Genomic DNA, 56183 nt, shown 5'->3' on the forward strand with positions numbered 1-56183 from the left:
TGGAGACGGAAGCAAAGGCCATGAGCGCCGCAATGGCGACAGTAGAGGACTTGATAGCCATAGTTCTGGTGACCCCTCAGAATTAAACTTAATACTTTTCTGACGAAGATCGCCCTATTCGCATCAAAAATGGCGAAAAAGTGCCTCAACCGACTGCACCCTGAGAGGGGTGCCCGGAAGATCCATTTGCAGTGCTAGCGATGTATTTGATGCAATGCAGCCATGCGTTCTCAAAAACACTTGAGAATCAGATGCTGCACTGCGTTCATCGCGCGGCAGAGAAATCCCGTGCGACTTCTGAACAACGCGCGGAAAAAATTTTCAAAAGCGCGCGATTCTCCACCTCAAACCTGTGGTGAAAAAGAGGCAGATCGTCTCCAGGTTGTGGAGAAAGCGCAGGACGGGCCATACCCTAACGAATGGAGACGGATATGGTTCCGGATTTATTCGACGCCTCAGCCGCGCCAGTTGCTGCTGTTCCAAAGCTGCGCCAGCGATCCCCTATAGTCCGGGAACAGGAACTGGTAGCCAAGCGAGCGGAGTTTCGAATTGGAAACGCGCTTGTTCTCACCATAAAAGGAACGGGCCATCGGGGAGAGTTCGGCGGTTTCGAAAGGCACCTCCGGCGGCATTTCAGCGCCCATGATGCGGGCCGCTTCAGCAACGACATCCTGGGGCGGGCCGGGCTCGTGATCGGTGATGTTGAACACGCCGCCAAGCTTTCGCTCGGCAAGGAATGCAGCCGAAGCAGCAATGTCTTCGACGCGGATGCGGTTGAACACCTGGTCCTTCTTGATGAGACGTCGCGCCGTGCCGTCTGCAATGTTGCAGAGGGCGTTGCGGCCAGGCCCGTAGATGCCGGAAAGGCGCATCACGGCAACGGGTACGTTCTCCTTGCTGCCGAAGGAAAGCCAGTTGCTCTCGGCTTCCACGCGCTCGATCGATCGGGTGGATTTGGGGTGCAGGGGCGTGTCTTCGTCGACCCATGCGCCCTGGTGATCGCCGTAGACCCCGACGGTCGAAAGATAGGCGACCCATTCGAGCCTGGGCATGAGCGTCGTGATCGGCGGGCTTGCGGGGCGAAACAGCGGGTCGCCGTCACGTCCCGGCGCAATCGACTGAACCAGGTGCGTGGTGCCCGCCATGAAGGCCGCCAGTTTGGGAGAGATTGTCTCTCCGTCGTAGATGATGCCTTGGATGCCGCTTGCCGAAAGCGCCTCGGCCTTTGCGGCGGAACGTGTCGTCCCCGCGACCGCGGCGCCCTTGGCGCGAAACGTCGAGGCGATGGCCTTTCCCGAAAATCCGGCTCCGAGTATCAGCACCTGCATCATGCATCCTCCATAAGGCAAAGTTCGTATTCCGCGCGGACCTCCGCGTCCGGCTCCCTCCTTACCCTCTCGGCAAACGCACGGAAATCGCCAGGAAGCATCAAGCGGGCACAAGCCCATGCCGCCATCCCGCGCACCACGGGGGAGGGATCGTCCGCAAGTCCTCGGCACAGTGGCAGCAGCGCGCTGTCGCCGGAATTGCCTGCGGCGATCAGCACGTTGCGAACGAAGCGGTCGCGCCCGATGCGCTTGATCGGCGAACCCGAGAAGAATGTGCGGAAGGACGCATCATCCAGCCCGAGAAGGAAGGCGAGGGAGGGCGCCCTCAGGTCGTCGCGCGCGCGCAGCTTCATCTCGGAAGCCGTGGCGGCAAACTTGTTCCAGGGGCAGGCCGCAAGACAGTCGTCGCAGCCGTAAATCCTGTTGCCGATAAGTGGCCTGAGCTCCGCCGCAATCGGGCCCTTGTGCTCGATGGTGAGGTAGGAAATGCAACGCCGGGCGTCGATCCGGTATGGAGCGGGAAAGGCATTGGTCGGGCAGGCGTCGAGGCAGGCTCGGCATGAACCGCAATGGTCCCGTTCCGGGTCGTCGACGATGAGCTCCGCCGTCGTGAACAGGCTGCCGAGAAACAGCCAGGAGCCGAATTCACGGCTTACTAGGTTCGTATGCTTGCCTTGCCAGCCTAGGCCCGCCTGCATCGCAAGCGGCTTTTCCATCACTGGCGCCGTGTCCACGAAGACCTTCACGTCCTCGCCGGAGCGGGCGGCGAAACGGGTGGCGATCTCCTTGAGCTTGCCCTTGATGATGTCGTGATAATCACGGTTACGGGCATAGACAGAGATCGCAGCCCTGTCAGTCTCCGCAAGTATGGCCGTCGGGTCCTCGTCGGGGCCGTAATTGAGGCCGAACATCACGACGGACCGCACCTCACTCCAGAGCGTGCGAGGATCGGCGCGGCGCTCCTCCGTCTCTTCCATCCACTCCATCGTTCCGTGGAAACCCGCCCGCAGGAACTCGGCGAGACGACCGGGCGCCTCTGGAATGGAGTCCGGTCGGGTAACGCGACAGATATCGAAGCCTTTGGCTGCCGCCTCGCTCCTGATGAATTCCGTGAGGCGGATACGCTTCCGGTCATCTCCAGGCAGTGATTTGGGATCGCCCGGCATGGCCCGGCTCCTAGAAATCGAGGTCCGCGTAATGCGAAACCGGCGTCACGCCACGAACCCGCTCCGCAAGCAGCGGACGGAAGGAGGGACGGGACTTCAGGCGCTGGTACCATTCCTTGGCCTGGGGAGCCTCCGCCCAGTTGATCTCGCCGAGATAGTCCAGCACCGAGATCGAGGCCGCGGCCGCGAGATCGGCATAGCTCAGCCGGTCTCCGGCGAGGTATGTCCGGGATCCGGCGAGCCAGGAGAGGTATTTCATGTGCTGGCGGATGTTGGCGCGAGCATTTCGAAGAACCTTGCTGTCCGGCGGTCCGCCACCCTGGTCCGGCGTCATCTGCAGCTTAAAGATCCGCTCGCGTACCAGTGGCCGGGTGACGTCCTGCTCCATCTTCTGCAGGAACCATTCGACCAGACGGCGGATCTCCGCTCGCTGGAATGGGTCTTCCGCGAGGAGCCGGCGGTCGCGCTTCAAAACACCGTGCGTCTCGTCCACATATTCCGAGATGACCGTTGCCCCGCAGAGCGCGCGCATGCTGTCGTCGACGTAGACGGGAAGTGTCCCTGCCGGGTTCAACGCCAGGAAGTCGCGGCGATTCTCCCACGGCTGCTCCTCCGCGAAATCGGTCTGATAGCCGTACTCCGACAGGATCAACCGGACGAACCGGGAAGGAGAGGACATGACATGATGATAGAGTGTCGGCATCTAAGATGAGCTTTGTTCGTGGTCACGGGGAGGATTCTGCAAAGATCAGCCGCGATTCGCTAGTTTGATCTTCGGTTCGTCAAGAAGCTATAGGAAGTTGACGACGCAAACTCAAGCGAATCAGCGAAAGCCGTCAACTTCGCCTCTATCCTCCCGTAACAAGGACAATTCATGGCCGACCAGTCGATCGTCAGTGCCCTCATTCTCGGTCTCATTGAGGGGCTCACCGAATTCATTCCCGTCTCCTCGACAGCCCATGTGCTGTTGGCAGGACACTTCCTGGGGTTCAAGTCGCCCGGGAACACGTTTGCCGTGCTGATCCAGCTCGGCGCGATTCTTGCGATCCTCGCGGTCTATGCAAGCAAGTTGATCCAGATCGCCGTGGCTCTGCCCACCAGCGCCCAGGCCAGGCGCTTCGTTCTCAGCGTCCTGATCGCGTTCCTGCCGGCCGCGGTGATCGGAGCGATCGCTCATGATTTCATCAAGACCGTGCTGTTCGAAACGCCGATGCTCATTTGCATCGTGCTGATCGTCGGCGGCATCTTGCTCTATGCCATCGATCACATGCCGTTGAAGCCGCGCTACACCGACATCATGCAGTACCCGCCGTCGCTCGCGCTCAAGATCGGTCTGTTCCAGTGCCTGGCCATGATTCCCGGCACGTCGCGCTCCGGCGCAACGATCGCCGGGGCGCTCCTGATGGGAACGGACAAGCGGTCCGCTGCCGAATTCTCGTTCTTCCTGGCCATGCCGACCATGGTCGGCGCCTTCACGCTCGACCTCTACAAGAATCGTGACGCCCTTTCGTTCGATGATTTTACGATGGTCGCGGTCGGCTTTGTCGCAGCCTTCATCTCCGGCCTTTTCGTGGTCCGATCCTTGCTCGACTTCGTGTCCCGCCGCGGCTTCACGCCCTTTGCGTTCTGGCGGATCCTCGTCGGCACCGCCGGGCTGATCGGCCTCTGGCTTTTCGGATGACAGTGAGGCGCTCCGGCGCCGCCTATCGATCCACAACGAAAACGGGCCCGGAACTAGAGAGTTCCGGGCCCGTTTTTTTTAAAAGCTTGCCGGCGGATTGTCCGCCACAGGCTGTATCACCTTGAATCGCCAATCATGCGCGCCTCTAAGCGCGGGAGGTGGCGTGGATCAGCTGTTCCTTGGAAACTACCGGACGACCGAGGCGGTCGTGCAGGGATCGACGCCATAGGCGGGCGAGCAACCCTGCCGGCCGGCCGAAACCGTCGTCGGGGCAGCAAAGGAACCGGCCAGGATGATCAGCGCGGAACAGCCAAAAAAGATTGCAATTGCCTTGCCCATTACAGGAAGCCTCTATCAGAAAATCGTTGGCGCGAGAGTCGCTGCGTGACTCATAAACGTGGCGCGAGCGGTGGATATTCGCTGCGCCGGACAACATCAATATCCGCTTATGCTGAATTCGCGGTAAACATCGCCGAGCCATATCCACTGAGGCAGAATTGCAACGTTTTGTCTCGCAACCGGGCGAGCCGCATCGTCTTTGGTCGGTAACGTGTTCCCGCTTGCTGCCTTCCTGGCAATCTTCTTTGTAAAATCAGTGCTGGACGCACGCAGGTCGAGGGCGACATCCCGTGCAACGAAAAAGTCGCCGTGCGGTTTTACGCACGGCGACTCCATCATTCCGGAGAAAGCTGTTTCCTCGCCGTTCAGGCGGCCCGGCCGCTGCCGGTGAACTGGCCTTGCGGACGATAGCGAACCAGGTAGGTCGGCAGGATGACCTCGACGAGCGAGGGCGTGATGCCAAAGGCCTGGAGCGTACGGCCTTCCTTCTTGGCTGCGTCGGAAACGACGTTATCGGTCTTGAGCAGCGTGACCTGGTCGGAGGTGAGCGGTGGCGCCACGAAGGGAATGAGCGAGGACACGGAACCGATGAGCGAGGCAATGCCGAACGGCAGTGAAACCAGGCGACGTTTGCGATCCACGACGCGCAGGATCATTTCGAGACACTGACGGAAGGAAAGCATCTCCGGCCCGCCCAGCTCGTAGATGCGGCCGGTCTCGACCTTGCCTTCGATCGCGCGGGCAACTGCTTCTGCGACGTCAGCCACGTATACGGGCTGGAACTTCGTGTGTCCGCCGCCGATCAGCGGCAGTGCCGGTGCGAAGCGGGACATTTCCGCAAACTTGTTGAAGAACCCGTCTTCGGGCCCGAACACGATCGATGGGCGCAGGACGATCGCGTCGGGGAGCGTTGCGAACACCGCTTTCTCGGCGCGGCCCTTGGTGCGTGCGTACACCGAAGGGGAGTTTTCATCGGCGCCGATCGCCGAGACATGGACCAGTTTGGCGCCAGCGGCACGGGAGGCTTCCGCCACGGCGCGCGCGCCGAAGTCCTGGACCGCATCGAACGTGTTGCGTCCGCTCTCGAAGAGGATGCCGACGCAGTTGATAACGTATTGGGCGCCTTCGACCGCGCGGTCGACGGAATTGCGGTAGCGCAGGTTTGCCTGGACGAAGGAGATCTGGCCGACCCCTCCCATCGGCTGCAGGTAGCCGGCGAGATCAGGACGGCGAACTGCGACCCGGATGCGGTACCCGCGCCGAGCGAGTGCCCGCACGACATGACGGCCGACGAAACCCGAACCGCCGAAGACAGTGACGAGCGGTGGAAGGTTGGACAAAGTCATGCGACGGCTCCTGAAAGTCTGATGGTTGCGTGGGTGCTTCATAGCCCAAACCGCACCACAGGTGAAGGCTTCTCGCACGCCCGCCGAACAACGTCTACGCGTTCACGAGAACGCTGGTTCAGACGCCTTCCACGACGACCATCTCGGCATCCGCAACCTCCTGACGGATGGCCGCTGCGATCTGGTATTCGGGTGAATTGTAACAGTCTACCGCCGCCTGGAATGTCGGGAACTCGATGACCACGTTGCGCGCCCGAACAGGGCCCTCCAGGCGCTCGAACGTCCCTCCACGGGCCAGAAACTTTGCTCCGAACTTTTCGAACGCGGGCGTGGCTGCCGTGACGTAATCCTTGTAGCGCTCCGTGTCGCGCACGTCGACGCGTGCTATCCAGTATCCTTTGGCCATGGTGATTCCTCCCTGACGTCAGATTTTGCTGGTGATCGTCTCGTCCATCTCTGCGAGAATTGCGCGCGCGGCACGAAGGGGGTCGGCGGACTCGACGATCGGGCGCGCCACGACGAGGTGCGTCGAGCCGGCGCGAAGCGCTTCGGAAGGCGTCATGACGCGCTTCTGGTCGCCTTTTTCCGCACCCGCAGGGCGAATGCCGGGTGTCACGATCGCAAGGTGGGGACCGACGATCTCGCGGACGGCACTCGCTTCCTCGGCGGAACAGACGATGCCGCCCATCCCGGCGGCGCGCGCCTGTTCGGCCCGGCGCAGCACCAGCGTATGCGGATCGTATTCGTAGCCGGCATCGATGACGTCCTGCTCGTCCATCGACGTCAGCACCGTCACGCCGAGCAGGCAAAGCCCCGAGCCCTGCGCCGCCTTGACTGCGGCGACCATTGCCTTCGGATAGGCGTGCAGCGTCAGCATGGACATGCCCATCTTGGCGATGTTCTCCACGCCCTTCGCAATCGTGTTGTCGATGTCGAGGAGCTTCATGTCGAGAAACACCTTCTTGCCGTCCTGGGCAAGATCGCGGGCGAACTCGAGGCCGCCCGCGAATGCGAGCTGGTAGCCGATCTTGTAGAAGAGAATGTCATCACCCAGGGCGGTCACCCTGGCTTCAGCCTCCGCGACCGTCGGCACGTCGAGGCCGACGATCAGGCGATCCCGTGCGGTCATGCCAGTATCCTCTGCAGAATTCAATTGCCGTCCAGTCGCACGTGACACCGCGCTTCGCAAGCCGGGAAGTCAATATTCCCGGCTGATTGCCGTTCTGCGGCAGTAACCCAGGCTTGCTCAGTGCGGCCTGCGGTAGAGCCACAGCTGCGCCGGCGGAATGTTGCGCACGACGAAATCGAGGTGGCTGATCTGGTAGCGATCCGGCATGGCGACCACGGGAGACAGTGGCCCGTAGGAGATCTGCACGATGGGGCGCCCGGCGGGAATGCGGTCGAGAAGATCTTCGATCAGGCTGACCCGCTTGTGCTGGGGAAGTTCAGCAGCGGAACTGCGGAAATCACGCAATCGAACTGTTGGCCGGCTTTCGCTCCGAGGGTCTTCGAAAGATCGAAGGCATCGCCGTTAATGAAATTGACGCCGGGGAAACGGGTGAGAAGGTGCTGATAGAATTCGGTGGAATATTCGACGGAGAAGAGCTTTTCGGGAGAAAGGCCCGTCTCCAGGATCGCCTTGGTTATCACGCCGGTCCCCGGGCCGAGCTCCAGGACGGGCAAGTTCGAGCGCGGCTCGATGATGCTCGCCATCCTGCGGGCCGTGATGGAGGAGGTGGGCAACAGCGCGCCGACTGCCTTGGTATTGCTCATCCACCCTTTGAAGAAACGGATCTCCTCGTCGAATTTCTTCCCGATCCGTTCCTTGACCTTAACTCGAAAATTCATGTCATTCCCCAATCCGACTCGAAGCGCTCGATTTATTAATTGTTCCCGTCTGCGGCAAAAACAAGTCATTCTGCGCCACGGATGCGATTCACGAACAGCTGAAATGCGGCATCGGGCGATCCTCGCCGGTAAATGCGCGCGGTCGTTGTGCGCGTCGTCGCTGCACGTCCGCGCACACGGGTTCCCGTGGTGGGCGTGCGCAAACACCCCCACCTCCACGGCCGGGTCATCTTACCTGATTTCGAAAATTGCGAGCGGGTCGAAAACGACGTTCGTCAGACGCGCATCGGCATCAGCACGTAGAGCGCGTCGTCTCCCGCCAGATCTCGTACGAGCGTCGGCGAGCCGGGATCGGCCAGCATGAAGACCGCCTCGGAGCCGGAAAGCTGGGCAGTGATGTCGAGAAGGTACTTCGCATTGAAGCCGATTTCGAGCGGATCACTCTCGTAGCCTACGGGCAGTTCCTCAGTCGCGCTGCCGGAGTCGGGATTGTTGACGGTGAGCGTCATCTGGCCTTCCGCAAGGGCTAGTTTCACGGCGCGGCCGCGCTCGGATGAGATCGTGGAGACGCGGTCGACCGCCTGGGCGAAGGACTGGCAATCGATCTTCAGTTCCTTGTCGTTGTTCGCCGGGATGACGCGCTGGTAGTCCGGGAAGGTACCGTCGATCAGCTTCGACGTCATGACGATCGAACCGATGGTGAACCGGATCTTCGCGTCGGAAACTTCGACGGTCACCATCACGTCCGGGTTGTCGACAAGCTTCTGCAATTCGCCAACGGTCTTGCGCGGTATGATGATGCCGGGCATGCCTTCCGAGCCGGATGGCGCCTCGACGTCAGCACGCGCGAGACGGTGCCCGTCAGTCGCGACGGCGCGCAGCTTGAGCTGCCCGTCGCTTTCGATCGTGTGGATGAAGATGCCATTCAGATAGTACCGGGTCTCTTCGGTGGAGATGGCGAACTGCGTCCTGTCGATCAGCATCTTCAGGTCGGTCGCCTTGAGGCGGAAGGTGTGGGTGAAGCTTCCGGCGGTCAGATCCGGGAAGTCGGATTGCGGCAGGCACTGCAGTGAGAACTTGGACCGGCCGGAGGCGACAGTCATCGTCGAGCCGTCCGGGTTGGTCGCCAGCAGCACCTCGGCCCCGTCCGGGAGCTTGCGCACGATGTCGTAGAGAAGGTGGGCCGGCACTGTCGTCGCACCCGACTGTTCCACCTGGGCAGGCGTCGCTTCGGTTATTTCGAGATCGAGGTCGGTCGCCTTCATTTCCAGGCTTGCGCCGTCCGAACGCAGCAGGACGTTCGACAGGATCGGGATCGTGTTGCGCCGTTCCACCACGCGGTGAACATGGTTCAGCGACTTCAGAAGGTTGGACCGCTCGAGAGTAATGCGCATGGAATATACCGCTTTCGACCGCTGCCTGCCGGAAATCTTCGGACACGGCATATGCTCTGGGTTTCCGGCCGCAGCCGGAAAGATGTGGATGGGCAAAATGGCAGAAATTACTGTTGCATTGCAAGAGCCATGAACCTTTGCCGCTCATGAAAGTCCAGAATGGTGAAATGGCCGGGGCTTGCAGCGGTGCGACGCCTCCACCATAACGAAAAGCGTATCGCCCGAGCCAGGGCGAACGGAAGGAATTTCGATTGTCTGACCTCGAAACGAACGGTGACGGCGCTCTCGCAAGAGAGCGTACATTTCGCATCCATGATACGCCGGTGCGGGCGCGTCCACTCGAACCCGCGCTCTATCTGGTGGCGACGCCCATCGGCAACCTCGGCGACATCACGCTGCGGGCGCTCGAGACCCTTGCCGCTGCCGATGTGCTGGCTTGCGAGGATACCCGCGTTACTCGCGTTCTGCTCGACCGCTATGGGATCGTGAACCGGCCGTATTCCTACCACGAGCACAATGCCAACGAAGCAGGGCCCCGCCTGCTGGCGGCGCTTTCCGCCGGCAAGTCGGTCGCGCTCGTGTCCGACGCCGGTACGCCGCTCGTGTCCGATCCGGGATATCGGCTGGGCCAGTTGGCGCTCGAGAGCGGATATAAGGTCGTCCCGGTGCCGGGGGCATCCGCGCCTCTCGCTGCCCTGGTCGGATCGGGCCTGCCGAACGATGCCTTCCTGTTTGCCGGTTTCCTTCCGACGAAGGACAAGGCGCGCCGCGACCGACTGGCGGAGCTAACAGACATTCCGGCCACCCTCATCTTCTTCGAATCGCCGCATCGCATTGGCGCAACGCTCGCCGCAGCAGCCGACGTCCTCGGAGCCGGGCGCCCTGCCTGCGTGTGCCGCGAGCTCACCAAGACCTTCGAGGAGTTCCGCCGCGGGACGCTTGCCGAGCTCGCAGATCGCTATGGTGACGGGCATCCCGTGAAAGGGAGATCGTTCTCGTCGTCGCGCCGCCGGTACCCGGTGGACCGCCGGCCGAAGCGGAGGTCGATGCGCTGCTTGCCTCCCTTGTGCGGGACATGCCGGCCGGCCGGGCCGCGACGGAGGCCGCCCGCCAGACGGGTCTGTCGCGCAAGGTACTTTATCAGCGGCTGCTGGACATGAAGGGATAGGATGGGGACCGACGGACCGAGCCGCGCACGGCTGAGGGCATATCGCAGGGGCCACCTCGCGGAATATGCGGCCGCCCTCTTTCTGCTCGCAAAGGGCTATCGGATCGTCGGGCTGCGCTATCGAACGAAGATCGGTGAGATCGACATCATCGCGCGCAAGCGCGACCTGGTGGCCTGCATCGAGGTAAAGGCGCGCCAGAGCGAGGAAAGCGCCGTGTTTGCGGTATCCGGCACCGCGCAGCGTCGTATTCGCGCGGCGAGCGATCTCTGGCTGTCGCGTCAGCCGGATGCGCATCGCCTGTCATTGCGCTACGACATCGTTGCGGTCCTGCCCTGGCGCGTTCCCGTGCATTTGAAGGATGCTTTCTGACCTCAGGCCAGTCCTGTCGACACAGGATATGACGCCTCATACCCTCTTTGCCATTTTCCATTGGCAAAACCTGGAATTGCATAAAATTCTAGCTTTTGACTGAACCGGAACCTTACGCGTAACCGCTAGGCTTCTGCCCAAGGGTTACAAGGGGAAGATGCAATGGTTTGGAAACTGATGCTTGCGAGTGCTGTCGGTATGGCAGTCAAGACGATGCCGATCGCGACAGCCGCGCCGCGCCCGTTGATTGCCGCCTCGTCCGACGCGATGGAGATGGAACCGGCGCCGATCGAGCCGAGCTGGATCCTGGCCGGCGATCCCAAGGCGCGCCTCGCGCTTCATTCGCGCGCCCATGACGATGCGGCGACGACGGCCATCTGGGACTGCACCGCGGGAACATTCCGGTGGTACTTCGGATGGGACGAGACGGTGATGATCCTTGAGGGCGAGGTCCACGTGACGGCTGAGGACGGCACGGAGCGGACGCTGAAGGCGGGCGACATCGGATACTTCGCGGGCAACACCTGGGCGACGTGGCATATCGAGACCTATGTCCGCAAGATCGCCTTCTGCCGGAAGAAGTTCCCGGTGCCGGTGACCATTGCCTACCGCCTCCGGGACATGCTGCGCAGTTCGCCGCGCGGCGGGCTCGCGGCCTGAGGTTCACGAACGGGGCCTTGAACTGTCCAGGCGGACTTGTATGGTTTGCCGGCAGTTCCAGGAGGAAGCGCATGCCAATGAGACGCACCGCATTCGGTCGATTCTTTTTCCGGACGCTTCTTGCAGGCATAATGGCGGCCGCGAGCCCCGCCGCTGAGGCGTGCACGCGGTTCGTCTATGTCGGGCCGGACAACCATGTCGTGACCGCACGGTCCATGGATTGGAAGCTCGACGTCGCTACCAATCTCTGGATTTTTCCACGCGGGATGAAACGAAACGGGGCCGCGGGGCCGAACTCGATTGAGTGGACCTCCAGGTATGGGAGCGTGATTGCCACCGGCTATGACGTTTCCACCACGGATGGCATGAACGAAAAGGGCCTCGTCGCCAATGTGCTGTGGCTGGTTGAATCGGAATATCCGAAATTCGACGGGAAGAAGCCGGGTCTGACCATTGCGGCCTGGGCCCAGTATGTCCTCGACAACTTCACCAGCGTGGAGGAGGCCGTCGAGGCGCTTCGCCAGGAGCCGTTCACGATCGTGACCGACAGCGTTCCCGGCGAGGACCGTCTGACCACGCTGCATCTCTCCATATCCGACAAAACGGGCGACAGCGCGATCGTCGAGTATATTGATGGAAAGCAGGTCATTCACCACGACCGCAAGTATCAGGTGATGACCAATTCGCCGATCTTTGACAAGCAGCTCGCCCTGAACGAGTACTGGAAGCAGATTGGTGGCACCGTCATGCTTCCCGGTACCAACCGCGCCGCCGACCGCTTCGCGCGAGCTTCCTTCTACGTGAATGCCATTCCGAAGGAAGAGGACCTGAACAGGGCGCTTGCGAGTGTCTTCAGCGTGATCCGCAACGTCTCGGTTCCCTTCGGTATCACCACGCCGAATGAGCCAAACATCTCTTCCACCCGCTGGCGCACGGTCGCCGATCAGAAGCGCGGACTTTATTTCTTCGAGTCTGCGCTCACGCCGAACACATTTTGGGTCGATCTCAACAAGATCGATTTTTCGGCGGAGACGGGCAAGGTCGCCAAGCTCGACCTCGGCAAGGACCAGGATCATACCTATTCCGGCGATGCAACCGCGGAGTTCCGCCAGAGCGAGCCCTTCCACTTCCTCGGGTTGGAGTAACGGTCTCCATCCCCTATGGCAGTTTGTTGAGATGGCCGTTTCGTCTCCCGTTGCGTTTGCCCGGGCGGCGTCCTAAATGGTTCTCGATCATCCAGGGAACGGCTCATGGCAAACATCAAGAACGTCGCGGTCCAGATGGACCATGTCTCCTCGATCAGCATCGGAGGCGACTCGACCTTTGCAATGAGCCTCGAAGCACAGGCGCGGGGCTACAACCTCTTCCATTACACGCCGGACCGGCTCAGCCTCCGCGACGGCAAGGTCTATGCCACCGTCGAGCCGATGTCGCTCCGCGACGTCAAAGGTGATCACTTCACGCTCGGCGAACCCGAGCGCGTCGACCTTTCCACGATGGACGTGGTGCTCCTGCGCCAGGATCCGCCCTTCGACATGTCGTACATCACCTCGACGCATATGCTCGAACGCATTCATCCGAAGACCCTCGTCGTCAACGATCCGGCCTGGGTGCGCAATTCTCCGGAGAAGATTTTCGTCACCGAGTTTGCCGATCTGATGCCGGCCACCCTCATCACGCGCGATCCCGGCGAGATCCGGCGCTTCCGAGAGGAAATGGGCGACATCATCCTGAAGCCGCTCTACGGAAACGGCGGCGCCGGCGTGTTCCACTCGACCCGCGACGACCGGAACCTGTCGTCTCTGCTGGAGATGTTCGGGCAGATGTTTCGCGAGCCCTTCATCGCGCAGCAGTATTTGCCCGACGTACGAAAGGGCGACAAGCGCATCATCCTGGTCGACGGCGAGCCGGTCGGCGCCATCAACCGCGTTCCGGCGGAACACGATTCGCGCTCGAACATGCATGTGGGCGGGCGCGCCGAACCGACCGAACTGACAGCGCGCGAGCGGGAAATCTGTGATCGTATCGGACCGGCCCTGCGCGAGCGCGGCTTCCTCCTCGTCGGGATCGACGTCATCGGCGACTACATGACCGAGATCAACGTGACGTCTCCGACCGGCATTCGCGAGGTGCGCAAGTTCGGCGGAGCCGATATTGCCGCCCTTCTTTGGGATGCGATCGAAAGCAAGCGCTAAATAAAGCCCCTGTGGCGGTTCTCGGGATCTCGCACTCTGCTCGGGCCTTCAAGTCTTTGACGGGTGGAAAGGCCGGATGCCTGGCGTTCAGGGCTCCTTTCGTCGCCCTTCCGTTCCAACAATACAACTCGATGCAACTTCGGCGGTAGAATTTCAATATTTCGTTCGATGATTGTTCTTGTTTTATTCCGTTATCCGTGCAACATTCGGCCCTGCAACTCATGATGAGTTGTGGTGCCGCGGCATGATGGGCGGCCTGAGGGGGCACTCATGGTGGCACGAGTCAGCACGGTGGCATTTCAGGGCATAGAGGGCGTTCCTGTCGATGTGCAGGTGATGGTGGCGCCTGGCAAGGTGAACATGCATATCGTTGGCCTGCCGGACAAGGCGGTCGCCGAAAGTCGCGAACGGGTACAGGCAGCGCTTCACGCGTCCGGCCTGGCGCTTCCGGCCAAGAAAGTCACGATCAACCTCGCTCCCGCGGATCTGCCGAAGGAAGGCAGCCATTTCGACCTTCCGATCGCACTGGGTCTCATGGCCGTGCTCGGCGCGATACCCGCCGATGCGCTGGAAGGTTATGTGGTGATCGGCGAACTCAATCTCGACGGCACGATCGCGGCCATTGCGGGTGCACTTCCGGCGGCAATCGGCGCCAACGCGCTCGGCAAGGGCTTGATCTGCCCGGCCGAAAGCGGCGCCGAAGCGGCCTGGGCAGGCGCCGGGCTCGATATTCTCGCCCCGCGAAGCCTGATTGCGCTTGCCAATCATTTCCGTGGCACGCAGGTCCTTTCGCGGCCCGAGCCCGCGATGCGATCCGCGCCCGCCGGACTTCCGGATCTTGCCGACATCAAGGGCCAGGAAAGTGCCAAGCGGGCGCTTGAGGTCGCAGCAGCCGGCGGACACAATCTCCTCATGGTCGGGCCGCCCGGCTCTGGCAAATCCATGCTGGCCGCCCGCCTCCCGTCGATCCTGCCGCCTCTCTCTCCTCCTGAATTGCTCGAAGTGTCGATGATCCATTCGATCGCGGGCCAGCTCGCAGGAGGGAAGCTTTCGGACCGGCGCCCCTATCGCACGCCGCATCATTCGGCAACGATGGCGGCCCTCGTCGGCGGCGGTATGCGCGCAAAACCCGGCGAGGCCTCGCTCGCTCACCACGGTATCCTCTTTCTCGACGAGTTTCCGGAGTTCTCGCCGCAGGTGCTGGATGCGCTGCGGCAGCCGCTGGAGACCGCAGAGTGCATCATCGCCCGGGCCAACCATAGGGTCACCTATCCGGCCGCATTCCAGCTCGTCGCGGCAATGAACCCCTGCCGGTGCGGCATGGCGACGGAGCCGGGGTACAGCTGCGCGCGCGGGCCGCGCTGCATGAGCGACTATCAGGCCCGGATCTCAGGGCCCCTGATGGACCGTATCGACATTCGCGTCGACGTACCGGCTGTTTCCGCCGTCGATCTCATACGCCCGATCGCAGCGGAACCAAGTGCGGTCGTTGCCGCGCGCGTAGAGCGGGCACGGGCGCTGCAGGCAGATCGGTTCGCGACGCTCGGCACTTCAGGCGTTTCGGTCAACGCGCGGGCGTCCACGGCTCTCATCGAGCGCATTGCCGCACCTGATCCCGGCGGGCTCCAGCTCCTTCGCGATGCGGCGGAGCGGATGAAGTTTTCCGCCCGCGGCTATCACCGGGTGTTGAAAGTGGCGCGAACGCTTGCCGATCTCGAGGGCTGCGAAACGGTCGGACGTATTCATCTGGCGGAGGCAATTTCATATCGCATCGCCGGCGAGCGGCTTGCAGCCGCTGCCTGAGAGCAAAGCGGCGTTCGGTCCTGCCTGCAAAAGTGGTCAGTCGATGCGGCTCCTCCGTCCTGGATTGTCGTGCTGCGTCTGTCGCGCGGCCCCGGATCCGAACGTGGCGCGGCAGGGCGGCCATGAGCGGCGCGGCGCCAGCGGGTCCCTGCATCGGCAAACAGGCCCGCGCGTACCGCCGGTCACATGATGTCTGGGCGCGTTCCGCCGGCGCCCCATGGCTCACGCGGTGCGGCGCTCGGAAGTTGTCGATGGGCCGTCGGAAGACGGAGGGGGCGATCAGCCCCCGAGCCCCTCGAAGAGAGCTGTGGAGAGATAGCGCTCAGCGAAGGAGGGTATGATGACGACGATCGTCTTTCCCTCGTTCTCGGGGCGACTGCCCACCTTGATCGCGGCCGCGAGTGCTGCGCCAGAGGAAATGCCGACGGGCACGCCCTCGAGCTTTGCGACCAGGCGCGCGTTCTCGAAGGCTTCCTCGTTGGCGACGGTGACGACCTCGTCATAGACCTTCGTGTCGAGAATGGCCGGAGCGAAGCCGGCGCCGATACCCTGGATCTTGTGTGGACCAGGGTTGCCGCCTGAAAGCACCGGGCTGTCGGCGGGCTCGACCGCCACGACGCGGATCTCCGGCTTCTTCTCCTTGAGCGCCTGTCCTGCACCGGTGATCGTGCCGCCGGTTCCGATACCCGCGACGAGGATGTCGATGCCGCCATCGGTGTCGTTCCAGATTTCCTCGGCCGTCGTCTTGCGATGGATCTCGGGGTTTGCCGGATTTTCGAACTGTTGCGGAATGACGGCATCCGGGAGTGTCGCGGCCAGCTCCTCGGCCTTGGCGATCGCACCCTTCATGCCTTTCGGTCCTTCGGTCAACACCAGTTCCGCCCCGAGGAGGGCAAGCATCTTGCGCCGCTCGATCGACATGGTCTCCGGCATGGTGAGAATGAGCTTGTAGCCCTTCGCCGCCGCCGCGAAGGCAAGTGCGATGCCGGTGTTGCCCGAGGTCGGTTCGACCAGGGTCGTCCTTCCGGGCGCGATCCGGCCCTGCGCCTCCATGGATTCGATCATGGCTACGCCGATCCGGTCCTTCACGGACGAGATCGGGTTGAAGAATTCGAGCTTCGCCAGAAGATTGGCCTTCACACCCTTTTCCTTGGCCAGCTTGTCGAGCCGAACGATCGGCGTGTCGCCGATGGTTTCTGTGATCGACGAATAGATGCGTCCTCTGCCGGGTTTGCGGATCTCTGGCATTTCTGGCTCCCTCTGTTTGTCTCCTGAGAAGAACATAGGTTCAATCGCGTGCGGAAGCCAGAGCACGAGGAACCGCGTCTCGGTCGAGGTTCAGTCCACCGCCGCCAAGGGGAACCTCGATGGATCGCGCTCTCCTGAAGTGTGTGTCACCGACCTGGGCCGGACGCCGCTGGCGTTTGCTCCGGACGCGAGTTCTCGCTGCGCCAGGGGCCCGATAGCACCGGCAGCGGTCATCTACCTTGCGTTTTCAGCAAGAGTGTCTCGACATGCGTACCCAGTCGGGGTGACCATTCTGCGCCGGAGTGAGCGCAGATATCTTCTCCGCATGGAGAGGCCTCGCGGAGGCTGATCTCGCTATGGAACACGCCTGCAGGTGACCGCCGTGGGTCACTTGGAGAAGCTGGTTGCATTCACTGCGTAATGCCAAGAAATCGGGGGTCAGGCGGCCCGGGTCGCTATGTAGGCTGCGGTGCTTGCGAGCACGCCCGCTGCCATCCGGTTCAATGTCTGCAGCGCCCGCGGCTTCTTCAAAAGCAACCGCGCGCGCGATGCCAGCGCCATATAGGGGATCAGTACGACGAGCAGAACGAGGAAGGTCGCAGCCAGCAGCGTGGCATATTCCTCCGGACCGATCGACCGAAGATCGATCAAGGTCGGAACCAGCGCGACGTAGAAGAGCATGGTCTTCGGGTTTCCAAGCGTCACCAGCAGTCCGGACAGAAACGACATCGTGTAGCTCGAAGACTTTTTGGCCTCGATGTTCTGCGGCAGCAGCCCCGCCGTCCATAGTTTCCAGGCGATAAAGGCAAGATAGATCGCTCCGGCAATCTTGATCACCATGAAGGCGGCGGTAAACGTCTGGGCGATGAAGGCGAGCCCCAGAATGACCGCGGTCAGGTAGATCATGTCGCCGAGAATAAGGCCGAGCCCCATGAAGAAGGTTTCGCGGAAGCCGGTTCCAAGTGCGCGCGCCACGATTGCGGTGATCCCTGGCCCTGGAATGGCCGCAGCGATGAAGAGCGCCGCACTGTAGGCGAGTAGCGTGGTGAGCGTCATGGCGATGTCCCCGATAGAGGCGCACCTTCTACTCTTTGACGCGGGCAACTTCAAGACACGGTGTGTGGACGGGCGGGAACGTCCGCGAGCCGCTCGCGCATTTTTCATTTGCTTCGAACGGGACACCTTACGTTGTGGTGCAAACCGGCCGACAGGTGTCGGTACGTTCCGCCAGGCCCGTTCTACGGAGCAAGTGATCCCGCCCGTTTCGCGCCAGCCCCGCAGCCGGGATTTATTCGAAAACCGGCCGTAGGAAACTGCGCTCGTAGTGAAGGATGCAGCGGGTTTCCTCGGCATAGGCGAAGGCGGCCTTGCACTCGGCGTCGGCGGCCATTTCCTGCCGGTAGGTTTCATAGGCCGCGAGACTGGGGAACGTGAAGAGCGCAAGCGCGATGTTGTTCGCTCCCTCATGCGGCAGGAAGTAGCCGTGATGCGTGCCGCCAAGTCTGTTGACCAGGGGAATCCAGAGCTTCGCGTAGTGCTCGAACTCGGCGAGCTTGTAAGGGTCGATCGTGTAGCGGAGATAGCAGGTGATCATCGAGTGCTTTCCTTGGCGAAAATTCTGCTCTTATTGCCCCATGGCCGGATCGTCCAGCCGAGATTCATGCCCGCAGCGGCCACGAGGATGACCACCGATCCGAGGATCTGGATGACGTGTAGTTCGTGCCCGAAGGCGATGCGGTCGACGACGATTGCGGCAACCGGATAGATGAACGAGAGGGCGCCTGTCAGATGCGTGTGGAGCTTCTGGATAGCGCCGTAGAGAAGCACGTACATGATACCGGTGTGAACGACGCCCATTGTCGAAAGACTGGACCAGGCAACGGCCCCATGCGGCAGCGGGCCCGATACGGCGAATGGAGCAAGCATCAGTACTCCTGTCGAGACCTGGATCAGCGCGATCAGATGCGGCGGTGTGCCTTTCAGTCCCTTCGCGGCGATCGCCGCGAGCGCATAGAAGAACGCGGCCGCCAGCGCCAGCGCGATCCCGAGCCCATAGCCCGTTCCGCCGCTGCCCGGGGGCTTGCCCTCGACGATGGCGATCGTCCCCGCAAAGGCGAGGGCAAGCCAGAAAAGCTTGGTTGCTGTTATCCGCTCGCCGAAGAAAACCGCGCCGAGTGCGAGCAGCATGAAGGGCTGGGTATTGTAGACGGTTGTTGCAATGGAAATGGACGCCAGCGGATAGGCGGCGAAGAGCAGCAGCCAGTTGAGCACGATCGCCACACCTCCCGCAGCGGCGAGTGCAAATCGGCGGAGCGTCAATGCATCGAGGCGCAGGAGCCCGAGGGCAAGGCATATGACGAGCAGTGTGGGCACTGCGAACAGGCATCGCCAGAACACCACCTGCGCGACCGGTTGCCCGGACATGACGACGAACCAGCCGATCGTGCCGGAGATCAGCATCGCTCCGCTCATCTCCAGCGTGCCTGCACGAAGTGTCCTGTCCATCGTATCCGCGCCTCCTCTGGCAACAGGCGGAAGAATACGAAAGCCTAAGTGGGAAATATATGTTATGATTTAGGGGAGGTTGGATTTTTTCCTAATATTCTGAGGAATATTCGAGAATTTACCTAAGGGATAGCTATGCTGGACGAGATCGATATCCGCATGCTGACACTGTTGTCGAACAATGCCCGTGTCTCGCTGAAAGAACTTGCCGGGGCGGTGGGCCTCTCTTCTCCCAGTGCTGCCGAGAGGCTGAGGAAGTTGGAGGAGCGGGGCGTTGTCGAGGGGTACGCCGTTGCCATCAATCACGCGGCCGTCGGCTATACGTTGCAGGCAATCGTGCGCGTCCGACCGTTGCCGGGCCAGCTTCACATCGTCGAGCGATTGATCCAGGAGCTTCCGCAATGCGTGGAATGCGACAAGGTGACCGGCGACGACTGCTTCATCGCCCGGCTGTATCTCCGGTCCATGGAGGAACTCGATACCGTGCTGGACGGCATTGCAGAGCGGGCGCAGACCAACACCTCCCTCGTGAAGTCTACCCCGGTCAAGCGCCGCCTGCCGCCGCTCTGAAGCGCAACTCGTCTGCGTTTCGCTCTAGAATTCTGCCATCGGCGAAAGGCAGAACGGAGCGTCAGGTACGATTCCTTGCGGGTCGCGTACCATGAACACGAGATCACCCGCCTCCTGCTCGGGGACGCCGTCCCATTCCAGGCGGTCTGGCGGAAAATGGACGGTGACCTTTGATGCTGTTGCCGAAAGCGCGCCCCTTATTTCCGCAAGCGGCGGGATGCGGCTTCCCACGATGTCAAGCAATTCGAAGCGGTCCTCACCCGGATCCCGCCAGGCAATCACTGCCCTCCCGTCGGCAAGCACATGCAGTCGCACCGAGTCGAGGAGATGCGCATTCAACAGGAACATTTCGGCCTGTCCCAAAACGGAAAAGCGGTCCGACACCGGCGTGCGTACCGCAAGCAGTTGTCTGAGAAGGGCAATGTCTGTCGGATCACTGATCTCCAGCGGGCGCGCGGCAGAAACGCTCAGGCTCGCTTGCGGTGCGAAGCCGGCGAAGTGATGCTGCGGGAGCGTCCGGAACCCGTGCCTCCGGTAGAGGTCAGGCTTGTCGGTATAGAGCACGACGATGTCGAAACCCGCTTCGTCGCACCGTTGGAGGGTTCGTGATGTCAGTGCACGGAAGAGCCCGCGACCGCGATACTCCGGCCGCACGGCGCCCGATTGCAGCCCGGCTGCCTCAACGCGCTTGCCGTCAATCAGGAGAGGCATTGCGAATGCGCTGAGATTTGCGACACAGCGTCCAGCCGCGTCGAAATAGGCAGAGGGCATGCTCACCCGCGGCGGACCGCCGAACCTGGCGAGCGGGCTGATGTCTATCCCGAAAATGTCGGCGAGCAGGTCCCTGATGGCCGACCAGCCTGCCGGGTTGTTGAAATAGTCTTCCCGGTAGACGAGGTCGGCGCTGCAGCTCATGCAGTGCCTGTGGAGCCGAACCCGCCGGCGCCACGCCCGGTCTCGCTTGCCTCGCCAACTTCCGCGATGACCGCCTGAACGACAGGTGCGACAACCATCTGCGCGATCCGCATTCCGCGCTCGATGGCGAAATCCTCGTCTCCGAGGTTGATGAGAAGGACCTTGACCTCTCCACGATAGTCGCTGTCAATCGTGCCGGGCGTATTGAGGCAGGTGATCCCGTGCTTGAAAGCCAGGCCGGAACGCGGACGCACCTGTCCCTCGTAGCCAAGCGGAATCTCGAAGATGAGGCCTGTCGGCACCAGCGCCCGCGCACCCGGCTTCAGCACCATCCGCTCGCCCTCGGCAAGCGCTGCGCGAAGGTCCATGCCGGCAGCGCCCGGTGTCTCGTAGGCGGGCAGGTCCAGCCCGGCGCCGTGGGGCTGCCGGACGACGGTGACGTTGGGAAGGGTGGGGATCGGCTTTGTCATGCAGGGCATAAGCGGCGCGGCGCTTCCCCTCGTCAATTGCATCTTGCCTTCGGAGACTGTAAAGACGCCGGCAACTCACAGGAATCTCGTCGCATGACTGAAAGTCTGGCCGAGGCGGTCTCCCGCCGCCGCACATTTGCTATTATCGCGCACCCGGACGCGGGCAAGACCACACTCACCGAGAAGCTGCTGCTTTTCGGGGGAGCGATCCAGCTCGCCGGCGAGGTCAAGGCGAAGAAGGATCGCATCCAGACCCGCTCGGACTGGATGAAGATCGAGCGCGAGCGCGGCATTTCGGTCGTCACCTCGGTGATGACGTTCGAGTACGAAGGCAACGTTTTCAACATCCTCGATACGCCCGGTCACGAGGATTTCGCTGACGACACCTATCGCACGCTGACCGCCGTGGATGCGGCCGTGATGGTCATCGACGCTGCCAAGGGTATCGAACCGCGTACCTTGAAGCTGTTCGAGGTCTGCCGCATGCGCGATATCCCGATCATCACCTTCATCAACAAGATGGACCGCGAGAGCCGCGACCCCTTCGAGATCCTGGACGAGGTCGAGGAGAAGCTGGCGCTCGATTGTGCGCCCATCACCTGGCCGATTGGCCGCTCGAAGACATTCTGCGGGTCTTACCACCTCTCGACCAACGAAGTCCGCGGCTCCGACACGCAAGAGCGGCTCACCAAGGTCAACGACCCGGAGATGGCATCCCATCGCCTGCCGGAAAACGAGCGCGAGACCTTTGTCGACGAGCTTACGCTGGCGATCGAGGCCTGCAAGCCGTTCGACAGGAAGGCCTTCCTGGAGGGACACCTGACGCCCGTCTTCTTCGGCTCGGCGCTTCGCAACTTCGGCGTCCGCGATCTCATCAACGCGCTCGGATCCTTTGCGCCGCCCCCGCGCGACCAGGTCGCCGACACCCGCACCGTCCATGCGGCGGAAGACAGGATGACCGCCTTCGTCTTCAAGATCCAGGCGAACATGGACCCGAACCATCGTGACCGCATCGCCTTTGCCCGGGTCTGCTCGGGCAAGCTGGAGCGCGGCATGAAGGCAAGGCTTTCGCGCACCGGCAAGCAGCTCGGCCTGACGGCCCCGCAGTTCTTCTTCGCCTCGCAGCGCCAGCTTGCCGATACGGCCTACGCCGGAGACGTCGTCGGCATCCCCAATCACGGGACGCTGCGCATCGGTGATACTCTGACCGAAGGCGAGGCGCTCGTTTTCGAGGGCGTGCCGAACTTTTCGCCGGAAATCCTCCGCCGCGTGCGTCTCGAGGATGCGATGAAAGCGAAGAAGCTGAAGGAAGCCCTTCAGCAGATGGCGGAAGAGGGCGTCGTTCAGCTCTTTTCGCCAGAAGACGGTTCACCGGCAATCGTCGGCGTCGTTGGTGCGCTGCAGCTCGACGTGCTCAAGGAGCGCCTGCAGGCGGAGTATGGTCTGCCGGTTTCCTTCGAGATGTCGCGCTTTTCCGTATGCCGTTGGGTATCGGCCGAACAGTCGGCCGATCTTGAGAAATTCCTCACCGCGCGGCGCGGCGACATTGCCCGCGATCTGGACGGCGATCCGGTCTTCATGGCCCAGGATGCCTTCTCGCTTCGCTACGAGGCTGAACGTTACCCGGCTATCAAGATGGTTGCGATCAAGGAGTATCACGTCGCCAAGGCGGCGTGATACCGCGCCGGCAGCAACCGTCAGTCCGCCACGAAAACAAAAGCGCCGTCCTTGCGCTCGGCATGGCCGATTCCCGGATAGGCCCAGTGATATCCGAGCAGCTTCGTGCGGCTGGTCGCCGCTTCCTCGATCAGGGCCTTGCGGGTCTTGAGCGCGATCTCGGGCTCAGTGTCGAATCCGAAGTGCCAGTCGGGATGTTCGAAGAAGACGATGTTGCTGGTCGCTGCATCGCCGGTGATGAGCAGTCCGTCGTCCCCGTCCAGCCGCAGTGAAATGTGGCCCGGCGTATGGCCCCGGGTGTCGAGGACATGCATGCCCGGTACAATCTCGTCCCCTGGCTTCACCAGAGTGAGCCGGTCCTGCACGGCGGACAGATCCCTTTTTGCGCCCTTTGCAAAGCCATGCAGGGCTTCCGGCCGCTTTCTCTCGAAGTCCGGATCGGCCCAGAACTCCCATTCTGCGGCGCTGACGAAATAATCGGCATTTGGATAAAGCAGCTTTCCCTCCGGCGTCACCGTCGCGCCCGAGTGATCGGGATGCACATGGGTGAAGACGACCTTGGTGATGGAGGCGGGATCGACGCCTGCCGCCCTGAGGTTGCCGGCGAGCTTTCCGGCACTCTCCTGGAAGTTCCCTCCTGAACCGATGTCGACCAGGATTAGTTCGTTGCCGGTCCGTATGAGGGGAATGTTGACCTGCACGGGAGCGCTTGCGGCATCGCCTCCAAGGCGCCTGAGGATTGCCGGCCGCTCTTCGGGTGCGGCATCGGGAAGGATTACTTCCGCCGGCAGGGTGAGAAAACCGTCGCTCAGCACCGTGAGGTCGAATTTGCCGTGGCTGAGGTGACGTGTTTCTGCGGCGAAGGCACCGGCAGGAATGAGGCTCGTGGCGGCGAGGGAGGCACTGCCGGCAAGAAATGTCCGGCGGTCGAGAGAGAGATCGGCAAACTTATTGAAACGGGTCATGGTCGTCTTCCTTGTTCGCAAGAAGAGAAAATTGGCGCCGCCCTGAAGGAAGAGGGCGGCGCCGGCCCGAGGGAGGATCAGGACTTGGCGAATTCGAGCAGATCGGCGTTCAGTTGCTCCTTGTGCGTGTCGGTAATGCCGTGCGGGGCACCCGGATAGACCTTCAGGATGGCATGGGGCACGAGCTTCTTCGAGGCCCGGCCGGCGGCGTCGATCGGCACGATCTGGTCGTCGTCACCGTGGATGATGATCGTCGGAATGTCGAACTTCTTCAGGTCCTCGGTGAAGTCGGTCTCGGAGAATGCCTTGATGCTGTCGTAGGTATTCTTGTGGCCGCCCGTCATGCCTTGCAGCCAGAAGCTGTCGATCATCCCCTGGGAAGCCTTCGCACCCGGGCGGTTGAAGCTGAAGAATGGGCCCGAGGCGATGTCCTTGTAAAGCTGCGAGCGGTCAGCGATGGAGGCGGCGCGAATGCCGTCGAAGACCTCGATGGGCAGGCCGCCGGGGTTGGCCGCAGTCTTGACCATCAGCGGTGGCACGGCGGAGATCAAGCCCGCCTTTGCAACGCGGCTCGTCCCGTGCCGGCCGATATAGCGAGTGATCTCGCCGCCGCCGGTGGAGAAGCCGGCCAGGAAGATGCCGTTGAGGTCCAGTTGCTCGATCAGGTCAGCAAGGTCGTCGGCATAGTGGTCCATGTCGTTGCCGTCCCAGGGTTGGCTGGAGCGTCCATGGCCGCGACGGTCGTGGGTGATGACGCGGAAGCCGTTGTTGGCGAGGTGGAAGGCCTGCGCCTCCCAGCTGTCGGACGAAAGCGGCCAGCCGTGGCTGAGGATGACCACCGGGCCGTCCTTCGGGCCCCAGTCCTTGTAGTAGATTTCGACGCCATCGCGGGTGATGATCTTGCTGCCCATAGTCCTTGCTCCTTCTGCGCTCGCCTGAGTGGCTGCTGTTGCTGCCTTTGCGGGGGAATTGACTGCGGTGACTGCGGCTGCCGTTGCGGCGGCGCCAAACGCGCCGGCCAGCATGTTGCGGCGGGAAATCGTTGCCGTTGCGATAGCGGTGGTTGCCTTTGCCTGTGCCATGACCGTGATCCTTCGTGTGTTGAAACCTGCGCTCCGTTCCGAAGCTGTGATTGAATTGATATTCCCGCCCGCCTAACCTCTCGACTGGCAAAGCTGACAACGATGGGGGCAGAATTGACAAAGGCGATGACCAACGAGCCGGCCGAGATCGGCATCGTGGTTCACGAGGAAGCGCTCATGTCGGCCGTCTACGGCCTGACGGACATGTTCAACGTCGCCAACCTCCAGAGCAGCGAGCATCACGGGACGAATGCGCCCCAGCTCAGGGTGAGCCATTGGAAACTCGGTCAGGACGGCTCGGTGACGCGCGGCTTCGACAGCCATCCCGGACTGCCGGCGGGGACGTTGTCGGCGCTCATCCTGCCGCCGACGCTTTCGGTGGAGTTGCAGATGAAGCGTGATCTGCGGGAGGTATCCGCGTGGCTTCAGCAGCGTCATGCGGAGGGAACGGTCGTCAGTTCTGTCTGCGGCGGCGCCTATCTCCTGGCGGAGTCAGGGCTGGTCCAGGGGCGGGCGCTGACGACCCACTGGTCGCATGCCGAGCAGATTGCCCGCCGCTTCCCGCAGGTGCATGTGGATACCGACAAGTTGATGATCGACGAGGGTGACATCATCACCACCGGGGGGATGATGGCCTGGATCAATCTCGGGCTCAAGATGGTCGACCGCTTCATGGGATCGACCGTGATGCTGGCCACCGCGCGCTTCATGGTCGTTGATCCCGGGCACGCGAGCAAAGTTACTACAGTGTCTTCGCCCCGCGCATGGATCATGGCGATGCGGTAATCCTCAAGATCCAGCACTGGCTGCATGGAGTGAATACGAAGGGTATCACGGTCGAGGCGATGGCTGATAGGGCCGGCCTTGGCGAGCGCACGTTCCTGCGCCGTTTCCAGAAGGCGACGGGCATCAATCCGACGGAATACTGCCAACGGCTCAGGATCGCGAAATCGCGGGAGCTTCTTGAGCGCTCCTATCTGTCGATCGAACAGGTGGCCTGGCAGAGCGGCTATGACGACAGCAACGCCTACCGGAAGATCTTTCGCAAAATTCTCGGCATCTCGCCGAGCGAGTACCGCATGCGGTTCTCGATTGCTGACGGTCCTCGGCATCCGCAACTCGATGGCCCCGCGCTCGCCGTCTGACACCGGCCATGCGTTGGGCGGTAATCCTATGACACCAGCCGGGAGGCGGCCGCCATCACGTCCTGCGGCTTCGGCACCCCGAACATCAGGCTTCCGCCGCCTTCGGCTTCAGTAAAGGCCCACCGGACGATGCCGTCGCGGTCGAGCAGGAATTCGCCGATCAGCTGGCCGCCTGCCAGCGTGTTCGTCTTGTCGTCGTCCTCGGTCCAGTCGTAACCGTCCAGCTTATTGAGGTAGGGAGCTGCCGTCTCAAGATTCATCGGTTCCGGCAGTTCGCCGGGCATGTCGATGCGCATCGATGAGACAGTGGGCATGGAGACCTTCCGGGGCCACTCGTCCTCATTCTCGGTGAACTCGAGATTGGGCAGACCAAAGGCCCGATGCGAAATCCGGTCCGGGTCGGAGGCGGCAAGAAAGCTCGGCAGGGGATGATAGCGGAAATAGAGCCGCGCGCGGTCCGCGGGCGTGTTCACCACCGTGAGGCTGTCGATGCCTTTTTCCCGCAGCGGACCCGCGAGGTTCGCCATCGCCGCAATCTGTCGGCGGCAGAACGGACATTGCAATCCACGGAACAGTCCCACGAGAACAGGGGTTTGCCCGCGAAAATCGTCGATTGCGACCGTGCCACCCCGGGTAATGGCTTCGAGTACGACGTTTGGTGCCCGTTCTCCCAGCTGCAACGGCATCGGTCTTTCCAGCTTCTCTTCGTTCATGGGTGGAACCCTCGCTAGTCGAGAAACGGCAGGATCATCAGCGCTTCGGGGTTGAGTCCGTGCTGCGCGCAGATCTCCTGCGCCAGATCGAAGTAGCGCTCGGCCTCCTTTACGTCGTCGCAATCCAGGCTGAGCGTTGCGAGCCCATCATAGCACGGAAACAGCAGCTGTGCCTCACCGCTGTCGCGGGCGAGCTCGAGCGCCTGCAGATAGTGTTTGCGTGCCAGATCAGCCTGCCCGTGGCATTGATAGATCTGCCCGAGCACGAGCATGGGGACGGGGAGGTGATCGCGCTGGTCGAGGTCCTGATCGAGCGCCAGCGCCTCCTTTGCCGCCGGCAACCCTTCCGTCATGCAGCGGTCCGTGAACGTGCAGTAGGCCACTGCGAGGTTTGTCAGCAGCCGCGCCTGATGTCCTAGATCGCCGATCCTCTTCGCCATCGCGTATCCCCTGGTGCAAACGTCGATCGCAAGCGCCGGATCCGTATCGGTGTAGAGGACACTCAGATTGGTGTAGCCCGGCAGGCTGGGCCGGGCAGGTCCGCATCGAGCGCCGTGTTCACGCCGTTCTCGACTTCCGCGATCGCCTCGCGGTTCCGCCCCATCCGGGCAAGCGCGATCCCCTTGAGATTAAGGGCATTCGCAGTGGCAAGCGCCAGTTCCTCCCGGTATGCGGCAGAAGCATCGATCGGGCAGGCCGAAACGCACCGCAGTGCCTTGTCCGCCCACTCGACCGCAAGCGCGTACTCCCCGGTGCGGAAGGCCAGATGACCGCGCTCATGCCAGAGCTCCGCCTCTTCGATCGGCGCGTCCGCCTCGTCCAAGAGACTGGCGGCTTCGGAGAAATGCGACTGCGCCCGGTCGCGATTGCCAGCGTCAAAGGCAAGTCGGCCGAGCTTGCGCAGGATCCGGGACCCGCTGGCGGGATTGCCCTGGACCCGATAGGCATCCAGAAGGGCGTTGTAGTGGGCAACGGCGGTGTCGCGGCGGCCCGCCTGCCCCGAAAGATCGGCCAGCCGTTCGCAGGGAATGAGCCAGCGATCGTCGGTGCGATCATCGAGGGCGGCCAGCGCCTCGGCGTAGAGCCTGACTGCATCCTCGTTGGCATAGGCCTTGCGGGCGAGATCCCCTGCCGCGATCAGGTAGGTTGCGCCCTTTGCCTTGGCTGTCGAGCGGACGAAGTGGTAGCCGAGTGCCGCCGTCTGCTCGATGTGATGGGCAAGTGCGCCCGTTCTGCGCTCCAGCGCCTCGCCCACCAGGCCGTGAAGCTCGCTGCGTCGCTTGACGAGGAGGTTGTCGTAGATGACCTCGTGGAAGAGCTTTTGCCGGAAGCGATAGCGTGCAAAGGACAACGCCGCGTCATCCGCCGTTTCCTCCAGGATGTCTGCCTCGCAGAGGAGATTGATGCCGCTTTCTAGGTCGCCCTGCCCAAGCTCAAGGGATCTCAGGAGGCCGATGTCGAAACTGGTGCCGATCACCGCGGCGGCCTGGGCGAGCCTGCGCGCATCGGCCGGCAGGCGATCGAAGCGGGCGAGTATCAGCGCCTGGATCGTCAGGGGTATCTCGGCCGCCGCGTCTCCTTGAGGGGCCATCGGATTTGTCCCATCCGTTGGAAGAGCTCCCGACTCCATCAGATTTCGGAGGATTTCCTCCAGGAAGAATGGGTTTCCGCTGGCGCGCGCCACGATCCGCTCACGCATTTCGTTTGCGGGCGTGCTACCGCCGAGAAGTGCGGAGAGCAAAGCCGAACTGTCGCTGATCCCGAGCGGGACGAGGCGGATGGTCGTCAGGCTCGCCTTGGCCGAATTCAGGATATCGGTCTCGAATGCCGGTCGGTGGGTGATGAGAAGCATGAGCCGGTTCCGGCCGAGCCGGTCCATTACGAAGCGAAGGATTTCCAGCGAGGCGACGTCGGCCCAGTGCAAGTCCTCGATGACCAGGACCAAAGGCGCCTTTTGCAACCGCCGTTCGAAAATCGTGAGGGTCGCGTGGAAGATCTGCCGGCGCAGTTGGTCGGGCTCAAGGTGCGTGAGTACGCCCTCTGGATCCCCGAACCCCATCGTGAACAGGAAAAGCGGGCGCCATCGTTCGATCTGTTCAGAATCGAGCCCAAGCGAGCCGAGACCCCTTTCGAGCAGTTGGCGGGAGAGGTCGAGCGATGCCGCCGGATCGATCCCGTAGGCACACCGCAAGATCGAGGCCAGCGTTCCGTAGGATGGGTCGCCGAGTGAGGAGCAGGCCACCTGACGGACGACCACGTCGGAGAACCTGGGGTCGTCGGCGATGGAGGCAAGGAACTCCTTCACAAGCCTCGTCTTGCCGATCCCGGCCTCGCCGATCAGCCGAACCAACTGGGTCGCACCGTCGAGCACAAGCTCCAGGCACCGAACCATGGCTGAAAGTTCAGTGTCGCGTCCGATCATGGGAGCCCGGAGGCCGAGGATCTCCAGTCCCCGCGGTGTCAGCGCTGCCGCGATGCGGTCCTCGAGCCGGTAGACGGCAGTCATTTCGGCCTTTCCCCGGAACGGCAAGGTTCCGAGACCTTCGAAGGAGAAGGCGTGCCGGGTAAGTCGCTCTGTCACCGCGCCGACCAGTATGTCGCCCGGTCCAGCCATTGCCTGAAGGCGTTGCGCCGTGTTCACGGTGTCGCCGGTCACCGAATAGGATTTGCTGTCGCCCGCACCGAGCGTGCCGGCAACGACCGGGCCCGTGTTGACGCCTATGTGGAGTGGCAGGGGTTGGCGCAGTCGGTGGCTCCATAAGCCTTCGATCCGCGCGACCCGGCGCTTCATGTCCAGAGCGGCAAGCAAAGCCCTTTCCGGATCTCCCTCGTTGGCGACCGGTGCACCGAAGAGCGCAAGCAGCGCATCGCCGATGAACTTGTCGACATAGCCCCCGTATCTGTTCACCGTGTCGTTCAGCTCTTCGAAAAGCTCGTTCTGGAGAGCGCGCAGCGTTTCCGGATCCAGTCGCTCGCCGAGCGCGGTGAAGCCGCAGAGATCGGCGAAGAGGACGGTCACGATACGGCGATCGGCATCGGCCTGCTTCGGCGAAGCAGCTGTACTTCCCCGCTCAACGATCGCCTGACGTCGCTCCACGGGTTCTGCATGCGCTGGCGTAACGCCGTTGCCGTTTCCGGGAGGAGCGACGCTCGTTCCGCATTGCGGGCAAAAGGCGAACTCAGGCGGGCAGAGGTATCCGCATGCGGAGCAGGCACGCGCCTGTCTTGCCCCGCATCGGGGACAAAAGGCAAAACCGCTCTGGATATCGAACCCGCATGCGGCGCAATTCATCGGACTTGGGTCCCGAAAGCCTTGGCCGGCGTGCTCCGGTTCAAGCGAAGCGCCGACAGTCACGGATAATGAGCCTCGCATTTCCGGTTGGCAAGCGGATGCCATGCATGCCGCTAGTCGAGAAGGCTGCGAATTTTTGTAATGACAGTGCGGCGCTCATCTGCGAAAAGGGGCGCGAGAGACAGGGGCGTTCGTCGCGAGGCGGGCTGAGAAGTACCCTTTGAACCTGAACCAGATAATGCTGGCGGAGGGAGTCGCTTGGGGACCCGGCCATCGCTTGTTTCCCCGGTGTTCTTCCCCCGCCCGGAAAGGGCAAGATGGACACCGTATCTTCGATCGAATCCGACATCATATCGCCGGGTGCGCTGCTTGCGGAATTGCGCTCGTCGCCACCACTCGTGCAGTGCATCACCAACTTCGTCGCGATGAACATCGCCGCCAACGTGCTGCTCGCCGTCGGGGCTTCTCCCGCGATGGTCCATGCAGCCGAAGAGGCCGGCGAGTTCGCGCGCATCGCCGGCGGGTTGACGATCAACATCGGCACCATTTCTCCCGCCTGGAGCGACGGGATGAAATCGGCGGCGCAGGCCGCGGTCGCCAATGGAAAGCCCTGGGTGCTCGATCCCGTGGCGCATTTTGCCACCGCATATCGGCAGAAGATCGTCGCGGAGCTCCTTGCGCTCCGCCCGACCATCATTCGCGGCAACGCCTCCGAAATCATCGCGCTTGCCGGCGGAAGCTCGAGCGGGCAGGGGGTCGACAGCCGTGACAGCGTGGAGCAGGCGGAAGATGCAGCGCGTTCGCTCGCATCGCAGTCCGGGGCGGTCGTCGCGGTAACGGGACGCATCGACTTCGTCACCGACGGCGCAAGAAGCGTCAGGATCGGTGGAGGTTCTGAGCTTATGCCGCGTGTGACAGCGCTTGGCTGCTCGCTCACCTGCCTCGTCGGTGCCTTTGCCGCCGTCAGGCCGATGCAGCCCTTCGAAGCCACGGTTGCGGCGCTTGCGACCTTCGCCGTTGCCGGCGAGAACGCCGGAAAGACGGCCGAGGGACCGGGTTCATTCTCCTGGCGGTTCCTCGATGCTCTTGCGGCACTCGATCCCGCAACGCTCGACGCAGAAGCAAGGTTGAGCAACGCATGAAAAACTTCGATCTCTCCCTGTACCTCGTCCTCGATCCCGTCCTCTGCGCGGGGCTGGGCATGCTGGAAACGACACGCATGGCCGTTGCCGGCGGTGCCACCATGGTGCAGCTGCGGTCCAAGGACGCGAGGACGTCGGAACGTATCGACCTCGGTCGGGCGCTGAAATCCGCGCTCGCCGGCACCGGCGCAAAGCTCATCGTCAACGACGATATCGAGGCGGCTCTCGCGATCGGTGCCGACGGTCTGCACGTCGGGCAGACCGACCTGTCGGCTACGACAGCGCGCGAACGCATCGGCCGAACCATGATACTCGGTCTTTCCGTGGGTACCGAGCCGCTTGCCGCCGGTATCGACGCGGGCACCGTCGATTATGCCGGCATCGGTCCGATCTTCGCGACCTCCACGAAGCCCGACCACCAGCCGCCGATCGGCTTCGACGGCCTGCGGGCCATGACGAGGGTATGCCCCGTCCCTGTTGTCGCCATAGGAGGGTTGAAGGAGATGCATGTGGGCGATGTGTTCCTGGCCGGAGCCGATGGGCTTGCTGTGGTATCGGCCATTTGTGGAACGCCGGATCCTGAGCGCTCGACCCGCGCAATCGGCAAGTCAATCGCCAATGCGAGACGGGAGGCCTGCGATGATCCGCAACGTCCTCTCCATCGCGGGCTCCGATCCATCCGGCGGGGCCGGCATTCAGGCCGACCTCAAGGCGTTCTCGGCGTGCGGCGTCTATGGCATGGCGGCATTGACCGCGCTGACCGCCCAGAATACCCGCGGCGTATCTGCCGTGCATCCACTGCCACCGGATTTCGTCGTGGCGCAGATCCGGGCCATCTTCGCCGATATTCGCGTGGATGCGGTGAAGATCGGCATGATCGCTGATGCGGCGATCGCCGGAGCGGTCGCCGATGCGCTCGCCCCGCATCACGGCATACCCATTGTGATCGACCCCGTGATGATCGCAAAGGGAGGTGCGGCCCTTCTTGTCTCGGATGCGATCGATGCACTGACGACGCGGCTCCTGCCTCTTGCAACCGTGCTGACACCGAACCTGCTGGAAGCCGCCGCGCTCCTTGGCGTGGGGGAAGCGAAGGACAGGGAGACAATGGCGGACCAGGCGAAGCGGCTTCGCGCAATGGGGCCGACCCATGTGCTGGTCAAAGGGGGACACCTCGGCGGCCCCGAGAGCCCCGATGTGCTCGCGACCCCAGGCGGCTTGTCGTGGTTCGAGGCGAAGCGCATCGAGACCGCGAACACCCATGGGACAGGATGCTCGCTTTCCAGCGCCATTGCAGCGGAACTCGCAAAGGGTGCGGGGCCGGAAGAAGCCGTTTCATCGGCAAAGGGTTTCCTGGCGGGCGCGGTGGCCGATGCCGGGCAACTATCTGTCGGGTCCGGCCATGGCCCGGTGCATCATTTCCATCGGCTCTGGGCTGCTGCCGGCATCGGGACCTGATCGCCGTCGAACGGTAAGTTACCCCCGCTCATCGCCCGGCAAGGCCGCGCATTCGCCGAACCAGTTTGCCGCGGAACGGCACCAGATCTGCCTGCTGGGGCGCAGATGCGCACGCTGATTGATGCTGCCCCAGCGGATGCCCCAGGTGTCCCCGTCTTCGTCCGTGCCCGTGGTGAAGAGAGGCGAACCGCACTCGGGGCAAAAGTATTGCAGCCTCCTGCGGCCGTTTTCGCCGATCTTCACATAGAGCTTCGGCGGATTGCTGCCGATCCGGATCTTGTCGCGTTCGGTGATGGCCGTGACACGATAGGGCGAGCCCGTCATCCGCTGGCAGTCGGTGCAGTGGCAGAGCGACACCATCCGCGGATCGATCTCCGCTTCATAGGTCACGTGGCCGCAATGGCATTGGCCGTCGATATGCATCCGCTCTTCCCCGCTTTCGCGTCGTCGATCAGGCCGCGAGCATACCACAGTCTCTTGCGGCATTACCCGGGAAGAGAAGCGGGGAGGCGTGACGCCTCACCGCCTGCCTGCCTGGTCAGTGCGCGGGTTTGATGAACGTTCCATTCTGCAGCTCGCGCATGGCCTGCTGCAGCTCCTCCCGCGTGTTCATCACGATCGGCCCATGCCAGGCGACCGGCTCCTGGATAGGCTTGCCTGTCACGAGAAGGAAGCGGATACCCTTCTCGCCGGCCTGGACCGTGATGTGGTCTCCGGTATCGAACACGACCAGGGTCCGGTCGCCCGAGAGGTCACGGATATTGAGTTCTTCGCCGGCGAACTCCTTCTCGACTTTCACGCCAAACGGCTTGGAAGCATCGCGGAAGGTGCCGGATCCGGCAAATATGTAAGCGAATGCTGACCGATAAGCATCGATCGGCAGTGTCTTCTTCTGCCCGGGAGGAACGGAGACATCGAGATAGACTGGTTCTGCCGCAATCCCGTCGACCGGCCCGGACTTGCCCCAGAAACTGCCGCTGATGATGCGGACAGCGGTGCCGTCGTCATCGACCACGACCGGAATATCGGCCGCTTTGATGTCCTGGTAGCGCGGTGACGTCATCTTGAGCGACGACGGCAGGTTGGCCCAGAGCTGGAAGCCGTGCATGCGGCCTGCGAAATCTCCCTTGGGCATCTCCTGATGGAGAATACCGCTCCCCGCCGTCATCCACTGCACGTCGCCGGCCCCCATCAGGCCCCGATTGCCAAGACTGTCGCCGTGCTCGACGGTTCCTGCAAGCACGTAGGTGATCGTTTCGATGCCGCGATGAGGATGCCACGGGAAGCCCCGGATGTAATCCTTGGGATCGTCGTTGCGGAAATCGTCCATCATGAGAAAAGGATCGGTCATCGAGGGATCCCCGAAGCCGAAGACGCGGTGCAGCTTCACGCCGGCGCCTTCCATGGTGGGGCGGGCAATACTCTCGTGCTTTACGGGTCTGAGCGACATTGAGGTTCCTTTCGCGTGACTTGCTGGCCAATATAGGCTCCGCCATCCGCTTCAGAAACCATGAGCGGCGGAAACGCAGTGTTCACGCTCCGCTATAGTTTCGCCAAGATTGGCCTGTCCCTCGTTGCCTGTGAACCGCCCGATTCTTTCCAGGAGTTTACTTTCGTTAACGCATTTTTACCGAATACGCCCGACAATCGGATGCGTCTTATGGTTAATGCCTCATGAATGCGCCGGATTGACGATGTCCGGCGAAGGAAGCGAGAACCTGATGTGCCGCTGGGCAGCCTACCGCGGAGAACCGCTCTACCTCGAAGAAATTGTTTCCTCGCCTGCACATTCCCTCATCGAACAGTCCCATTGCGCCACGCGCGCAAAGACGGCGACGAACGGCGATGGCTTCGGCATCGCCTGGTATGGTGACCACCCCCACCCGGGGCGCTACCGTGACATCCTGCCGGCCTGGTCGGACTGCAATCTGAAGAGTCTCGCCCGCCAGATCAGATCACCGCTCTTCCTCGCCCACGTGCGCGCCGCCACCGGAGGCGGTACCCGGCGGGACAATTGTCATCCCTTCGTCCACGATGTCTGGTCGTTCATGCACAACGGCCAGATTTCGGATTTCGAGCATCTGCGCCGGCCTCTCGAAACCATGCTGGACAACGACCTCTATGCTGCGCGGACCGGTGCCACCGACTCCGAATTGCTGTTCCTGCTCGCACTGCAGTTCGGGCTCGACCGCGACCCGCTGGGGGCGGTTGCCGAGACGGTTGCCTTTGTGGAACGTCTGGCGGGCCACCTCGAGCGCAGGGTCCTCGTGCGCTTCACCGCCGCATTCTCGAACGGGCGGAAACTCTATGCCGTCCGCTATGCAACCGATTTCCGGGCACCCACGCTTTACGCTGCCCCGATGGGTGGCCGCGGCGGCTACTGCCTCGTATCGGAACCCCTCAACGATGATAGCGAGGCCTGGGTGGAAATCCCTGATGGCTGCGCAGTGGTTCTTGATGAGGACGGCGTGGATGTTTGCCTGTTCTCACCGGCCGGGCGTCCCGCCGAGGCGATCGAGAAGCTGGCACTGGCGCTCTAGGGCCGAAGCGAGGCGGTGCGGCAACAGATCCGCGGCCGCGGCCAATTTCCGCCCTGAAGCCGTCCCTCGCGGCGCTCCTCAGCGGGGCTTCCTCGCCGCTGGCTCCGTCGTGCGCTCCGCAATCAGCGCCGCCAGACGTTCCGCCACCTCTTCCTTGGCGAGTTCGGGCCACTGTTCGGTGCCGCCGGCCGAAATGATCCTGACGCTGTTTCTGGGGCCTCCCATGATGCCGGTCGCTGGAGAGACATCGTTTGCGACGATGAAGTCGGCGCCCTTGCGCTGAAGCTTGGCGCGCCCGTTCTCCTCCACATTCTGGGTTTCCGCGGCAAAACCGATCACGAGCTTCGGCCGCAGCGCATGATGGCCAATCGTCTTGAGGATGTCCGGGTTCTCCGCAAGCTGGAGGGCCGGGGGCACGCCGTCGGCCTGTTTCTTCACCTTTTCGGATGCCTCGGAGGCGACGCGCCAGTCCGCGACGGCCGCCACCATGACAGCAATGTCGGCGGGAAGTTCGGCGAGCACGGCGTTCAACATTTCCTCCGCGCGCTCGACCCGCACGACGGTGACGCCTTCGGGATCGGGAATGGTCACCGGACCGGTGACCAGCGCAACGTCTGCGCCGAGCTTTGCGAGAGCTGCGGCTATCGCATGCCCCTGACGGCCGGATGAGCGGTTGGCTATGTAGCGGACGGGATCTATGGGCTCGTGCGTCGGGCCCGACGTCACAATCGCCTTTCTCCCGGCGAGTGGTTTCGGTTGGTCGTCGAGCAGGGTTTCAGCGCGTGCCACGATCTCCAGCGGCTCGGCCATGCGTCCGGCTCCTGCCTCTCCGCTCTCGGCCATCTCGCCGCTGTTCGGGCCGATGAACCGGATGTGGTCGGCGCGAAGCGTCTCGACGTTTCTCCGGGTTGCAGGATGCGCCCACATCTTCGGGTTCATCGCCGGAGCGACCAAGACCGGACGATCGGTGGCGAGCAGAATGGTCGAGGCGAGGTCGTCCGCAAGTCCGTTCGCCATCTTCGCCATGAGGTCGGCGGTGGCCGGCGCGACGATCACCAGGTCGCACTCCCGCGCCAGCCGGATGTGGCCGACGTCTTGCTCGTCCTCGCGCGAGAACACGTCCGTATAGACGCGATCGGCTGCGAGCGCGCCCACGGCAAGTGGCGTCACGAATTGCTGCGCACCCGCGGTCATGACCGGACGCACGGCTGCCCCGCGCTCGCGAAGGCGGCGGATCAGGTCAAGGCTCTTGTAGGCCGCGATGCCGCCCGAGATGATGAGGAGAATACGTTTGCCGGCTACGGACATGGGGTACTCCGAATACTGCAGGCCTGAACTGTCACGCCCGTCGAAAGCCAGCTGGCGGGCGGTCGGCACTGTCGTAGCTGTTCCCGCGTCGAATTCCAAGATGCAACGGGGTGCGCAATGCGTCGGTCATGGTCGCGAGGCGGAACGCCCTTCACGAACCCTCGTCCGGAATGTTGAGAATGTGTCCGCAGGCCTTGCAATGCACTGCGTCGGCATCGTGCCGGCCAAGACCGCACTCCGGGCAGGAATAGGTCACCTTGTAGGGGCGGACGATCGCCTGGGCGAGGCGCACGAAAAGCGAGATGCCGATGATCATCGTCACGATCGAGGTCAGCTTTCCGAGCGTCCCCGGCAGCGTAATGTCGCCAAAGCCTGTGGTGGTCACGGTCGCGACTGTGAAATAGAGGGCGTCCACGAAGCCGGCGGCCCCTTCGTCCGCGTAGAAGAAGTTGCTGTAGACGAAGCCGGTCACCACGAAGAGGAAGACCACGAAGTTTACGCAGGCCTGTATCACGTCCTCGTAGGCCTGGTAGCCCCGGCGCCGCAGGAACAGGGTGACCAGCTTGCTCTGGCTGATGGCCCAGATCCTGAGCACGCGAAGAAAGGCGAAGTTCGAGAGCTGGTTCGGAAAGAGCAGTGTTGCGAGGATGATGAAGTCGACCCACGTGAGCGGGCGCGTTAGCCAGTAGCGAAGGTTGGGGGCGATCAGCGCGCGAGCCGCCAGTTCGAACGCAATGACGGCTGCAACGGCAAAGTCGATCACCACGTAGGAGGGGCCCTTGCGCAGGTAGGGCCCGGCGAGGAAGAACAGGATGACCGCCACGTCGATCAAGAGCATCGCGATCTGGAACTGGACGGCTGATGCATCCCCGCCGAAGTAAAGCTGTCTGAGACGACGCCGAAGCGCGTCGACCAAAGGCTGTCTCCGTGTGTCTGGATGCGGCTCGTCCATCATTCCCGACAATTTATACCAAGGACCGGCGATAGGAAGCCCTCAGAACTTGGCCCTGATCGTGCCGAGGATCGTGCGGCCGGGACCCGGAATGCCGTATGCCACCTCGAAGTCGTTGTCGAAGGCATTGAGGAGCTGGAGCCCCGCTTCAAGATGGCCGCTGTCGGATTTCCACCCGAATGCGATGTCTGTGGTGTTGTAGTCGTCGATCTCGGCGCCGATTTTTGCACCGACGCGGGGTCCCACGAAGGTCTGGGCGACGGTTGCCTTCCAGCGCGCCTCGCTGACGTAGGTGAAGCCGACCTGCCCCACATAGTCGGGGATCAGCGGAACGCCGAAGTCACCTCCCGTGACGGGGGTGGTATCCTCGCTGTCGTTCCAGCTCATCGTGCCGAATGCCCCGAGCCCGCCGCCGATCCAGTAGTTGGCGCTGATGCTGAACCGGTCGATCTTGCCCGTGATCGTGTCGAAGTATCCGAGCAGACCCGGGATTTCCATGGCTACGCCGTCGAACGTCTGGTGCTGGTACTCGACGGCCGTGAAAAACCTCTCGCTCCACTCCGCATCCCACCGCACCGCTGCGGTCTCCGTCTGGCCGCCGATGAAGAGGGAAAGGTCGAGCGGCGCAAGGCCGACGGTAGAGATCGGGGACAACGTGTAGTTCGTCGGCATCTGCGTGTCCTGGCGATAGTAGGCACGCAGCCAGTGGTTCTCGATCGGCGCCCAGGCGACCCCAATGCGAGGATCGACCTTGCGAGAGACGTCGCCGTTGTCGATCCAGGTCGCGTAGGCTCCCCCCTCGAACTGGAGGTCGTTCGAAACATCCCAGGTCACGTTCGCATAGAGGCGGGCCGCGTCGCCGTCGCTCGAAAACTCCAGAGGATCGAAGCTGAAATTCCGGATGAGGTCCCACGAATACTCGGACACTTCGCTATCGAAGCGGCTGCCCTCGGCCCGTAACGCACCGTCAGCGGTCCGACGCCGAAGAGATGGCTGACGCCGTATGTCAAATTCTTGTCGCGGAAAGACTGTTCCACCATGAAGGGGCCGTAAGAGTTCTCCATGTAGAAGCTCTGGTCGGTGTGCGTCCTCGACGCGACGGCGAAGGCCTGGATCACATTCTCGTCGGAAATCACATGGTTCCAGGCGCCGCCGACTTCCCGCACCTTGGTCGTTCTCTCGTCAAACGGCGTCGGAAAATCGGATTGCCCCGGGAAACCCCTCTCGACGTTGCGCGTATTCGCGAAAAGGAAGATGCCATCGGTAAGGCTTGGCCGCATGCCCAACTCGAACACCGCCCCCTCGAGATTGTTCTCGTCGTTCGTGCGCTCGCTCTGCGGGTGCGACGTCACGCCCTGGAAGTAGTAGCTGAGCGGAATTGTCGAATAGTTGGTGCCCTGCAGGAGGATGTCGCTGAACCAGCCGGTCTCGCCGCCGATGGAATTGAATCCGCCGCCGATGCCGCCCTCGAAGAAGCTTCTCGTCTCAAGCGAGTTGCGGCGTGTTTCCGAAGCGACGAACAGCGGATCGAGGATCCGCCCCTGCATCACGGACGACACCGTCCCCGATCCACCCTGTATCCGCTCGTCCGGTGAAAGCAGCGGATAGTAGCCGATGAAAGGGGAAACCCGTCCGTCGGCTGCCTCATCGAGATAGGTCGACGACTTGAAGAGATCACGGCTGCGAGCGGCGTAGTACTGGCCCCATTCGCTGAGCCCCAGATTGTCCAGTGTGACCCCCAGGTAGGAGTTAGCCTGGCGGTTCGCATCATATCCGGAATAGAAGCCGCCGCGGGCCTCGCGCCGCCGCAACGCCTCGCGCGCCTGGATGATCGCGTCATCGGCGCGGTACTGGTCCATGGCAATGCCGGCGCGGATCAGTGGAATGGAAGGGTTGTCGCGATCGAACCGGTCGGCGTTGTCCAGCGCCTGCGTCGCTTCGGCATCGGAGCCCAGCTGATAGCTGGCGATCGCAATCCCGATCAGGCTGTCGCCATAGGTGGGATTGACGGCGGAGGCCTCGAGAAGGACCTGCTCGCCCTCTGTGGTCTTGCCGATCCGCAACAGATAGCGACCCTTCGCGGCAAGCACGGCATAGGATTGCGGATCGAGGGACTCGGCGATGTCGATCTCGGCCTTGGCAGCCTTCACCTGATCATTGTCCAGGAGGAAACGGGCATAGTTCGCGCGCAGAACCGCGCTTTCCGGATTGAGCGAAATCGCAAGCTGGTGGGCGGCATCCGCTTCCACGATCGCATTGCGCTCGCTCTGGACAAGGCCGATCTCGTTCCAGACGGCGTCAGAGCCCGGAGCAACTTCGGCCGCACGCGTCAACTCCTTGAGAGCGCCGTCGAGATCGCTCGAAACCGATGTCCTGTAACGCGCACTGATGAGAAGCGAAGAGGCATCGTCGGGGTCTATGGCCCGCGCCCGCGCGAGCGCCTCCTGTACCTCCTCGCGCCGGTCGAGCTGGAATGCGAGATCGGCGCGCATTGCCGGTAGCCGCGCATCCTCAGGGAAACGCTTCTCCGCCTCCCTGAGGATTTCGATGGCCTCGACCTGGCCGCGCGTGAAGAAGACGGCAATGGCTCTGGCCAAGGCAGCCGTCGGATCGTCCCCATAGGCGCCTTCGGAAGGTGGTGTCGCATGCCCGTCGGGATCGGCGAGGCTTTCAGCGAACCATCGGCCGTAGGCGGCGGCTGCCCGGCGGTTGCGCGGCAGGCTGGGTGCCGCCTCGGCAAAGAGGCGCGCCGCTTCGGCATAGCGCAGCTCCTGGCCGGCGATCATTGCCTCGACCAGTTTCGCCCGCGCCTCGAGTGGCGATGGCAGGGGGCGCCGCAACTGCGCGAGCGCATCGCGCGCGGCCGCGCGGCCTTCCTCACCGAGCGCAACCTCGGCAAGGGCTACCCAATCCTCGGGCGTTCGCGTGTCCGGTGACTTCTCAAGAATTCGCAGCCTCTCCGCCCGTGTCTGCGTCGTGCCGAGGCCGCTTATCGGCAGCGTTGCGAACGCATCGCGCAGTTCGCCGTAGAGAAGGATCTGTTCCCGTTCCTCGAGGTCCACGAGCACGTACTTGCGGGGCGCCTGTCCGATCGCCGCATAGGCGCCTTCGCCCTGGTTGACCGTGACTGATCCCTGGGCATTGTAGAGCTCGACGGTGCCCTCGAGCACCGAGAGTGTCGTCTCGCCGTTCCCTCCGACCCGGAGATTCCAGTCCGTACCCCGGATAGCTGCGGCCGCTGCCGGAGTTTCGATGGTCAGGCCGCTGCCGCCGCGGCCCGCCCGTCCCCACAACACTCCGGACTTCAGCTCGAATTCGCTGTTGGCGGTGCCGTCGATCTTCTTGACGAGCAGCGTCGTGTTGCGCCCCATGCGCATCTGGGTCCTGTCGGCGAAGAGAATGGCAAGCTGGCCATTGGCGTTCGTGCGAAGTGTATCGCCGGCCAGAAGGTCCTGATTGACTTCGACGGAACGCCAGTTCGAAATGTCGATGAACCGGACTTCTTCTCCCGACTTGCGCGAAATGACGGAACCGTCCGGCGTGGACGCGCGCGGATAGATCTCGGCTGCAGACGGCAGCACGCTCCCGACCACCGCCAAGGTGGCAATGCCAAGCTTCAAATTCCGCATGTCTGTCTTAGATCGCCCACTCTCGACCGGGCGGACTATGCGTGCATTGCAGCGCAGCTGTCAACTTGACGGTGATGCGAGACCCAGCAATGTCCCGGTTGTCCGGAGCGCATTGATGCAGATTGGCCGCAACGCTCTATGTGAGTGTCCAGGCGATATAGACGAGTGTCAGGGCGATCAACCAGAGCGCAAAACGGCCGGAACGCGAGTGGCGGGCCTCCGAACGCCCGATCGCCTCGGCAGTGTCTGCATCGAACCTGAAGCCGCTGTCGGCCATGGCCGAGAGGTCGAGGGAGAGTTTCTCTGCCTTCGCCGCGATCTCGGGTGCTGCCTCTGCCAGGCGAAGCGCGGCGTGGGCGCCCTCGCGCAGGTCCGCGAGAAGGCGTTTCGGCCCGAGATTGTCGCGGATCCAGCCGCCGACCACCGGTTCCGATGCCTTCCACATGTTGAAGCGCGGATTGAGCGTACGCGCGACACCTTCCACGACCACCATCGTCTTCTGGAGCATGACGAGCTCAGGGCGTGTCTCCATGTCGAAGAGTTCCGTCACCTCGAAGAGTAGGGTGAGGAGCTTCGCCATGGAAATGGTTTCGGCGGGCTGTCCATGGATCGGCTCGCCGATGGCCCGGATCGCCTGCGCGAAACTCGCGACGTCATGGTAGGCCGGAACGTATCCGGCTTCGAAGTGTACGTTCGCGACACGCACGTAGTCGCGGGTAATGAAGCCGTAGAGGATTTCGGCGAGGAACCGCCGCTCCTTGCGCGACAGACGTCCGACAATCCCCATGTCGACCGCGACGATCATGCCCTGATCGTCGACGAAGAGATTGCCCTGATGCATGTCGGCGTGGAAGAAGCCGTCCCGCAAGGTATGGCGGAGGAAGGACTGGATCAGGGTGTCTGCAAGCTGGTCGAGATTGTGGCCGGCAGCCCGCAATCCCTCGACATCGGACATCTTGACGCCGTCGATCCATTCCATGGTCACGACATCGCGCCCGGTGCGCTCCCAATCCACCTTGGGAACCCGGAAACCCGGATCGTTGCGTGTGTTCTCCCCGAGTTCGGAGAGAGCCGCCGCCTCGAGCCGCAGGTCCATTTCTATGCGTGTCGTCTGCTCGAGCGTGCGCGTGACCTCGATTGCCTTGAGCCGGCGCGTCTGCGGCAGCAACCGCTCCTGCATCCGCGCAACGAGGTACATGACCTCTATGTCGGCAGCAAAACGCTGGCGGACGCCGGGGCGTACGACCTTCACTGCCACCTGGCGCTCGCCGGCGTTGTCCCGCACTGTTCCCGGATGAACCTGTGCGATGGAAGCTGCCGCAATAGGTTCGCCGAGACTTACATATAAGTCCTCGACCGGGCGTCCCAGTGACCCTTCGATATTGGCGACCGCCGCCTCGCGGGGAAATGTCGCCATGCTGTCCTGCAGGAGGGAGAGGTCATCGGCAAAGGCAGCGCCGACGACATCGGGGCGCGTCGCGAGGAACTGCCCCATCTTCACATAGGAGGGACCCAGGCGTTCAATGGCGCGGGCGAGACGGTCGTTGCGCCCCGTTTCAGGGACGCGACGGCGTGCGAACAGGCCGGCAGTCGCACGCACCATGCGCGCGGAGGCGGGCATGTCATGCTCCGGAAGGGCCGAAATCACGCCTTCGCGCACGAGAACCCATCCGACTCTCACCAGCCGGAAATATGCACCGAAGACGCTCATGCGAGGGTAACTCGTGCCACGCAGGCGAGCATGTTCTCGTCGTCCGGCACCATCAGAGCTTCCAGCCGGAATGCAGGGCGGCGATGCCGCCGGTGAAGTTCGTGAAAGTCACGCGTTCGAAACCGGCATTCCTGATCATCGCGGCGAAATCCGCCTGGTTCGGGAACTTGCGGATCGATTCCACCAGATACTGATAGGGTTCGGCGTCGCCGGTGATCATCTTTCCGAATTGCGGGATCGCCTTGAACGACCACGCCTCATAGAACCGGTCGAGCAGCGGCATTTCCACTTCGGAGAACTCCAGCACCAGGAGCCGCCCTCCGCGCTTCAATACCCGGTAGGCTTCCGAAAGAGCCACATCGATGCGCGGTACGTTTCGAATTCCGAAAGCGATCGTGTAGGCATCGAAACTTCCGGACTCGAAAGGAAGTTCCTCGGCATTGGCCTCAACGAAATCGAGATTGGCGGTGAGTTTTTTCTGTGCGGCACGGTCCGCCCCGACGCCGAGCATGGAACCGTTGATGTCAAGCACGGTTACGTGGGCCTGGCGGTCCGAGGCCTCGACGATGCGGAACGCGATGTCGCCGGTGCCGCCGGCGACATCGAGCGCGCGGAAGTTCGGATCACGGCGCGGGTTGAGGGCCGCGATCATCGCATCCTTCCACGCCCGATGGAGGCCCGCGGACATGACGTCGTTCATGACGTCATAGCGCTTGGCGACCTTGTGGAATACGTCATTGACCAGCGCCTGCTTCTCGCCGCTGGCAACGTCCCGGAATCCGTAGGACGTTTCCATTCCACCGTCGGCGGAAGTGCGTTGCTCGCTCATCTCTATACTCCACATGCGTGTTTCGTCGGACCGGATCGCCCAGACCATAACCAATAGACGGTTCCCGCACCATCCAAGCCTTTGCGGCGGGGTGCGGCATTGCCGCGCTGGTATATAGGACATAGATGGGCGATAGGGAAATGCCCGGTGCGGTCGAAACCGTCGCAGGGTTAAAGTGTGTTCCAGGAGCAGCAAATGCCGGAATTGCCGGAAGTTGAGACCGTGAAGCGCGGACTGGCGCCCGTCATGGAAGGGGCGCGAATCGTGGATGCGGAACTGCGTCGCCCAGATCTCAGGTTTCCCTTTCCCGCGGGTTTTGCCGACGCCCTGCGCGGTCGGACGATCCTTTCCCTCGGACGGCGCGCCAAATATCTGCTGATCGATCTCGATGGAGGAGACGTCATTATCTCGCATCTCGGGATGTCCGGCTCGTTCAGGATCGACGCACAGTCCGGCGGCACGACTCCTGGAGATTTCCATGTTCCCCGCGGCAAGGATCCCAGGCACGATCACGTGGTCCTTCATCTCGAGACCGCAGATGGGCCGGTGCGCATTATCTATAATGACCCGCGGCGCTTCGGTTTCATGGACCTCGCCCGCCGCGACACTCTTTCAGGGCATGCCTTCTTTCGCGATCTCGGAGAGGAGCCCACCGGCAATGCGCTGGACGCTCGCTACCTGTCGACAAAGTTCCGCGGGCGGAGCCAGCCCCTCAAGGCTGCTCTCCTCGACCAGAAGAACATAGCCGGGCTCGGCAATATCTATGTGTGCGAGGCGCTGTGGCGCGCGCACCTGTCGCCGGAGCGCGCGGCAGGGTCGCTTGTAACCGCGACGGGCAAGCCGAGAAAGGAACTGGTCGTGCTGACCGAGGCGATCCGCGCGGTTATCGACGAGGCGATAGGGGCGGGGGGCTCGACCCTGCGCGATCACATCCGCACGGACGGTTCTCTCGGCTACTTCCAGCACTCCTTTGCCGTATACGATCAGGAGGGCGCAGTGTGTCGTACGCCCGGCTGCGGCGCCACGATCGGCCGCATCGTCCAGGCGGGTCGATCGACCTTCTATTGCGCCGCCTGCCAGAAATGACTTCGGCTCCCTTTTCCGGCATCGGGCCAGACCGGATTTCAATCCCGCCCGAGGGGTTTCTTGCAAAATGCGCGTTGACGAGCCTGCGGTTTCCGGCTATACGCGCCCCCAGTTTGGAAAGCCAACTCCAAGGTTTTCCGATATCGCTCCCGCATTGCTTGACTGACAGGTCGCAGTGACCCTACACGGCGCATGCGGAGTTCGTGTCAGATTTCTGAAGAGAGGCATACATGGCCAATACAACTTCGGCGAAAAAGGCGACCCGCAAGATCGCTCGCCGCACTGCAGTGAACAAGGCCCGTCGCTCGCGCGTTCGCGGCTTCATCCGCAAGGTCGAGGAAGCGATCGCTTCCGGTGATGCTGCGCTGGCAGCAGCCGCTCTGAAGGCTGCTCAGCCGGAGCTGATGCGTGCTGCCACCAAGGGTGTGCTTCACGCCAACACGGCATCCCGCAAGGTGTCCCGACTCGCTGGACGTGTTAAGGCTCTCGCAGTCTAATTCATTAGAGCGATCTGATACACTTCAGCTATGCAGTTTTAGAAGAGCCCGGCAACTTTGCCGGGCTTTTTGTTTTGCTTTTCCGGCTCGCTATGGTTAACGCGCAACGCTTCGCCATGTCAAACGTATGACAAATAATATCATTGTTTTTCAATGACTTACGAGAGGTTCATCGTGTGGATGTCGGGTTCCGTAGCGGCAGTTGGGCGCCCTCGCGAGTCAAGCAAAATTTTATTTTTGTCGTTCGGAACGAGTCGCGAAAACAACCAAAAATCAAAGCCATTGATTCATAAGCGATTCTCCTGAGAGGGCTCGATTCCGAGTCAGGATGCGCCCTCAGAGTCAACGCCCGGCCATTAATTTTGCGTAAAATTCGTGATTGATCTTGCCCCATGATCCTGCCTAAATGCTTTCCACAGGGGGCACGGACATACGCCTAAAACGAACGCTTTAAACCACCTCGAAAGGGTGGTGCGGTTATGTTTGTCCCCTGTGACGGAGCGGCTCCGCTTCGTATCATCATGACACTGGAAGCTTTGGACCTGAGCGCGGCGCGCCCCGGAACGGAGTCTTTTTGCAATCGTTGATTGCCTGTGTTGCTGCCTGGGGGGCAGCAGGTGAACGGAGCCAGCGAAGTCGGTAGCCGGCGAGGAGGCTACCGGAGTCGTGGAATGGCTGGCACCGCTCTGCCGTTAGGAAGAGCAATGGGGCCTGTATTTTAACGAGGGGCCGTTTGAGCATTTGGGGCTAGCAAACGGTTGGGGCAGCCGAAAGCTATTGCGCGCCGATAAACGAGCGCGCTTGGCGGACGGTAACTATCAAGGTGCCGGCAGGAAACGCCGGCGCGGCGAATAAAGATTGAAAGGCGGCAACATGCAGATGAATACGGCCTCTACGGCTGGTGCATTCGCATCAGGGGATGACGCACTTCCGGTGCTTGAAAAGGGGAAGGCCCAGGCGGGAGACAAATCCGACATGAAGCAGAACGCGCTTTTCGACCGGGTAAGCGCTCGTCTGAAAGCACAGGTCGGACCGGATGTTTTCGCGAGCTGGTTCGGTCGTCTCAAGCTTCATTCGGTTTCCAAGAGTGTTGTGCGCCTGTCGGTGCCAACCACCTTCCTGAAATCGTGGATCAACAACCGCTATCTCGAACTGATCACCAGCCTGTTCCAGCAGGAAGATCCGGAGATCCTCAAGGTCGAGATACTCGTACGCACCGCCATGAGAGGTGTGCGTCCGGGAAGCTCTGACGATGCAGTAGTCGCCGAGCCGGCGCCTTCCGTGCAGCAACCGCGCCGTTCCGCAAACCTGCAGCAGCCGTCCCATCCTTCGGTGGTGGCGCCTTCCGCTGCAGCGCCGCGGGCTACTCCGGCCGGACCGCTCTTCGGTTCACCGCTCGACCAGCGCTATACCTTTGACAGCTTCGTCGAGGGTTCCTCTAACCGGGTGGCGCTTGCGGCAGCCAAGACCATTGCTGAAGCCGGAGCTGGAGCAGTACGCTTCAATCCGCTCTTCGTTCATTCGAGCGTCGGTCTCGGCAAGACACACCTTCTTCAGGCCATCGCCATTGCAGCGCTTTCGAGCGCCCGCAATCCCCGCGTCGTCTACCTGACGGCCGAATACTTCATGTGGCGCTTTGCCACCGCAATCCGCGACAACGACGCCCTGTCGCTCAAGGAGACGCTGCGCAACATCGATCTCCTGATCATCGACGACATGCAGTTCCTACAGGGGAACTCGATCCAGAACGAGTTCTGCCACCTGCTCAACATGTTGCTCGACTCCGCAAAGCAGGTCGTCGTCGCAGCCGACCGGGCTCCCTGGGAACTCGAGTCGCTTGATCCGCGCGTTCGCTCGCGGCTGCAGGGCGGTGTTGCCATCGAGATGGAAGGTCCGGACTACGAGATGCGTCTCGAGATCCTCAAGCGCCGGCTCGACGTGGCGCGCCAGGAAGACCAGAGCCTCGACATACCGGCCGATATCCTCAGCCACGTGGCCCGCAACATCACGGCCAGTGGCCGGGAACTGGAAGGCGCCTTCAACCAGCTCCTCTTCCGTCGTTCCTTCGAGCCGCAGCTCACCATCGAGCGCGTTGACGAACTGCTGGGGCACCTGGTCGCCGCTGGCGAACCGCGTCGCGTACGCATCGAGGACATCCAGCGCGTTGTCGCCAAGCACTACAATGTGTCGCGGCAGGAGCTTGTCTCGAACCGGCGCACGCGGGTTATCGTCAAGCCGCGCCAGATCGCCATGTATCTGTCCAAGACGCTCACTCCGCGTTCGTTCCCCGAGATCGGTCGCCGCTTTGGCGGACGCGATCACACGACCGTGCTTCACGCCGTGCGCAAGATCGAAGAGCTGATCTCCAACGACACGAAGCTCAGCCACGAGATCGAGCTTTTGAAGCGCCTGATCAACGAATAGGCGCCGCACTCGAATTGCAGGAAGGAAAGGGGCTCGCCGGTGCGGGCCCCTTTCGCATTTCTGGATATGCTGGCACAGCTGGACGCGCCCGGGACGATCTGGCCGCATCAGCAGTTTAGAGATGGAAAGAGAAGACTGCCTGCTCAGCAGGCGAGGTCAGCCACCACGGCGTCGAGGATGAGCATTCCGGCTGGCGTGCAGCGCAGGCGGGAATTGCCAAGCCGCTCGATCAGGCCATGCTCGATGAGAAATTGTTCGCGATCCGGATCGGGGTCGCGGCCCGAGAGGGACTGCCAGCGGGCGAGATCGACGCCCTCCTTCAGCCGAAGGCCCATCAAAAGCAGTTCGTCGGCCTGCTCCGTGAGCTCGAGCATCTCTTGGTCGACCATTCCATGCCCCTGGGCCTCGACGGCCGTCAGCCAGCTTTCAGGCCGGCGCTCGGTCGCTGTCGCGATCTTGGCCTTCCCGACGGTCAGGCGCCCATGCGCGCCGGGACCTATGCCGGCATAGTCTCCATATCGCCAGTAGGTAAGATTGTGGCGGCTCTCGGCACCGGGTCTCGCGTGGTTAGAGACCTCGTAGGCCGGCAGGCCTTCGCGTGCCGTGATCTCCTGCGTGGCCTCGTAAAGAATGGCCGATTGCTCACCGTCAGGAACGATCAGTTTGCCCGCCTTGTGAAGGCCATAGAAGGGCGTGCCTTCCTCGATTGTCAGCTGGTAGAGCGAGAGGTGATCCACGGCATAGGAGATTGCTTCCTTCAGCTCGCGGTCCCAGGCCTCCACGGTCTGGTTCGGCCGGGCATAGATCAGGTCGAAGGACATGCGCGGGAAGATCTCGCGCGCAAGCCGGATGGCCTTCAGGGCATCCTCGACGTCATGTAGGCGACCGAGGAACTTGAGGTCTGCATCGTTCAATGCCTGGACGCCGAGCGAGACACGATTGACGCCCGCCGCCCTGTAGCCGCGAAAGCGCTCGGCCTCCACGCTGGAGGGGTTGGCCTCCATGGTGATCTCGATGCCATCGGGCACATGCCAGACCCGCGCGATCTCCGAGAGGATGGCATCCACGGTCTCCGGCGCCATAAGCGATGGTGTCCCGCCGCCCATGAAGATGCTCGTGACCGTCCTCGGGCCGGAAAGCGCCCGCATTGTTTCCATTTCCTTGAGGAAGGCGGAAACGAAACGCGGCTGATCGACCGGCTGATGGCGGACGTGGCTGTTGAAATCACAGTAGGGGCATTTGGCGGCGCAGAAGGGCCAGTGCACATAGACACCGAAACCGGGATCCATGCTGTCCCTTGGCTGGAATAGCGCCACCGATGTCATCGCTCGCTCAGGCTCCGAGGCAGGTTTCGACGAAGCGCTTGAAGGCACGCGCCCGGTGCGACAGCGCCTTGGCGTCGCCCGGTTTCCAGCCGTGCTTCTCGAGAGAACTCATCTCCCCGAAAGTCGTGCTGTAGCCTTCAGGCTGGAAGACGGGGTCGTAACCAAAGCCCTGCGTACCGCGTGGCGGCCAGACGACATGGCCCTCGACCTCGCCGCGGAAAAATTCGGTGTGGCCGTCCGGCCAGGCGAGGCACAGGACGGAGACGAAACGCGCGGTGCGTTCGGCTGCGGCAAGCGCGCCCTTTTCGCCGAGAGCCTTCTCGACCTTCTCCATGGCCATCGCGAAGTCGCGGCTGCCGTCTTCGCGCTCGGCCCAGTTGGCCGTGTAGATGCCCGGTGCGCCGTCCAAGGCGTCGACCACCAGTCCGGAATCGTCGGAGAGTGCCGGCATTCCGGCCGCCGTTGCAGATGCGAGCGCCTTGATCGCGGCGTTTTCCTCGAAGGTGGTTCCGGTTTCGTCCGGCTCCACAAAATTGAGGTCGGCCGCTGATCTGGCAACAAAGCCGAACGGTTCGATAAGTTCGCCAATCTCCCTTATCTTGCCTGCGTTGTGGCTCGCGACCACGATCGTCTTCGTATCAAGCTTGCGCATTCGGTGTTCCTGTGAGGCCCCAAAGGCCGGGTTCGGCACATTCGAGGCTGTTACCGGCGGGATCTCGGAAATAGATGGATCGGGCGCCGTTCGGCCAGTGAAAATCGGCCTCAATGGCGATACCCGCTTCATCGAGCTTTTTCACCCAGAAATCAAGATCGCGTGCGGCGACACTGAAGCAGGCATGTCCGTGGCCCGTCGTCCCGTGTGGCGGCACTGGAAATGCGCCGGGAGGAGGAGGGACAATCGTTTCCTTCGGATTGAAGATCAGGAGGACGCCTGGTCCACAGCGATAGAATACATGCCGGTTGCCGTGCCTCGTGATCTTTTCGAGACCCAGGAGCTCGCCGTAGAAAACTTCCGCGGCATCGAGATCCTCCGCATAGAGGGCCGTTTCGAGCATGCCGTTGATTTTCGGGTCCCTGGGCGTCATCGAACCTGACCTCTTGTTCAATCCCCTCTGCCGCGGCCGAACATTCGGTGCGAACAGGACTGCGGTGCGCGGCTCCGGCCCGGAGGGTGTCGGGGAGGGACGCCGTAAGTGGCATCCCGCCCGCCAAATGCTTATGCGATGGCCTGTTTCTGGAGTGAAACGAGATCCAGAATGCCGGCCTTGGCAAGTGCCATCAGGCTCGAGAACTCTTCCTCGGTGAAAGGCTTCCCCTCGGCTGTGCCCTGGATCTCCACGATGCCGCCGCTTCCCGTCATGACGAAGTTGGCGTCCGTCTCGGCAGCGGAATCCTCGAGATAATCGAGGTCGATGACCGATTGGCTGGCGAAGATGCCGCAGGAGATCGCCGCGACGTGGTCCTTGAGCACTTTCTCGACCTTGATCATGCTGCGCGCCTCCATCCACCGGAGACAATCATGCAGCGCTACCCAGGCACCGGTGATCGAAGCGGTGCGGGTACCGCCATCGGCCTGTATCACATCGCAGTCGATGGTGATCTGGCGTTCGCCCAACGCCTCCAGGTCCACGATCGCGCGGAGCGAACGGCCGATGAGACGCTGGATTTCCTGCGTGCGCCCGCCCTGCTTGCCGGAGGCGGCTTCGCGCTTCATGCGATCCCCCGTCGCTCGCGGAAGCATGCCGTACTCGGCGGTGACCCATCCCTTGCCGCTGTTTCTGAGCCACGGTGGCGTCTTTTCTTCCAGGCTCGCCGTGCACAGCACGTGCGTATCGCCGAATTTGACGAGACAGGATCCTTCCGCGTGCTTGGAGAAGTTGCGCTCGAAGGAAACCTTGCGCATTTGGTCGGTTTTTCTGCCGGACGGCCGCATCGCGAACTCCTGATATGGCGTGACGTATGGAGAGTGCTTCTAGAACAACGGACGGTCAAAGGAAACCAGTCTGCCCCAATTTGACCGTCCCTACGGAACCCTCCCCAACTCGCCACACAAAATCCCTTTTGCGCACCGCGGCGAAATCACTATATTTCCGGGAAGCGGGCCCGTGATCCGCACGTTTGTGTCGGTCATTTGAATGAACGCGATCGGCACCGCGCGCTGGTTCACAGGGACGGAGCATACAGGGATCGTGTACAAAACATGAGTTCGAGAGGTTCTGTGGGAAGGGAAAGTCAGACGGCGCTGGACGATCGCTCGGCAGAGATCTTCCGGCGGATCGTCGAAAGCTATCTGGCAAGCGGCGAGCCGCTTGGTTCTCGAAATCTCTCGCGCATTCTCCCATGTCGCTTTCGCCCGCGTCCGTTCGCAACGTGATGAGCGATCTGGAGCAACTCGGACTTATCTATTCGCCGCACGTGAGCGCCGGACGCCTGCCGACACAGCTGGGGCTGCGTTTCTTCGTTGACGCCTTCATGCAGGTCGGAAACATTTCCCCCGAGGACAGGGCGTCCATCGACCGCCATGTCCGGCCGGTCAATCACAATGTCGCCGTCGAGACCATGATGAACGAGGCCAGCCTCATGCTCTCCGGCATGTCGCGTGGCGCCGGCCTCGTCATCACCACCAAGAACGATGCTGTCCTCAAGCATGTCGAGTTCATTCGGCTGGAGCCGACCAAAGCGCTGGTCGTTCTCGTGGGCGATCATGACCAGGTGGAAAACCGTATCATCGAGCTGCCTGCCGGCGTCACCAGTTCGCAGCTGACGGAAGCGGCAAACTTTCTCAATGTCCATCTCGCCGGCAACACTCTTCTGGAGGCGCGCACGCAGCTCCAGCGCCTGAGGGGAGACATCAGTCATGAGCTCGACAAGCTGTCCCAGGATCTGGTCGAGCGGGGACTGGCCGTCTGGTCAGGCGGCCTCGATGCGGAACGGCCAACCCGACTGATCGTGCGCGGCAGGGCAAATCTGCTGGAAGGGTTGGCGGGAGCCGAGGATATCGACCGGCTGAGGCTGCTCTTCGATGACCTCGAGAAGAAGGATAGTCTGATTGAGCTTCTCAATCTTGCGGAAAGCGGTCCCGGGGTCAGGATCTTCATCGGATCGGAGAACAAGCTCTTTTCCCTTTCCGGCTCGTCGCTGATCGTGGCACCCTATCGGGACGGCGACGACAAGATCGTCGGTGCGGTCGGTGTGATCGGACCGACGCGTCTGAACTACTCGCGGATCGTGCCGATGGTGGACTACACCGCCCAACTGATGTCGCAGCTATCGCGATAAGGTATCCGGACTCCAGCAGGAATATTGCCGGTTTTTCGAACATGACTTGATTTTTCGAGATCAAACATCGATATCGGGCTCAAATCCTCGTTGCTGCCCGCCGGCGTCTGCCGCGGGAGGGTGCGGCAGAACCAATCGCGAGACTATGGAGCGGAGTACGTCATGAACGACGAGACCAACAAGCATGGACCTGACGCGGCGGTCGAAGAGGCAGCGGCTGCGCAGAACGATGCCCTCGCCGAGGATGCAGGTGCGCAGGCGCCGGATCCGCTGGATGCGCTGAGAGCCGAGAACGTAGATCTGCGCGACAGGTATCTTCGCCTTGCGGCCGAGATGGACAACCTGCGCCGCCGTACGGAGCGCGAAGTCAAGGACGCGAAGTCTTACTCCGTCGCCGGATTTGCCCGTGACATGCTGGCAGTCTCGGACAACCTGCGTCGTGCCCTGGATGCCATTCCGGCAGAAGCGCGCGAAGCAGGGGACGCCGGGCTGACCGCGCTGATCGAGGGTGTGGAGATGACCGAGCGGTCGATGCTCGCCGCCCTCGAGCGTCATGGCGTTCGGAAGCTCGATCCCATGGGCGAAAAGTTCGATCCGAACTTCCACCAGGCGATGTTCGAAGTCCCCAACGCTGAAGTGCCGAACAACACGGTCGTACAGGTGGTCCAGGCCGGCTTCGTCATCGGCGAGCGCGTGCTGCGGCCTGCCATGGTGGGAGTTTCGAAGGGCGGCCCCAAGGTCGCCGGCACGGAGACGACCGCCCAGGCCTGACATTTCATTGCTGCGGTTCTGCCGCAGAGAAACGGAAAATCCCGGCGAACGAGGCGTTCGCCGGGATTTTTGTATTTTGCCCTTGTCTGGACCTCAGGCGGCGTTCGAGGTGTGCTCCTCGCTGAGGCATGCGAAGATTGCGGTCGCCGAATCCGAAGAGCGCAGCTTTGCAACCATCGCCGGATCGCGAAGGACCCGGGCGATGCGCGAAAGCGCCTTCAGGTGGTCGGCACCCGCCCCTTCGGGCGCGAGCAGCAGGAAGACGAGGTCCACGGGCTGGTCGTCAAGGGCTTCGAAATCGACGGGCGTTTCGAGACGTGCGAAAAGCCCGGTGATCTCGGTAAGCTCCTTGAGCTTGCCGTGAGGAATCGCAATACCGTTGCCCACTCCGGTCGAGCCGAGACGCTCTCTCTGGAGGATGACGTCGAAGATCTCGCGTTCCGCGAGACCCGTGATCTTTGCCGCTTTGGCCGCCAGCTCCTGAAGCAGCTGCTTCTTGGAATTGGCTCTCATTGCCGGAATAATCGCACTCTGCTGCAGTAGACCTGCCAATGCCATGCTTTTGTCCTCGTGCGCCGCAGTGATAGGATTGAAGAGAGGATGTGCCGCTCGCCGGCACATCCCTCCAATCACTCAGCCTTTGATACTGGCTGCGTCTATCCAGCCAATATTTCCGTCGTTGCGTCGGTAGACGATATTCAAGTCCTCCTTGCCGAGGTTGCGGAAGAGAAGAACCGGCTCGTCCGTCATGTCCAGCGCCATAACGGCGCTCGCGACTGACATGGTCCTGAGTTTCTTCGTGCTTTCCGCAACGATGGTTGGAGCGAAGTTCTCGGGAAGCTCGTCGGCTTCATCGGGAACGGAGTCCATCACCGTGTAGGCCACTTCGGCCTGAGCATCATGGCCGTTGTGGTGGTCCTTCAGCTTGCGCTTGTAGCGGCGAAGACGCTTTTCAATTCGTTCCTGGGCCGACTGGAAAGCCGCGAACGGGTCGCTTGCGACTCCATTCGCATGAAAATCCATGCCGCTATCGAGGTGAACTTTGCAATCCGCGCTGAAGCGTGAACCAGATTTATCCACGGTGACTTGGCTCGAATATCCTCCGTCGAAATATTTGCCGACTGCCTCTCCAATCTCGTCTTCAATTCGCTGACGGAAGGAGTCGCCAATTTCCATATGTTTTCCGGATACACGCACACTCATGGAGTTTCCTCTCTGCTGTCGTTTGCGCGTGGCAGTCTATTCCAACCGAACCTGCGATCCAAGCTTTTCGCACGTGCTACGGGTTTTTGCACGAGAAGCGTGAGACTGCGGGGATATGGTGGAAGTTGATCCGCCTTCCATACGGAATTGTGGCGCGCATTAACCTTTCCCAATCACGAAGTCAATCGCAGGACTTCGCAGCTACCGGTCTTCAGCCCTTCCAGTCCGCCCGTCTGCCAAGGTTTGTGGTCCGAATTTCGGTCAGAAACCGGACACCTTCGCCAGCGCGCGCTTCTCGCGCCGCCGTTGCACGGAGGAGGGGATGTTCATCGCCTCACGGTATTTTGCCACCGTTCTGCGGGCGATCTCCACACCTCCTTCCTTAAGAATGTCCACGATATCGTCGTCGGAAAGCACCGCATCCGGAGCCTCCTGCATGATCATCGCGCGGATGCGATGGCGAACGGATTCCGCCGAGTGGGAATCGCCGCCCTCGGCAGAGCTGATTGAAACCGTAAAGAAGTATTTGAGTTCGAACAGGCCACGCGGCGTGAGCATGTACTTGTTCGACGTGACGCGGCTCACGGTCGATTCATGCATCTTGATCGCTTCGGCGATGGTCTTGAGGTTCAGCGGCTTGAGGTGATCGACGCCATGCAAGAGAAAGGCGTCCTGTTGACGGACGATCTCACTTGCCACCTTCATGATCGTCTTTGCCCGCTGATCGAGGCTGCGTGTCAGCCAGTTCGCGGTCTGGAGGCATTCACTGAGAAAGGCCTGGTCCTCGCTGTTCTTCGTCGCCTGGCGCGACACCGAAGCGTAGTACTCCTGGTTCACGAGTACGCGCGGCAGCGTCTGCGGATTGAGTTCGACGTGCCAGCTGCCGTCCTGGCCGGCGCGCACGATAATATCGGGAACAACCGATTCCGAAAGGGCGGGCTGGAATGCCGTGCCGGGCTTCGGATCGAGCTTGCGGATCTCCGCGAGCATGTCGATCAGGTCTTCCTCGTCTACGCCGCAGATCTTCTTGAGTGTCGCGAAATCCCGGCGTGCGAGAAGATCCAGATTGCCGACCAGTGCCGCCATGGCGGGATCGAACCGGTTTCGGGCGCGAAGCTGGATCGCGAGGCATTCGGCGAGCGAACGGGCGAAGACGCCGGGCGGGTCGAGGGTCTGGAGCCGGGCGAGTACACGCTCGACATCCGCCAGCGGCCGCCCGAGCTTCAACGCCGTTTCAGCCGGGTTCGATTGCAGGTAGCCGGCCTCGTCGAGCTGGTCGGTCAGGTGCTGCGCAATCAGCCGGTCGATGTCGGAGGCCAGCGCAAAGGGAATCTGGCTGTTGAGGAAGTCCCGAAGCGTCGTCTGCCCGGCGACGAAATCGTCGAGGTCGTACCCCTCGCCACCATCGCCACCACCCGGCATGGATTTCCACTGCCCGAGAAGTTCCGGCGCATCGGCCCGGCGGGGCCCGGCATCGTCGGGGAAGACGTTCTCAAGGTTCGTGTCGTAGGACTCCGCCATGCTTCCTGCGTTGCCGGACGTGGCGGAATCATAGAGGTCACGCTGGAATTCGCCGCTGGTCTCCTCCGCTTCGCGAGCCGGCCGATCCTCGTGGACCGAATAGTAGTCCTCATGGTCGCTGCGGTCGGCTTCGCGAGGGCTGTCGTCATTGGCGACCACCTCGAGAAGAGGGTTTTTTTCGACTTCCTGCTCGATGAACTGCGTCAGTTCGAGATGCGTCATCTGAAGCAGCTGAATTGACTGCATCAGTTGCGGCGTCATGACCAGTGACTGGCTTTGCCGCAGGAAAAGGCTGGCTGCGAGTGCCATACGGACGCTCTACTCCCCGACGATCCCGGCGGTGAACGTCATGTCCCAAACCGAGAAATCTCAACTGGCCCAAAAATTGCTTTTTTATGGGGTTTGGTCAAGCGATTGTAGGGCAAGATAGTGAATTTCGGTGCGCGGCCGGATGGCGCACAGAGGATAGTAACTCGCCCATCTGCGCATGCAAGATGGCGCGTGCCGTTAGGTGAAGATTCTCAGAGGCTGAAATTGTCGCCGAGGTAGAGCCGGCGGACATCCGGGTTGTCCACGATGTCGTTGGCGCGGCCGTGGGTCAGCACTTCGCCCGCATGAATGATGTAGG

General features: G+C 62.1%; 51 protein-coding genes, 6 pseudogenes and 1 riboswitch (2 of these 58 running past the window's edge). Of the genes and pseudogenes, 21 read left to right on the plus strand and 36 right to left on the minus strand.

Translation table 11 applies throughout. The features are described 5' to 3' along the window. From F3Y30_RS04895 to F3Y30_RS04910, 4 genes are all read right to left on the minus strand, one after another. A protein-coding gene (locus tag F3Y30_RS04895; protein WP_246752947.1) for a septal ring lytic transglycosylase RlpA family protein crosses the window boundary here: on the minus strand, positions 1-22 show its beginning. Its footprint begins 311 nt before the window's first position; the window shows 22 of its 333 coding nt (coding positions 1-22); its start codon is at positions 20-22; its stop codon lies beyond the left edge, outside the window. A 433-nt stretch (positions 23-455) separates the two neighbouring features. After that, positions 456-1328 (minus strand): SDR family oxidoreductase, encoded by an 873-nt coding sequence (locus tag F3Y30_RS04900; RefSeq protein ID WP_203426488.1) that lies wholly within the window; start codon positions 1326-1328, stop codon positions 456-458. After that, positions 1328-2494 (minus strand): tRNA epoxyqueuosine(34) reductase QueG, encoded by a 1167-nt coding sequence (gene queG, locus F3Y30_RS04905; protein ID WP_203425404.1) that lies wholly within the window; start codon positions 2492-2494, stop codon positions 1328-1330. Before queG ends, F3Y30_RS04900 begins: the two co-directional genes overlap by 1 nt. A 10-nt stretch (positions 2495-2504) precedes the next feature. Beyond that, entirely contained in the window at positions 2505-3197 is a 693-nt protein-coding gene (locus F3Y30_RS04910; RefSeq protein WP_203425405.1) for a glutathione S-transferase family protein, read from the minus strand. Positions 3198-3368: 171 nt separating this feature from the next. On the opposite strand from F3Y30_RS04910, the gene F3Y30_RS04915 reads away from it, so the two are divergent. Continuing rightward, positions 3369-4175 (plus strand): undecaprenyl-diphosphate phosphatase, encoded by an 807-nt coding sequence (locus F3Y30_RS04915; protein WP_203425406.1) that lies wholly within the window; start codon positions 3369-3371, stop codon positions 4173-4175. Positions 4176-4361: 186 nt separating this feature from the next. Here the strand turns inward: F3Y30_RS04915 and F3Y30_RS04920 are convergent, their stop codons facing one another. From F3Y30_RS04920 to dnaN, 6 genes and pseudogenes are all read right to left on the minus strand, one after another. Beyond that, positions 4362-4514 carry a hypothetical protein gene (locus F3Y30_RS04920; protein ID WP_203425407.1) on the minus strand — a complete coding sequence of 51 codons (153 nt, stop codon included), beginning with the start codon at positions 4512-4514 and terminating at the stop codon, positions 4362-4364. 365 nt (positions 4515-4879) lie between these two features. Continuing rightward, positions 4880-5860 (minus strand): complex I NDUFA9 subunit family protein, encoded by a 981-nt coding sequence (locus tag F3Y30_RS04925; protein WP_203425408.1) that lies wholly within the window; start codon positions 5858-5860, stop codon positions 4880-4882. A 118-nt stretch (positions 5861-5978) separates the two neighbouring features. After that, complete coding sequence (locus tag F3Y30_RS04930; RefSeq protein WP_203425409.1) at positions 5979-6266, minus strand: DUF1330 domain-containing protein; 288 nt, start codon at positions 6264-6266, stop codon at positions 5979-5981. 18 nt (positions 6267-6284) lie between these two features. Continuing rightward, positions 6285-6989 (minus strand): orotidine-5'-phosphate decarboxylase, encoded by a 705-nt coding sequence (pyrF, locus tag F3Y30_RS04935; protein WP_203425410.1) that lies wholly within the window; start codon positions 6987-6989, stop codon positions 6285-6287. A gap of 117 nt (positions 6990-7106) precedes the next feature. Next, positions 7107-7708 (minus strand): annotated as a pseudogene (gene pmtA / locus F3Y30_RS04940) (phospholipid N-methyltransferase PmtA). A 275-nt stretch (positions 7709-7983) separates the two neighbouring features. Further along, entirely contained in the window at positions 7984-9102 is a 1119-nt protein-coding gene (gene dnaN / locus F3Y30_RS04945; RefSeq protein WP_203425411.1) for a DNA polymerase III subunit beta, read from the minus strand. On the opposite strand from dnaN, the gene F3Y30_RS26575 reads away from it, so the two are divergent. The 7 genes and pseudogenes from F3Y30_RS26575 to F3Y30_RS04975 all read left to right on the plus strand — a co-directional run bounded on the left by F3Y30_RS26575 (position 9101) and on the right by F3Y30_RS04975 (position 15298). Continuing rightward, positions 9101-9235 carry a hypothetical protein gene (locus F3Y30_RS26575; protein WP_281435425.1) on the plus strand — a complete coding sequence of 45 codons (135 nt, stop codon included), beginning with the start codon at positions 9101-9103 and terminating at the stop codon, positions 9233-9235. The two genes, dnaN and F3Y30_RS26575, sit on opposite strands and share 2 nt — an antisense overlap. A 118-nt stretch (positions 9236-9353) precedes the next feature. After that, positions 9354-10270, plus strand: a pseudogene (gene rsmI / locus F3Y30_RS04950) (16S rRNA (cytidine(1402)-2'-O)-methyltransferase). A gap of 1 nt (position 10271) precedes the next feature. Beyond that, positions 10272-10640 (plus strand): YraN family protein, encoded by a 369-nt coding sequence (locus tag F3Y30_RS04955; RefSeq protein WP_203425412.1) that lies wholly within the window; start codon positions 10272-10274, stop codon positions 10638-10640. Between the two features lie 162 nt (positions 10641-10802). Further along, the gene (locus tag F3Y30_RS04960) at positions 10803-11300 is read left to right on the plus strand and encodes a cupin domain-containing protein (protein WP_203425413.1); all 498 of its coding nucleotides are present in this window, start codon (positions 10803-10805) and stop codon (positions 11298-11300) included. Positions 11301-11431: 131 nt separating this feature from the next. Continuing rightward, positions 11432-12445, plus strand: a complete 1014-nt coding sequence (locus F3Y30_RS04965; protein WP_246752948.1) for a linear amide C-N hydrolase — start codon at positions 11432-11434, stop codon at positions 12443-12445. A gap of 105 nt (positions 12446-12550) precedes the next feature. Beyond that, on the plus strand, positions 12551-13495 hold the full coding sequence (gene gshB, locus F3Y30_RS04970; RefSeq protein ID WP_203425415.1) for a glutathione synthase: 945 nt from the start codon (positions 12551-12553) through the stop codon (positions 13493-13495). Between the two features lie 270 nt (positions 13496-13765). After that, entirely contained in the window at positions 13766-15298 is a 1533-nt protein-coding gene (locus F3Y30_RS04975) for a YifB family Mg chelatase-like AAA ATPase (protein WP_203425416.1), read from the plus strand. Positions 15299-15577: 279 nt separating this feature from the next. Here the strand turns inward: F3Y30_RS04975 and cysK are convergent, their stop codons facing one another. The 4 genes from cysK to F3Y30_RS04995 all read right to left on the minus strand — a co-directional run bounded on the left by cysK (position 15578) and on the right by F3Y30_RS04995 (position 19051). Beyond that, a complete protein-coding gene (cysK, locus tag F3Y30_RS04980; RefSeq protein ID WP_203425417.1) occupies positions 15578-16546 on the minus strand; it encodes a cysteine synthase A in 969 nt (322 codons plus the stop codon). Positions 16547-16984: 438 nt separating this feature from the next. Then, positions 16985-17602, minus strand: coding sequence for a LysE family translocator (locus F3Y30_RS04985; protein WP_203425418.1), 618 nt, complete (start codon positions 17600-17602; stop codon positions 16985-16987). A 232-nt stretch (positions 17603-17834) separates the two neighbouring features. Beyond that, positions 17835-18140 (minus strand): NIPSNAP family protein, encoded by a 306-nt coding sequence (locus F3Y30_RS04990; protein ID WP_203425419.1) that lies wholly within the window; start codon positions 18138-18140, stop codon positions 17835-17837. After that, entirely contained in the window at positions 18137-19051 is a 915-nt protein-coding gene (locus F3Y30_RS04995; RefSeq protein WP_203425420.1) for a DMT family transporter, read from the minus strand. The genes F3Y30_RS04990 and F3Y30_RS04995 overlap by 4 nt, the downstream gene beginning before the upstream one ends. 135 nt (positions 19052-19186) lie before the next feature. On the opposite strand from F3Y30_RS04995, the gene F3Y30_RS05000 reads away from it, so the two are divergent. Next, on the plus strand, positions 19187-19621 hold the full coding sequence (locus tag F3Y30_RS05000) for an Lrp/AsnC family transcriptional regulator (protein WP_203425421.1): 435 nt from the start codon (positions 19187-19189) through the stop codon (positions 19619-19621). A gap of 24 nt (positions 19622-19645) precedes the next feature. On the opposite strand, the gene F3Y30_RS05005 is transcribed toward F3Y30_RS05000, so the two are convergent. Further along, complete coding sequence (locus F3Y30_RS05005; protein WP_203425422.1) at positions 19646-20536, minus strand: GNAT family N-acetyltransferase; 891 nt, start codon at positions 20534-20536, stop codon at positions 19646-19648. Continuing rightward, a complete protein-coding gene (dut, locus tag F3Y30_RS05010) occupies positions 20533-21006 on the minus strand; it encodes a dUTP diphosphatase (RefSeq protein ID WP_203425423.1) in 474 nt (157 codons plus the stop codon). Before dut ends, F3Y30_RS05005 begins: the two co-directional genes overlap by 4 nt. Before the next feature lie 93 nt (positions 21007-21099). Here dut and F3Y30_RS05015 point away from each other — a divergent pair, with 93 nt between their 5' ends. Further along, positions 21100-22683, plus strand: coding sequence for a peptide chain release factor 3 (locus F3Y30_RS05015; RefSeq protein ID WP_203425424.1), 1584 nt, complete (start codon positions 21100-21102; stop codon positions 22681-22683). A 20-nt stretch (positions 22684-22703) separates the two neighbouring features. Here F3Y30_RS05015 and F3Y30_RS05020 read toward each other — a convergent pair whose 3' ends face one another. Both F3Y30_RS05020 and F3Y30_RS05025 read right to left on the minus strand, forming a co-directional pair. Then, positions 22704-23648, minus strand: a complete 945-nt coding sequence (locus F3Y30_RS05020) for an MBL fold metallo-hydrolase (protein ID WP_203425425.1) — start codon at positions 23646-23648, stop codon at positions 22704-22706. Between the two features lie 77 nt (positions 23649-23725). Further along, positions 23726-24730, minus strand: coding sequence for an alpha/beta hydrolase (locus F3Y30_RS05025; RefSeq protein WP_246752873.1), 1005 nt, complete (start codon positions 24728-24730; stop codon positions 23726-23728). Positions 24731-24844: 114 nt separating this feature from the next. Here F3Y30_RS05025 and F3Y30_RS26690 point away from each other — a divergent pair, with 114 nt between their 5' ends. Further along, positions 24845-25516 carry a DJ-1/PfpI family protein gene (locus F3Y30_RS26690; protein WP_348649863.1) on the plus strand — a complete coding sequence of 224 codons (672 nt, stop codon included), beginning with the start codon at positions 24845-24847 and terminating at the stop codon, positions 25514-25516. 29 nt (positions 25517-25545) lie between these two features. Beyond that, on the plus strand, positions 25546-25875 hold the full coding sequence (locus tag F3Y30_RS26695) for a helix-turn-helix domain-containing protein (RefSeq protein ID WP_348649864.1): 330 nt from the start codon (positions 25546-25548) through the stop codon (positions 25873-25875). 26 nt (positions 25876-25901) lie between these two features. On the opposite strand, the gene F3Y30_RS05035 is transcribed toward F3Y30_RS26695, so the two are convergent. Both F3Y30_RS05035 and F3Y30_RS05040 read right to left on the minus strand, forming a co-directional pair. Beyond that, positions 25902-26588, minus strand: a complete 687-nt coding sequence (locus F3Y30_RS05035) for a peroxiredoxin-like family protein (protein ID WP_203425426.1) — start codon at positions 26586-26588, stop codon at positions 25902-25904. Between the two features lie 14 nt (positions 26589-26602). Continuing rightward, a pseudogene (locus F3Y30_RS05040) lies at positions 26603-29880 on the minus strand (adenylate/guanylate cyclase domain-containing protein). A 173-nt stretch (positions 29881-30053) separates the two neighbouring features. Further along, a riboswitch (TPP riboswitch) is annotated at positions 30054-30150 on the plus strand. 47 nt (positions 30151-30197) lie between these two features. Here F3Y30_RS05040 and thiM point away from each other — a divergent pair. The 3 genes and pseudogenes from thiM to thiD all read left to right on the plus strand — a co-directional run bounded on the left by thiM (position 30198) and on the right by thiD (position 32480). Further along, positions 30198-31022, plus strand: coding sequence for a hydroxyethylthiazole kinase (gene thiM, locus F3Y30_RS05045; protein ID WP_203425427.1), 825 nt, complete (start codon positions 30198-30200; stop codon positions 31020-31022). Next, positions 31019-31627, plus strand: a pseudogene (gene thiE, locus F3Y30_RS05050) (thiamine phosphate synthase); the annotation flags it as partial. The gene thiM and the pseudogene thiE, both read left to right, overlap by 4 nt. Positions 31628-31661: 34 nt before the next feature. After that, positions 31662-32480, plus strand: a complete 819-nt coding sequence (thiD, locus tag F3Y30_RS05055; protein ID WP_203426490.1) for a bifunctional hydroxymethylpyrimidine kinase/phosphomethylpyrimidine kinase — start codon at positions 31662-31664, stop codon at positions 32478-32480. A gap of 18 nt (positions 32481-32498) precedes the next feature. On the opposite strand, the gene F3Y30_RS05060 is transcribed toward thiD, so the two are convergent. Together F3Y30_RS05060 and F3Y30_RS05065 are read right to left on the minus strand one after the other, a co-directional pair. After that, the gene (locus tag F3Y30_RS05060; RefSeq protein WP_203425428.1) at positions 32499-32903 is read right to left on the minus strand and encodes a GFA family protein; all 405 of its coding nucleotides are present in this window, start codon (positions 32901-32903) and stop codon (positions 32499-32501) included. A gap of 115 nt (positions 32904-33018) precedes the next feature. Next, the gene (locus F3Y30_RS05065) at positions 33019-33930 is read right to left on the minus strand and encodes a pirin family protein (RefSeq protein WP_203425429.1); all 912 of its coding nucleotides are present in this window, start codon (positions 33928-33930) and stop codon (positions 33019-33021) included. A gap of 271 nt (positions 33931-34201) precedes the next feature. On the opposite strand from F3Y30_RS05065, the gene F3Y30_RS05070 reads away from it, so the two are divergent. Next, positions 34202-35020, plus strand: a complete 819-nt coding sequence (locus tag F3Y30_RS05070) for a class II glutamine amidotransferase (RefSeq protein ID WP_203426491.1) — start codon at positions 34202-34204, stop codon at positions 35018-35020. Positions 35021-35098: 78 nt separating this feature from the next. Here F3Y30_RS05070 and coaBC read toward each other — a convergent pair whose 3' ends face one another. The 6 genes from coaBC to ubiE all read right to left on the minus strand — a co-directional run bounded on the left by coaBC (position 35099) and on the right by ubiE (position 43449). After that, complete coding sequence (gene coaBC, locus F3Y30_RS05075; RefSeq protein ID WP_203425430.1) at positions 35099-36328, minus strand: bifunctional phosphopantothenoylcysteine decarboxylase/phosphopantothenate--cysteine ligase CoaBC; 1230 nt, start codon at positions 36326-36328, stop codon at positions 35099-35101. Positions 36329-36479: 151 nt separating this feature from the next. After that, complete coding sequence (locus F3Y30_RS05080) at positions 36480-37280, minus strand: potassium channel family protein (protein ID WP_203426492.1); 801 nt, start codon at positions 37278-37280, stop codon at positions 36480-36482. Positions 37281-37322: 42 nt separating this feature from the next. Beyond that, entirely contained in the window at positions 37323-38207 is an 885-nt protein-coding gene (locus F3Y30_RS26185; protein WP_246752874.1) for a TonB-dependent receptor, read from the minus strand. Further along, positions 38111-40909, minus strand: coding sequence for a FecR domain-containing protein (locus F3Y30_RS05085; protein WP_246752875.1), 2799 nt, complete (start codon positions 40907-40909; stop codon positions 38111-38113). Before F3Y30_RS05085 ends, F3Y30_RS26185 begins: the two co-directional genes overlap by 97 nt. A 136-nt stretch (positions 40910-41045) precedes the next feature. Further along, positions 41046-42620, minus strand: coding sequence for a 2-polyprenylphenol 6-hydroxylase (gene ubiB, locus F3Y30_RS05090; protein WP_203425431.1), 1575 nt, complete (start codon positions 42618-42620; stop codon positions 41046-41048). A gap of 52 nt (positions 42621-42672) precedes the next feature. Then, complete coding sequence (ubiE, locus tag F3Y30_RS05095) at positions 42673-43449, minus strand: bifunctional demethylmenaquinone methyltransferase/2-methoxy-6-polyprenyl-1,4-benzoquinol methylase UbiE (RefSeq protein ID WP_203425432.1); 777 nt, start codon at positions 43447-43449, stop codon at positions 42673-42675. A gap of 195 nt (positions 43450-43644) precedes the next feature. On the opposite strand from ubiE, the gene mutM reads away from it, so the two are divergent. The 3 genes from mutM to dnaA all read left to right on the plus strand — a co-directional run bounded on the left by mutM (position 43645) and on the right by dnaA (position 47456). After that, positions 43645-44535: a bifunctional DNA-formamidopyrimidine glycosylase/DNA-(apurinic or apyrimidinic site) lyase gene (gene mutM / locus F3Y30_RS05100; RefSeq protein WP_203425433.1), complete on the plus strand. Its 891-nt coding sequence runs from the start codon at positions 43645-43647 to the stop codon at positions 44533-44535. Positions 44536-44765: 230 nt separating this feature from the next. After that, positions 44766-45032 (plus strand): 30S ribosomal protein S20, encoded by a 267-nt coding sequence (gene rpsT / locus F3Y30_RS05105; RefSeq protein ID WP_203425434.1) that lies wholly within the window; start codon positions 44766-44768, stop codon positions 45030-45032. 873 nt (positions 45033-45905) lie between these two features. After that, positions 45906-47456, plus strand: a complete 1551-nt coding sequence (gene dnaA / locus F3Y30_RS05110; protein ID WP_203425435.1) for a chromosomal replication initiator protein DnaA — start codon at positions 45906-45908, stop codon at positions 47454-47456. A gap of 143 nt (positions 47457-47599) precedes the next feature. Here dnaA and hemW read toward each other — a convergent pair whose 3' ends face one another. The 4 genes from hemW to rph all read right to left on the minus strand — a co-directional run bounded on the left by hemW (position 47600) and on the right by rph (position 50714). Beyond that, positions 47600-48745, minus strand: a complete 1146-nt coding sequence (hemW, locus tag F3Y30_RS05115; protein ID WP_203425436.1) for a radical SAM family heme chaperone HemW — start codon at positions 48743-48745, stop codon at positions 47600-47602. A 43-nt stretch (positions 48746-48788) separates the two neighbouring features. Continuing rightward, the gene (gene rdgB, locus F3Y30_RS05120) at positions 48789-49433 is read right to left on the minus strand and encodes an RdgB/HAM1 family non-canonical purine NTP pyrophosphatase (protein ID WP_203425437.1); all 645 of its coding nucleotides are present in this window, start codon (positions 49431-49433) and stop codon (positions 48789-48791) included. Next, positions 49420-49866 carry a VOC family protein gene (locus F3Y30_RS05125; RefSeq protein WP_203425438.1) on the minus strand — a complete coding sequence of 149 codons (447 nt, stop codon included), beginning with the start codon at positions 49864-49866 and terminating at the stop codon, positions 49420-49422. The genes rdgB and F3Y30_RS05125 overlap by 14 nt, the downstream gene beginning before the upstream one ends. Positions 49867-49997: 131 nt before the next feature. Next, positions 49998-50714 carry a ribonuclease PH gene (gene rph, locus F3Y30_RS05130; protein WP_203425439.1) on the minus strand — a complete coding sequence of 239 codons (717 nt, stop codon included), beginning with the start codon at positions 50712-50714 and terminating at the stop codon, positions 49998-50000. Positions 50715-50981: 267 nt separating this feature from the next. Here rph and hrcA point away from each other — a divergent pair. Beyond that, a pseudogene (gene hrcA / locus F3Y30_RS05135) lies at positions 50982-52060 on the plus strand (heat-inducible transcriptional repressor HrcA). A 162-nt stretch (positions 52061-52222) separates the two neighbouring features. Then, entirely contained in the window at positions 52223-52831 is a 609-nt protein-coding gene (gene grpE, locus F3Y30_RS05140) for a nucleotide exchange factor GrpE (protein ID WP_203425440.1), read from the plus strand. Positions 52832-52924: 93 nt separating this feature from the next. Here the strand turns inward: grpE and ptsN are convergent, their stop codons facing one another. The 4 genes and pseudogenes from ptsN to lptB all read right to left on the minus strand — a co-directional run. Beyond that, complete coding sequence (ptsN, locus tag F3Y30_RS05145; RefSeq protein WP_203425441.1) at positions 52925-53389, minus strand: PTS IIA-like nitrogen regulatory protein PtsN; 465 nt, start codon at positions 53387-53389, stop codon at positions 52925-52927. 75 nt (positions 53390-53464) lie between these two features. After that, positions 53465-54034: a ribosome-associated translation inhibitor RaiA gene (gene raiA, locus F3Y30_RS05150; protein WP_203425442.1), complete on the minus strand. Its 570-nt coding sequence runs from the start codon at positions 54032-54034 to the stop codon at positions 53465-53467. 261 nt (positions 54035-54295) lie between these two features. Then, positions 54296-55864 carry an RNA polymerase factor sigma-54 gene (rpoN, locus tag F3Y30_RS05155; protein ID WP_203425443.1) on the minus strand — a complete coding sequence of 523 codons (1569 nt, stop codon included), beginning with the start codon at positions 55862-55864 and terminating at the stop codon, positions 54296-54298. A gap of 212 nt (positions 55865-56076) precedes the next feature. Beyond that, a pseudogene (gene lptB, locus F3Y30_RS05160) lies at positions 56077-56183 on the minus strand (LPS export ABC transporter ATP-binding protein) (its annotated part continues 625 nt past the right edge of the window); the annotation flags it as partial.

It is taken from the genome of Sinorhizobium sp. BG8 (genome assembly GCF_016864555.1).
Taxonomy (GTDB): domain Bacteria; phylum Pseudomonadota; class Alphaproteobacteria; order Rhizobiales; family Rhizobiaceae; genus BG8.

Coding starts and splice junctions, on each gene's coding strand:
- F3Y30_RS04900 (WP_203426488.1), bottom strand. CDS start 1,328: ATGCAGGTGCTGATACTCGGAGCCGGATTTTCGGGAAAGGCCATCGCC.
- queG (WP_203425404.1), bottom strand. CDS start 2,494: ATGCCGGGCGATCCCAAATCACTGCCTGGAGATGACCGGAAGCGTATC.
- F3Y30_RS04910 (WP_203425405.1), bottom strand. CDS start 3,197: ATGCCGACACTCTATCATCATGTCATGTCCTCTCCTTCCCGGTTCGTC.
- F3Y30_RS04915 (WP_203425406.1), top strand. CDS start 3,369: ATGGCCGACCAGTCGATCGTCAGTGCCCTCATTCTCGGTCTCATTGAG.
- F3Y30_RS04920 (WP_203425407.1), bottom strand. CDS start 4,514: ATGGGCAAGGCAATTGCAATCTTTTTTGGCTGTTCCGCGCTGATCATC.
- F3Y30_RS04925 (WP_203425408.1), bottom strand. CDS start 5,860: ATGACTTTGTCCAACCTTCCACCGCTCGTCACTGTCTTCGGCGGTTCG.
- F3Y30_RS04930 (WP_203425409.1), bottom strand. CDS start 6,266: ATGGCCAAAGGATACTGGATAGCACGCGTCGACGTGCGCGACACGGAG.
- pyrF (WP_203425410.1), bottom strand. CDS start 6,989: ATGACCGCACGGGATCGCCTGATCGTCGGCCTCGACGTGCCGACGGTC.
- F3Y30_RS26575 (WP_281435425.1), top strand. CDS start 9,101: ATGGAATATACCGCTTTCGACCGCTGCCTGCCGGAAATCTTCGGACAC.
- dnaN (WP_203425411.1), bottom strand. CDS start 9,102: ATGCGCATTACTCTCGAGCGGTCCAACCTTCTGAAGTCGCTGAACCAT.
- F3Y30_RS04955 (WP_203425412.1), top strand. CDS start 10,272: ATGGGGACCGACGGACCGAGCCGCGCACGGCTGAGGGCATATCGCAGG.
- F3Y30_RS04960 (WP_203425413.1), top strand. CDS start 10,803: ATGGTTTGGAAACTGATGCTTGCGAGTGCTGTCGGTATGGCAGTCAAG.
- F3Y30_RS04965 (WP_246752948.1), top strand. CDS start 11,432: ATGGCGGCCGCGAGCCCCGCCGCTGAGGCGTGCACGCGGTTCGTCTAT.
- gshB (WP_203425415.1), top strand. CDS start 12,551: ATGGCAAACATCAAGAACGTCGCGGTCCAGATGGACCATGTCTCCTCG.
- F3Y30_RS04975 (WP_203425416.1), top strand. CDS start 13,766: ATGGTGGCACGAGTCAGCACGGTGGCATTTCAGGGCATAGAGGGCGTT.
- cysK (WP_203425417.1), bottom strand. CDS start 16,546: ATGCCAGAGATCCGCAAACCCGGCAGAGGACGCATCTATTCGTCGATC.
- F3Y30_RS04985 (WP_203425418.1), bottom strand. CDS start 17,602: ATGACGCTCACCACGCTACTCGCCTACAGTGCGGCGCTCTTCATCGCT.
- F3Y30_RS04990 (WP_203425419.1), bottom strand. CDS start 18,140: ATGATCACCTGCTATCTCCGCTACACGATCGACCCTTACAAGCTCGCC.
- F3Y30_RS04995 (WP_203425420.1), bottom strand. CDS start 19,051: ATGGACAGGACACTTCGTGCAGGCACGCTGGAGATGAGCGGAGCGATG.
- F3Y30_RS05000 (WP_203425421.1), top strand. CDS start 19,187: ATGCTGGACGAGATCGATATCCGCATGCTGACACTGTTGTCGAACAAT.
- F3Y30_RS05005 (WP_203425422.1), bottom strand. CDS start 20,536: ATGAGCTGCAGCGCCGACCTCGTCTACCGGGAAGACTATTTCAACAAC.
- dut (WP_203425423.1), bottom strand. CDS start 21,006: ATGACAAAGCCGATCCCCACCCTTCCCAACGTCACCGTCGTCCGGCAG.
- F3Y30_RS05015 (WP_203425424.1), top strand. CDS start 21,100: ATGACTGAAAGTCTGGCCGAGGCGGTCTCCCGCCGCCGCACATTTGCT.
- F3Y30_RS05020 (WP_203425425.1), bottom strand. CDS start 23,648: ATGACCCGTTTCAATAAGTTTGCCGATCTCTCTCTCGACCGCCGGACA.
- F3Y30_RS05025 (WP_246752873.1), bottom strand. CDS start 24,730: ATGGCACAGGCAAAGGCAACCACCGCTATCGCAACGGCAACGATTTCC.
- F3Y30_RS05035 (WP_203425426.1), bottom strand. CDS start 26,588: ATGAACGAAGAGAAGCTGGAAAGACCGATGCCGTTGCAGCTGGGAGAA.
- thiM (WP_203425427.1), top strand. CDS start 30,198: ATGGACACCGTATCTTCGATCGAATCCGACATCATATCGCCGGGTGCG.
- thiD (WP_203426490.1), top strand. CDS start 31,662: ATGATCCGCAACGTCCTCTCCATCGCGGGCTCCGATCCATCCGGCGGG.
- F3Y30_RS05060 (WP_203425428.1), bottom strand. CDS start 32,903: ATGCATATCGACGGCCAATGCCATTGCGGCCACGTGACCTATGAAGCG.
- F3Y30_RS05065 (WP_203425429.1), bottom strand. CDS start 33,930: ATGTCGCTCAGACCCGTAAAGCACGAGAGTATTGCCCGCCCCACCATG.
- F3Y30_RS05070 (WP_203426491.1), top strand. CDS start 34,202: ATGTGCCGCTGGGCAGCCTACCGCGGAGAACCGCTCTACCTCGAAGAA.
- coaBC (WP_203425430.1), bottom strand. CDS start 36,328: ATGTCCGTAGCCGGCAAACGTATTCTCCTCATCATCTCGGGCGGCATC.
- F3Y30_RS05080 (WP_203426492.1), bottom strand. CDS start 37,280: ATGGACGAGCCGCATCCAGACACACGGAGACAGCCTTTGGTCGACGCG.
- F3Y30_RS05085 (WP_246752875.1), bottom strand. CDS start 40,909: ATGCGGAATTTGAAGCTTGGCATTGCCACCTTGGCGGTGGTCGGGAGC.
- ubiB (WP_203425431.1), bottom strand. CDS start 42,620: ATGAGCGTCTTCGGTGCATATTTCCGGCTGGTGAGAGTCGGATGGGTT.
- ubiE (WP_203425432.1), bottom strand. CDS start 43,449: ATGAGCGAGCAACGCACTTCCGCCGACGGTGGAATGGAAACGTCCTAC.
- mutM (WP_203425433.1), top strand. CDS start 43,645: ATGCCGGAATTGCCGGAAGTTGAGACCGTGAAGCGCGGACTGGCGCCC.
- rpsT (WP_203425434.1), top strand. CDS start 44,766: ATGGCCAATACAACTTCGGCGAAAAAGGCGACCCGCAAGATCGCTCGC.
- dnaA (WP_203425435.1), top strand. CDS start 45,906: ATGCAGATGAATACGGCCTCTACGGCTGGTGCATTCGCATCAGGGGAT.
- hemW (WP_203425436.1), bottom strand. CDS start 48,745: ATGGATCCCGGTTTCGGTGTCTATGTGCACTGGCCCTTCTGCGCCGCC.
- rdgB (WP_203425437.1), bottom strand. CDS start 49,433: ATGCGCAAGCTTGATACGAAGACGATCGTGGTCGCGAGCCACAACGCA.
- F3Y30_RS05125 (WP_203425438.1), bottom strand. CDS start 49,866: ATGACGCCCAGGGACCCGAAAATCAACGGCATGCTCGAAACGGCCCTC.
- rph (WP_203425439.1), bottom strand. CDS start 50,714: ATGCGGCCGTCCGGCAGAAAAACCGACCAAATGCGCAAGGTTTCCTTC.
- grpE (WP_203425440.1), top strand. CDS start 52,223: ATGAACGACGAGACCAACAAGCATGGACCTGACGCGGCGGTCGAAGAG.
- ptsN (WP_203425441.1), bottom strand. CDS start 53,389: ATGGCATTGGCAGGTCTACTGCAGCAGAGTGCGATTATTCCGGCAATG.
- raiA (WP_203425442.1), bottom strand. CDS start 54,034: ATGAGTGTGCGTGTATCCGGAAAACATATGGAAATTGGCGACTCCTTC.
- rpoN (WP_203425443.1), bottom strand. CDS start 55,864: ATGGCACTCGCAGCCAGCCTTTTCCTGCGGCAAAGCCAGTCACTGGTC.